The 44,106-nt window shown below is 72.2% G+C and carries 43 protein-coding genes and 1 tRNA gene; 19 read left to right on the top strand and 25 right to left on the bottom strand.

Annotation, left to right across the window (positions count from 1 at the left end):
* Nucleotides 1-338: 338 nt before the first annotated feature.
* The 7 genes from AC5JJ1_RS03625 to AC5JJ1_RS03595 all read right to left on the bottom strand — a co-directional run bounded on the left by AC5JJ1_RS03625 (nt 339) and on the right by AC5JJ1_RS03595 (nt 9,432).
* Entirely contained in the window at nt 339-1,574 is a 1,236-nt protein-coding gene (locus AC5JJ1_RS03625; protein ID WP_495783752.1) for an MFS transporter, read from the bottom strand.
* Nucleotides 1,571-3,019, bottom strand: coding sequence for an FAD-dependent oxidoreductase (locus AC5JJ1_RS03620; protein ID WP_495783751.1), 1,449 nt, complete (start codon nt 3,017-3,019; stop codon nt 1,571-1,573). The genes AC5JJ1_RS03625 and AC5JJ1_RS03620 overlap by 4 nt, the downstream gene beginning before the upstream one ends.
* A gap of 54 nt (nt 3,020-3,073) precedes the next feature.
* Nucleotides 3,074-3,496, bottom strand: coding sequence for a PadR family transcriptional regulator (locus AC5JJ1_RS03615; protein ID WP_495783750.1), 423 nt, complete (start codon nt 3,494-3,496; stop codon nt 3,074-3,076).
* Nucleotides 3,497-3,623: 127 nt separating this feature from the next.
* A complete protein-coding gene (locus AC5JJ1_RS03610) occupies nt 3,624-5,864 on the bottom strand; it encodes a cation:proton antiporter domain-containing protein (protein ID WP_495783749.1) in 2,241 nt (746 codons plus the stop codon).
* A gap of 70 nt (nt 5,865-5,934) precedes the next feature.
* Complete coding sequence (locus tag AC5JJ1_RS03605; RefSeq protein WP_495783748.1) at nt 5,935-6,309, bottom strand: DUF202 domain-containing protein; 375 nt, start codon at nt 6,307-6,309, stop codon at nt 5,935-5,937.
* A gap of 397 nt (nt 6,310-6,706) precedes the next feature.
* Nucleotides 6,707-8,281, bottom strand: a complete 1,575-nt coding sequence (locus tag AC5JJ1_RS03600; protein ID WP_495783747.1) for a DHA2 family efflux MFS transporter permease subunit — start codon at nt 8,279-8,281, stop codon at nt 6,707-6,709.
* Nucleotides 8,278-9,432, bottom strand: a complete 1,155-nt coding sequence (locus AC5JJ1_RS03595; RefSeq protein ID WP_495783746.1) for an HlyD family secretion protein — start codon at nt 9,430-9,432, stop codon at nt 8,278-8,280. Before AC5JJ1_RS03595 ends, AC5JJ1_RS03600 begins: the two co-directional genes overlap by 4 nt.
* 117 nt (nt 9,433-9,549) lie before the next feature.
* On the opposite strand from AC5JJ1_RS03595, the gene AC5JJ1_RS03590 reads away from it, so the two are divergent.
* A complete protein-coding gene (locus AC5JJ1_RS03590) occupies nt 9,550-10,206 on the top strand; it encodes a TetR/AcrR family transcriptional regulator (protein WP_495783745.1) in 657 nt (218 codons plus the stop codon).
* Here AC5JJ1_RS03590 and AC5JJ1_RS03585 read toward each other — a convergent pair.
* Together AC5JJ1_RS03585 and AC5JJ1_RS03580 are read right to left on the bottom strand one after the other, a co-directional pair.
* On the bottom strand, nt 10,175-11,935 hold the full coding sequence (locus tag AC5JJ1_RS03585) for a flavin-containing monooxygenase (protein WP_495783744.1): 1,761 nt from the start codon (nt 11,933-11,935) through the stop codon (nt 10,175-10,177). The two genes, AC5JJ1_RS03590 and AC5JJ1_RS03585, sit on opposite strands and share 32 nt — an antisense overlap.
* Before the next feature lie 90 nt (nt 11,936-12,025).
* Entirely contained in the window at nt 12,026-12,265 is a 240-nt protein-coding gene (locus tag AC5JJ1_RS03580) for a DUF6356 family protein (protein WP_495783743.1), read from the bottom strand.
* A 120-nt stretch (nt 12,266-12,385) separates the two neighbouring features.
* On the opposite strand from AC5JJ1_RS03580, the gene AC5JJ1_RS03575 reads away from it, so the two are divergent.
* Complete coding sequence (locus AC5JJ1_RS03575) at nt 12,386-12,859, top strand: Lrp/AsnC family transcriptional regulator (RefSeq protein WP_495783742.1); 474 nt, start codon at nt 12,386-12,388, stop codon at nt 12,857-12,859.
* Between the two features lie 6 nt (nt 12,860-12,865).
* Here the strand turns inward: AC5JJ1_RS03575 and dctP are convergent, their stop codons facing one another.
* The 12 genes from dctP to thrS form a co-directional block, all read right to left on the bottom strand.
* A complete protein-coding gene (gene dctP, locus AC5JJ1_RS03570; RefSeq protein ID WP_495783741.1) occupies nt 12,866-13,897 on the bottom strand; it encodes a TRAP transporter substrate-binding protein DctP in 1,032 nt (343 codons plus the stop codon).
* 96 nt (nt 13,898-13,993) lie between these two features.
* Nucleotides 13,994-14,070, bottom strand: a tRNA-Arg gene (locus AC5JJ1_RS03565).
* A 70-nt stretch (nt 14,071-14,140) separates the two neighbouring features.
* The gene (gene leuB / locus AC5JJ1_RS03560; RefSeq protein ID WP_495783740.1) at nt 14,141-15,256 is read right to left on the bottom strand and encodes a 3-isopropylmalate dehydrogenase; all 1,116 of its coding nucleotides are present in this window, start codon (nt 15,254-15,256) and stop codon (nt 14,141-14,143) included.
* A gap of 14 nt (nt 15,257-15,270) precedes the next feature.
* Nucleotides 15,271-15,885, bottom strand: a complete 615-nt coding sequence (gene leuD, locus AC5JJ1_RS03555) for a 3-isopropylmalate dehydratase small subunit (RefSeq protein WP_495783739.1) — start codon at nt 15,883-15,885, stop codon at nt 15,271-15,273.
* On the bottom strand, nt 15,885-17,315 hold the full coding sequence (gene leuC, locus AC5JJ1_RS03550; protein WP_495783738.1) for a 3-isopropylmalate dehydratase large subunit: 1,431 nt from the start codon (nt 17,313-17,315) through the stop codon (nt 15,885-15,887). The genes leuD and leuC overlap by 1 nt, the downstream gene beginning before the upstream one ends.
* Before the next feature lie 60 nt (nt 17,316-17,375).
* Nucleotides 17,376-17,762, bottom strand: coding sequence for a 50S ribosomal protein L19 (gene rplS, locus AC5JJ1_RS03545; protein WP_495749889.1), 387 nt, complete (start codon nt 17,760-17,762; stop codon nt 17,376-17,378).
* Nucleotides 17,763-17,789: 27 nt separating this feature from the next.
* Nucleotides 17,790-18,521 (bottom strand): tRNA (guanosine(37)-N1)-methyltransferase TrmD, encoded by a 732-nt coding sequence (gene trmD, locus AC5JJ1_RS03540; protein WP_495783737.1) that lies wholly within the window; start codon nt 18,519-18,521, stop codon nt 17,790-17,792.
* The gene (gene rimM / locus AC5JJ1_RS03535) at nt 18,518-19,030 is read right to left on the bottom strand and encodes a ribosome maturation factor RimM (protein ID WP_495783736.1); all 513 of its coding nucleotides are present in this window, start codon (nt 19,028-19,030) and stop codon (nt 18,518-18,520) included. Before rimM ends, trmD begins: the two co-directional genes overlap by 4 nt.
* A gap of 11 nt (nt 19,031-19,041) precedes the next feature.
* On the bottom strand, nt 19,042-19,374 hold the full coding sequence (rpsP, locus tag AC5JJ1_RS03530) for a 30S ribosomal protein S16 (protein ID WP_495749886.1): 333 nt from the start codon (nt 19,372-19,374) through the stop codon (nt 19,042-19,044).
* A 28-nt stretch (nt 19,375-19,402) separates the two neighbouring features.
* A complete protein-coding gene (gene ffh, locus AC5JJ1_RS03525; protein ID WP_495783755.1) occupies nt 19,403-20,800 on the bottom strand; it encodes a signal recognition particle protein in 1,398 nt (465 codons plus the stop codon).
* 156 nt (nt 20,801-20,956) lie between these two features.
* Entirely contained in the window at nt 20,957-21,496 is a 540-nt protein-coding gene (gene infC / locus AC5JJ1_RS03520) for a translation initiation factor IF-3 (protein WP_495783754.1), read from the bottom strand.
* A 53-nt stretch (nt 21,497-21,549) separates the two neighbouring features.
* Nucleotides 21,550-23,508, bottom strand: coding sequence for a threonine--tRNA ligase (gene thrS / locus AC5JJ1_RS03515; RefSeq protein WP_495783735.1), 1,959 nt, complete (start codon nt 23,506-23,508; stop codon nt 21,550-21,552).
* Nucleotides 23,509-23,640: 132 nt separating this feature from the next.
* Here thrS and AC5JJ1_RS03510 point away from each other — a divergent pair, with 132 nt between their 5' ends.
* Together AC5JJ1_RS03510 and AC5JJ1_RS03505 are read left to right on the top strand one after the other, a co-directional pair.
* Nucleotides 23,641-24,573 carry an NYN domain-containing protein gene (locus AC5JJ1_RS03510; protein WP_495783734.1) on the top strand — a complete coding sequence of 311 codons (933 nt, stop codon included), beginning with the start codon at nt 23,641-23,643 and terminating at the stop codon, nt 24,571-24,573.
* Between the two features lie 70 nt (nt 24,574-24,643).
* The gene (locus AC5JJ1_RS03505; RefSeq protein ID WP_495783733.1) at nt 24,644-26,122 is read left to right on the top strand and encodes a protein adenylyltransferase SelO; all 1,479 of its coding nucleotides are present in this window, start codon (nt 24,644-24,646) and stop codon (nt 26,120-26,122) included.
* A 70-nt stretch (nt 26,123-26,192) separates the two neighbouring features.
* Here the strand turns inward: AC5JJ1_RS03505 and AC5JJ1_RS03500 are convergent, their stop codons facing one another.
* From AC5JJ1_RS03500 to AC5JJ1_RS03490, 3 genes are read right to left on the bottom strand one after another with little or no spacing between them, the layout of a single operon-like run.
* Nucleotides 26,193-27,053, bottom strand: coding sequence for a glucose 1-dehydrogenase (locus AC5JJ1_RS03500; protein WP_495783732.1), 861 nt, complete (start codon nt 27,051-27,053; stop codon nt 26,193-26,195).
* 17 nt (nt 27,054-27,070) lie between these two features.
* Nucleotides 27,071-28,879: a glycoside hydrolase family 15 protein gene (locus AC5JJ1_RS03495; protein WP_495783731.1), complete on the bottom strand. Its 1,809-nt coding sequence runs from the start codon at nt 28,877-28,879 to the stop codon at nt 27,071-27,073.
* A 25-nt stretch (nt 28,880-28,904) separates the two neighbouring features.
* The gene (locus tag AC5JJ1_RS03490) at nt 28,905-29,510 is read right to left on the bottom strand and encodes a GMC oxidoreductase (protein ID WP_495783753.1); all 606 of its coding nucleotides are present in this window, start codon (nt 29,508-29,510) and stop codon (nt 28,905-28,907) included.
* Nucleotides 29,511-30,695: 1,185 nt separating this feature from the next.
* Here AC5JJ1_RS03490 and AC5JJ1_RS03485 point away from each other — a divergent pair.
* The 13 genes from AC5JJ1_RS03485 to AC5JJ1_RS03425 all read left to right on the top strand — a co-directional run bounded on the left by AC5JJ1_RS03485 (nt 30,696) and on the right by AC5JJ1_RS03425 (nt 41,669).
* Nucleotides 30,696-30,887, top strand: a complete 192-nt coding sequence (locus tag AC5JJ1_RS03485) for a Flp family type IVb pilin (protein ID WP_495783730.1) — start codon at nt 30,696-30,698, stop codon at nt 30,885-30,887.
* Nucleotides 30,888-30,979: 92 nt separating this feature from the next.
* Entirely contained in the window at nt 30,980-31,474 is a 495-nt protein-coding gene (locus tag AC5JJ1_RS03480) for an A24 family peptidase (RefSeq protein ID WP_495783729.1), read from the top strand.
* A 3-nt stretch (nt 31,475-31,477) separates the two neighbouring features.
* The gene (gene cpaB, locus AC5JJ1_RS03475; RefSeq protein ID WP_495783728.1) at nt 31,478-32,344 is read left to right on the top strand and encodes a Flp pilus assembly protein CpaB; all 867 of its coding nucleotides are present in this window, start codon (nt 31,478-31,480) and stop codon (nt 32,342-32,344) included.
* The gene (locus tag AC5JJ1_RS03470) at nt 32,341-33,894 is read left to right on the top strand and encodes a type II and III secretion system protein family protein (protein WP_495783727.1); all 1,554 of its coding nucleotides are present in this window, start codon (nt 32,341-32,343) and stop codon (nt 33,892-33,894) included. The genes cpaB and AC5JJ1_RS03470 overlap by 4 nt, the downstream gene beginning before the upstream one ends.
* Nucleotides 33,891-34,199 carry a hypothetical protein gene (locus AC5JJ1_RS03465; RefSeq protein ID WP_495783726.1) on the top strand — a complete coding sequence of 103 codons (309 nt, stop codon included), beginning with the start codon at nt 33,891-33,893 and terminating at the stop codon, nt 34,197-34,199. The genes AC5JJ1_RS03470 and AC5JJ1_RS03465 overlap by 4 nt, the downstream gene beginning before the upstream one ends.
* Nucleotides 34,189-35,445, top strand: a complete 1,257-nt coding sequence (locus tag AC5JJ1_RS03460; RefSeq protein ID WP_495783725.1) for a CpaE/TadZ family protein — start codon at nt 34,189-34,191, stop codon at nt 35,443-35,445. Before AC5JJ1_RS03465 ends, AC5JJ1_RS03460 begins: the two co-directional genes overlap by 11 nt.
* On the top strand, nt 35,442-36,809 hold the full coding sequence (locus AC5JJ1_RS03455; protein WP_495783724.1) for a TadA family conjugal transfer-associated ATPase: 1,368 nt from the start codon (nt 35,442-35,444) through the stop codon (nt 36,807-36,809). The genes AC5JJ1_RS03460 and AC5JJ1_RS03455 overlap by 4 nt, the downstream gene beginning before the upstream one ends.
* A gap of 2 nt (nt 36,810-36,811) precedes the next feature.
* Nucleotides 36,812-37,765, top strand: a complete 954-nt coding sequence (locus AC5JJ1_RS03450; protein WP_495783723.1) for a type II secretion system F family protein — start codon at nt 36,812-36,814, stop codon at nt 37,763-37,765.
* On the top strand, nt 37,765-38,727 hold the full coding sequence (locus AC5JJ1_RS03445) for a type II secretion system F family protein (RefSeq protein ID WP_495783722.1): 963 nt from the start codon (nt 37,765-37,767) through the stop codon (nt 38,725-38,727). Before AC5JJ1_RS03450 ends, AC5JJ1_RS03445 begins: the two co-directional genes overlap by 1 nt.
* A complete protein-coding gene (locus tag AC5JJ1_RS03440; protein ID WP_495783721.1) occupies nt 38,724-39,485 on the top strand; it encodes a tetratricopeptide repeat protein in 762 nt (253 codons plus the stop codon). The genes AC5JJ1_RS03445 and AC5JJ1_RS03440 overlap by 4 nt, the downstream gene beginning before the upstream one ends.
* Nucleotides 39,482-39,973, top strand: a complete 492-nt coding sequence (locus tag AC5JJ1_RS03435; protein WP_495783720.1) for a hypothetical protein — start codon at nt 39,482-39,484, stop codon at nt 39,971-39,973. The genes AC5JJ1_RS03440 and AC5JJ1_RS03435 overlap by 4 nt, the downstream gene beginning before the upstream one ends.
* Nucleotides 39,970-41,268 (top strand): pilus assembly protein TadG-related protein, encoded by a 1,299-nt coding sequence (locus AC5JJ1_RS03430; RefSeq protein WP_495783719.1) that lies wholly within the window; start codon nt 39,970-39,972, stop codon nt 41,266-41,268. Before AC5JJ1_RS03435 ends, AC5JJ1_RS03430 begins: the two co-directional genes overlap by 4 nt.
* On the top strand, nt 41,265-41,669 hold the full coding sequence (locus tag AC5JJ1_RS03425) for a TadE/TadG family type IV pilus assembly protein (RefSeq protein ID WP_495783718.1): 405 nt from the start codon (nt 41,265-41,267) through the stop codon (nt 41,667-41,669). Before AC5JJ1_RS03430 ends, AC5JJ1_RS03425 begins: the two co-directional genes overlap by 4 nt.
* Before the next feature lie 201 nt (nt 41,670-41,870).
* On the opposite strand, the gene AC5JJ1_RS03420 is transcribed toward AC5JJ1_RS03425, so the two are convergent.
* A complete protein-coding gene (locus AC5JJ1_RS03420; protein ID WP_495783717.1) occupies nt 41,871-42,212 on the bottom strand; it encodes an SWIB/MDM2 domain-containing protein in 342 nt (113 codons plus the stop codon).
* 431 nt (nt 42,213-42,643) lie between these two features.
* Between AC5JJ1_RS03420 and AC5JJ1_RS03415 the strand changes: the two genes are divergently transcribed.
* Entirely contained in the window at nt 42,644-42,955 is a 312-nt protein-coding gene (locus AC5JJ1_RS03415; protein ID WP_495783716.1) for an Ada metal-binding domain-containing protein, read from the top strand.
* 12 nt (nt 42,956-42,967) lie between these two features.
* Nucleotides 42,968-44,040, top strand: a protein-coding gene (locus tag AC5JJ1_RS03410; protein WP_495783715.1) for an IS630 family transposase whose coding sequence is annotated in 2 segments (ribosomal slippage) — nt 42,968-43,463 and nt 43,463-44,040 — 1,074 coding nt in all. Because the reading frame shifts where the segments join, the coding sequence is not laid out codon by codon here.
* Nucleotides 44,041-44,106: the final 66 nt, after the last annotated feature.

The following is a 44,106-nucleotide window of genomic DNA, read 5'->3' as shown; positions in this document are numbered from 1 at the left end:
ATCCACAATCCAACGGACCCGTCGCCAGCAAACCCAAACCCGACAGGCTGCTAGGCTGCGTTTCCAGAGCAGCTTCACGCCTCCGGACGAAGCCGTCCTGCGGCGATCGTCTCCAGCCTCCATCGCGGTAGGTCGTTTCCTCGCGTTGCGACAGGGCGCCCGGCGATGGTCGTCCCGGTCCGGCCTAGCTGGGCGCCGACCCGGCCGTCGCCCGGTCGCGGTGGCCACGCTCGCCGGGCCGGTGACGCCCTGGCGCCCCGGCAAGGCGCAGCATTGCTCCCAATGATGGCCGATGGGGCGGCCGGGGATGCTTCCCGGGAAGCATCATCCCCGTCAGGTCAGCTGCCCGTCCCCTGTTTCCGGAGCGCCATCGGCACCAGGGGCACCACGAGCGCCAAGTTCAGGACGGAGGCTCCGAACAGTGCGGCCAGCGTCCCCGTCGGCCCGCCCCAGTCCAGAAGCCAGGCGCCAACCATCGGCGCCGCCGCCGTGGCGAGGATCGACGGCATGGCGAGGCGGCCCATGAGGATCGCGTAGCCCTCCCGGCCGAACAGCGCGAGCGGCACGGTCCCGCGCGCGATGGAGCGGATGCCGCTGCCCATGCCGTACAGGACGATGCAGGCGGCGGCGAAGCCTGGCGCGACGACGAGCAGGCCAAGGCCGACCGCGACCAGGGTGGAGGAAGCCAGCAGGCTCCAGATCGGGTGCCGGCTCTTCCCCACCATCATCTCGAGGATCCGCCCCCCGACCTGCGACGGGCCGATGAGGGCGCCGAGTCCCACCGCGGCGGCCAGCGCGAGGCCCTGCGCCTGGAGCAGCGTCAGGAGGTGGACGGCGAGGACCGTCATGACGAGGTAGGCCAGGGTGAAGCCCGCCGCGAGCAGGGCGAAGGCAAGCCGCTGGTCCGGCCGCACCTGGCCGGGCCGCGGCGCGTCCGCCAGGGCGGGCTTCGGCGGCCGCTCCGCCTCCCTCGGCAGGGCGAGGAGGTACAGGGGCAGCACGACGGCGAGGTGGATGGCCGCATAGACCCCGCAGGTGCCGCGCCAGCCCAGATGCGTGGCGAGGTAGGCGGTGAACGGCCAGCACACCGTGCTGGCGAAGCCGCCGAACAGGGTCACATGCGTGATGGAGGCGCGCGCCGTCTCGCCATACAGCCGCCCGAGCGCGGAGAAGGCCGGGTCGTAGAGCCCCGCCCCCATGCCGAAGCCGATGACCACCCAGGCAGCGACGAAGAACGGCAGGCTCGGCGCGAGGGCGAGGGCGAGCAGGCCGAAGGCGAGCAGCACGGCGCTCGTGGTCAGCACCGGGCGGCCGCCATGCCGTTCGATGATGTGCCCGACGCGCGGCGAGACGAGGCCGGACACCAGCAGGCCAACGGACAGCGCGCCGACGACCCAGCCCAGCGGCCAGCCGGTATCCGCAGCGACCGGCCCGGCCAGGACGGTGAGCAGGTAGTAGGACGAGCCCCAGGCGAGGATCTGGGCCACTCCCACCGCCGACACGACCACCAGCCGCGGGCGGCTCGTGGCCGGATCCAGGGAGGAGGTGCCTCCGGCCGGGGCGGCCTGGCTCATCCGACCGGCCCGAGCTGGGCCATGTCGCGCCGGGCCGCGCTGCCGCAGCACGGCAGGTCCTCGGCCGGCCCGGGCTCGCGGTTGCCGCCCTCGGGCGTCGCCGGCGTGCAGCAGGAGGGCCCGGCCCCCGCGCCCGGGAGCCTCCGCTCGGAGTTGCAGACGCCGGTCTGCGGCAGGTCGAGCTCGACCCGGCGCGCCGCCTCGACGTCGCCCGCGAGCAGCGCCGCGATGGAGCGCACCTGCTCGTAGCCGGTGGCCAGCAGGAAGGTCGGCGCCCGGCCGTAGGAGGCCATGCCCGCCATGAAGAGCCCCGCATCGGGCTGCGCCAGCGCCTCCGCGCCATGCGGGCGCACGGTGCCGCAGGAATGCAGGTTCGGGTCGATCAGCGGCGCCAGCATCCGCGGGCATTCGAGCGCCGGGTCGAGGTCGAGGCGAGCCTCGCGCAGGATGCCGAGCTCGGGTCGCAGGCCCGTCGCCACCACCAGCTCGTCCACCTCCACGGCGCGGCCCTCGATGCTCCGCACCGTCAGGGAGCCGCCATTCCCGCGGCGGATCTCGTCGACGGAGAAGGGGGCAAGCAGCTCGACGGCGCCGGTCTCGACAAGACGGCGGAGCCGCTGGCCCAGCGCCCCGCGCTCGGGCAGCTGGTCGGCGGCGCCGCCGCCATAGGCCCGCGTCAGGTCGGCGCTGCGCGCCGCCCAAAATACTGCCGTGCCCGGAACCCGGCGGGCAAGCTCGCCGAGGTCGAGCAGGGTGCCGATGGCCGAATGACCGGAACCGACCACCAGGGTCCGCCGCCGGCCGTAGCGGCCATGGTCGGCGCCGAGGATGTCGGGCATGCCGTACCGGATCCGGTCGGCCGCTTCCCGCTCGCCCATGGCGGGCAGGCCGGATGATCCGGCCGGGCTCGGGTTGCCCCAGCTGCCCGACGCGACGATGACCGCGCGCGCCAGGATGCGCCCCTGGCGCCCCTCCGAATCCTCGAACCGCAGCTCGAAGGGCTGCGCCTCGCGCCCGGCATCGCGGAGCTTGCCCGCGCCGAGGCGGGCGATGCCGGTGACGCGGGTGCCCAGGCGCAGGCGGCCGGCGAGTTCGGGAAGCGCGGCCAGCGGCTCCAGGTAGCGCCCGACGAGCTCGCGGCCGCTCGGGAATTCCTCCGCCCCCGGCGCCGTCCAGCCGTGGCGCTCAAGCAGGCTGCGCGCGGCCCGGTCGAGGTTGTAGCGCCAGGACGAGAACATGCGGACATGGCCCCAGGCGAGCGCTGCGGTGCTGACGGTCGGGCCGGCCTCGAGGACGATCGGCTCCAGGCCTCGCTCGAGCAGGTGCGCCGCCGCGGCGAGGCCGACCGGGCCGCCGCCGACGACGGCGATGGGGAGCAAGGAGGCGCCCTGGCGGACGGCCTCCGCATCCTCAAGGTGCCGCCTGGCGGCGCAGCAGGAGCTCATCCCGGTTCCTCCTCCATTATGCCTCGATGGGCGATGCATCACGGCAAATGGGCCTCAGCATCCGCACCGGTCCCCGGCCTGGCTGCGGGCCCTGGCGGCACGGCCGGTTTCGGCCAGCCTGGCCGTGGCGTCCACCCATGCGCCGAGGCCCACCCGGAAAGCGTCCCGGCCCTTGTCGGTCAGCGTGTAGACGCGGCGCTCGCGGCCCGAGACGACCTCCGTGGCCGAGGTCACGTAGCCGCCCTGCTCGAACTCGCGCAGCGTCGGGTAGAGCGCGCCCTCGGAGGGCGAGCAGCAGCCATTGGTGGTCCGCTCCACCGCGCGGGCGATGTCATAGCCATGGGCCGGGCCGTCATGCAGCACCTGCAGGACGAAGAAGCGGCTGAGCGCCATCTTGATGGTCCCGGCCCAGTAGGCGCGGTCCGTGAAGTCCTGCGGTGGACGGGGGATGGCGCGCAGACCGGGTTGCCGGGACATGTCCAAACGCTATGCCTCGGAGGGCGATGGGTCAAGCGGCGAACGTCGCCCGCCCGGAAGGCGTGCCCGCCATCCGTCCCGGGTGGTCGCCGGCGGCCTGAGGGCCAAGGCTTCCGGCAGGCGGCGGTCAGCTGGCGAGGAACAGCAGCGACCGGTCCGACGTGTCGAGCAGGGCATCGGCCACCTCGCCGAAGGCCAGGCCTTCGCCCGGGCGCCGAGCCACGCCCACGACGATCAGGTTGTGCTTGCCGAGGCGGACCTGGCGCAGGATCGCATCCTCCGTGGCCATCCTGATCCGCACCGCGGTGCGGACCGGCACGCCGACCCGCTCGGCGGTGTCGACCACGTCGCGCAGCACGGCTTCGTCCCTCCGCCTCAGACCGCCCGTCAGGCGCCGGCGGCGCCGCGAGGTGTCGCCGGCATTCGAGACCAGCAGCGCGGTCACCGGGGCGCCGCTCGCCCGGGCCAGGTTCAGCGCGACCTCGGCGCCGCGGCGTGACACCGCCGTCCCGTTGACGGCGACGAGGATGCTCAGCGGGGCAGCTTCGGGATTGCCGAGGTGCTCGCCCTTCGGCACCACAACCGCGAGGGGGCCCTCGAAAGCGTCCATGACCTTGGCGAGGCTCCCGCCGGGGCCGTCGATGGCTTGCCGCTGGGATTCCATGCCGACCATGAGAAGGTCGTAGCCCTTTCCGGCCTCCACCGAGACCGCCTGCTCCATCGGCAAGGCCGAATGGCGCTCGATGACCTCGACCGCATCCGGCACGTCCTCATCCGGCGTCACCACGCGCTCCTGGACTGCCCTGGCGGTCCCTGCCACCACGGCCTCCAGCGCACCCGGCTGCCGGGCGGCCTGGGCCAGCCTCGGCTTGCCGTCGAGCCGGATGACCGTCGCGGCCATCCCGCGCATGCCGGCCACCAGGCCGGCCAGGCGCGAGGCGAAGCGGCCCTCGGCGCTTTCGTCGGCAACGACGAGCAGGCGCTCCAGGTTCGGCACGAACCCGCGTTCCTCGAAGGCCTCCCGCTCCAGCCGCTTCCGCTCCGCCTCGTCGAGCGGAAGGCGCCCCAAGGCCCAGCGCAGCATCGGCGGCATGGCCAGCGTGGTCAGGATGGCCATGGCGACGATCATGGTGAACAGGTTCTGGCTGAGGGCGCCGATCGACAGGCCGATCGTGGCCACGATCACCTCCGTGGACCCGCGGGCGTTCATGCCGCAGGCCAGCGCCATGCACTCGGCACGGCGCAGTCCCCCCAACGTTCCGCCGATGAAGGCGCCGGCGAACTTGCCGAGGCTGGCGATCGCGATCAGCCCGATGGTCAGGCCCAGCAGATGCGGGTCGCTCAGGATGGTCAGGTCGGCGCTGAGGCCCGCCAGTCCGAAGAAGACCGGCGCGAAAAGCGCCGTCACCAGGCCGCGGAGCTGCTGGTCGATCTGGCGCGTGAGGATGGGCGACTGGCCGACCAGGATGCCGGCGACGAAGGCGCCCAGCACTGTGTGGACGCCGATGGCCTGGGTCGCCAGGGCCATGGCCCCCATGACGACGAGGATGGTGGTGATGACCGCGGCCTCGCTGACCAGCTCGTCATTGGCCCAGCGGATCAGCAGGAACACGACGCGCCGGCCGAGCGTGAAGCTCAGGCCGAGGAACAGCGCCGTCCCGAGCAGGCTCTTCCCCAGGGACCAGACGTCGAAGGCGCCGTTGAGGGCGAGGCTGAAGGTGATGGCGATGATCACCCAGCCGATGGTGTCGTCGATGATGGCCGAAGCCACGATGACTTGGCCCACATTGCGCCGCAGGAAGCCCATCTCCCGCACCACCATGGCCACGATCTTGACCGACGAGATCGAGAGGGCGGTGCCGAGGAACAGCGACGTGATCATGCGCAGTTCGGGATGCGGCAGCATGGCTTCGGGCAGGACCTGGCCGAGGGCGAAGCCGCAGGCGAAGGGGACGGCGACGCCGGCCACCGAGACGCTCAGGGCCGCCCGCCGCACCCGCCGGACCAGGCCGAGATCCGTCTCCATGCCGGTGAGCAGGAGCAGCAGCAGGACGCCGATCTGCGCAACCGCGTCGAGCATGGCCTTCTGCCCCTCGCCGGGCGGGAAGATCGCATGCTGCCCGGCCGGCCAAACCGCCCCGAAGAAGGACGGGCCGAGGAGCATGCCGGCGAGAAGCTGCCCGACGACGCCGGGCTGGCCGATGCGCTGCATCACCTCGCCCAGCAGGCGCCCGACGACGAGGAGGCAGATGATCTGCACCAGGAAGAGCACCTCGGAGGATGCCGCGTGCTCGCCCCCTGCCGCCGCGAAGGCTGGTGTCGCTCCAAGCACGCACAGCGCCACGAGCGGGCGGTAAGGAAGCCTCATGGGTGGGTTCTCGAATCAGTGAAGAATGGGGCAGGACGCCGTCGCGGCCAGCGGGAGGGAGGCTTGCGGGTCAACTGCCGCCGGTCCGGCCGAACCAGATGCCAAGCACGGCCCCGAGCGCCACCAGCAGCAGCCCGCCATTGACCACCAGCAGCAACGCGCGGGGGATGCGCCAGACGTCGGAACGCTTCAGGGAATCATGGCCGGGACGAATCTCCCGCCAGACCGCGACCGCGAAGCAGAAGGCGGAGAAGAAAACCAGAAGGGTGGCGTTGAACAGGATGGCCCAGTCGGGCAGCACGCCGCCCAGCGAGGTCTTGGCCCCCACGCCGGCGACAAGGGCCACCAGGCCGGTCCGAACCCAGGCCGCATAGGTGCGCTCAGCTGCCAGAACCGTGCGATCGGCGGCGTAGGCTACCCTGGGATCGTCATCTTCGCCCGCCATCGGGACAGCAACGCAACCTGAGACGCCCCGGATCCAAACGCCCGTGGATCTAATGCCGGAGGAGGCGCGGGCGATGGACCGCCACCCGAAGCCCGCTTCGACACGGCGCCGCCGGATGGCGCAGCGTGACCGTGTCCTCCTCCACCGGCATCCCGCTCGCCAGCATTGGCGTCCACGGGATCGCGCGATGCACGGACGCGGCGGTGCTGGCCGGGGAGCCCGGGCAGCGCAGCGGACCGCATCATGCCCGGTATGTTCGAAGCCGTACCCAAGGCGGGAGCCGCGGCACGGCAGCCATTGGCCGCCCGAACGGCACGGCGAGCACGAAGGCGTCCCCGTCGTCCCGCTTCGTCGAGCGCGCCGAAGCCGGGCCGCCCGGCCTCACGCGCCGGCCTGCCTAGTGCGCCGGCCCCGCCATCCCGCGCGGCTTCGCCAGCAGGAAGACCAGCGGCGCCGCCAGCAGGAACAGCGCCGCCATCGCCAGCAGCACGTCGTTGTAGGCCAGCACCAGCGCCTCCCGCTGCACCATGTCGGAGAGGCGCCGCAGCGCCGCGAGCTCCGCCCCCTCCGGCTGCGCCAGCCGCGCCGCCAGCGCATCCTGCATGCGCTCCACCGCCGCCGTGGCATAGGGCCGTCCCCAGCCCACGCCCTCCGCCAGGTGCCGCCGATGCGCCGCGCTGCGGTCCATCACCAGCGTGTTGATCATGGCGAGGCCGAAGGCGCCGCCCAGGTTCCGCATCAGGTTGTAGAGGCCGGAGGCGTTCTTGATGCGCGGCGGGGGCAGCGTGCCGAGCGCGACGGTCGTCGTCGGGATCATAACGAACATCATCCCCACGCCGCGCAGCAGCAGCGGGAACCAGAGCTGCGGCATCGCCGCCTGGCTGGTCAGCCGCGCCGTCAGCCAGAGCGCGATGCCCGTCACCGCCAGCCCGACCGCCACCAGCACCCGCAGGTCGAGCTTGCCCGACAGCCGCCCCACCAGCGGCGAGGCCAGGAACATCCCAAGCCCCGTCACGAACATCGTCTCGCCGATCTGCAGGCTGTCATAGCCCCGCACCCGCCCGAGGAAGAGCGGGATGAGATAGACCGAGCCGTAGAGCCCGATGCCGAGGATGAAGGCGAAGAGGGCGCCGATGGCGAAGTTCCGGTCCCGGTAGGCGCGCAGGTCGACGATCGGCTCCGCCGCCGTCAGCACCCGCCAGAGGAAGCCGCCCCCCGCCAGCGCCGCCACCACCGCGAAGCCGGCGATGGTCCGGTCCTCCAGCCACTGCCAGCGCGCGCCCTCCTCCAACACGTAGTCGAGGCTGCCGAGGAAGACCGCCATCAGCACCAGGCCCGGCATGTCGAAGCGCCCGAGCAGCCCGCGCTCCGGCCGGTCGATGTCGATCGTCAGCCAAACCGTCAGCGCGATCGCCGCGCCGATCGGCACGTTGATGAGGAAGAGCCAGTGCCAGGACAGCGCCTCGGTCAGCAGCCCGCCGACCGTCGGCCCAACGGTCGGCGCGAGCGTCGCCGTCAGCCCGATCAGCACCGTCGCCGTCACCCGGGCCTTGCCAGGGAAGAGCAGGAAGGAGGTGGCGAAGACGGTCGGGATCATCGCCCCGCCGAGGAAGCCCTGCATCGCCCGCGCCGCCACCATCATCGGCAGCGAGGTGGCGAAGGCGCAGGCCAGCGAGAAGACAGTGAAGCCGGCCGCCGAGAGGGTGAACAGCACCCGCGTCGAGAGCAGCCGCGACAGGAAGCCCGAAAGCGGGATCATGACGATCTCCGCGATCAGGTAGCTGGTCTGCACCCAGCTCGCCTCGTCCGGGCTCGCCGCCAGCCCCGCCTGGATGTCGGCGATGGAGGCGGAGACGATCTGGATGTCGAGGATCGCCATGAACATTCCGACCACCATGGCGCCGAAGCCGACCAGCCGCCGCACCCCGCCCGCGGCCGGGAGGGCCGGCGCCGCGGCGAGGCTCGCGCTCATTGCCCAAGCCCTTGGCCCAGCCCGAGCATCGCCAGCACGCCGCGCGGCGCCGCCGGGTCGTCCCGCGTATCCACCTCGGCGACGGCCGAGAGGCCCGGCCGCAGCAGCCCCGCCGCCGCCTCCGGCTCGTCGAGGAGAATCTTCACCGGCACGCGCTGGACGATGCGGGTGAAGTTGCCCGTCGCATTCTCCGGCGGCAGCAGGCTGAAGAGCGAGCCAGTCGCCGGCGAGAGCGAGGCGACGCGCCCACGCAGCACCGCGCCGCTGACATCGAGGGTGATGCTGGCCGGCTGGCCTTCCCGCATCCGCGCCAGCTGCGTCTCCTTGAAATTGGCGAGGACCCATTGCCGCTCCGGCGGCGGCGCGACGGCGATCAGCGCCTGGCCCGGCCGCACATGCTGGCCGATCTGCGCCGCCCGGTTGCCGGCCACGCCGTCGAAGGGCGCGCGGATGGTGGTGTAGGCAAGATTGCTCTCCGCCAGCGCCAGCGCCGAGCGCGCGACGCCCACCTGCGCCTCCGCCCCCGCCGCCTGGGCGTCGAGCACCGGCAGCGCCGCCCGTGCCGCGGCGAGGTTGGCGGTCGCCGCCGCCAGCGCTGCCTCGGCCTTGCGCTGGTCGGCCAGCGTCCGCTCCGCCGCCTGCCGCGCGCCGACGCCGCCCGTTGCCAGCGTCTCGTAGCGCTGCGCCTCCTGCGTCGCCCGCACCCGCTCCGCCTCCGCCTGGCGGATCGCCGCCTCGGCGCCGGCGATGGTGGCGAGCTGCTGGGTGCGCTGCGCCTTCAGCGTCGCCTCCGTCGCCTCCGCCGCGGCGAGGCTCGCCGCCGCTCCGTCGCGCCGCGCCGCCCAGTCCTGCCGCTCCAGCCGGATCAGCGGCTGGCCCTGGCGGACCGGCTGGTTGTCGGCGACCAGGATCTCCGCCACGTCGCCCTCGATGCGCGACGCGAGCGGGGCGATGTCGCCGGCGAGGTAGGCATTGTCGGTGCTCTCGAGGAAGCTTCCGACGCGCCACCACCAGGTGCCGCCGATCCCGGCCGCCCCCAGCGCCAGCAGCAGGATCAGCGGCCGCAGCCGCCGGAGGCGCCCGCGCCGCTTCGGCGGCTCCGCGGGCGTCTCGAGGAGGGAGGCAGGCGGATGGGGGGTCTTGGCATTCATCTCGACTGAACCGTTCAGTTCAATCCGACGGTGCGCCGCCGCAAGCACCGGGTCAAGGCAAAACTGAACCGTTCAGTCCAGCTTGCGCCCGGCCTCGCCAAGGGTTCATATGACCCGATGTCGGCCGCCCATCTCGACCGAGAGCCCCGCAGCAACCCGAAGCTCCGCGCCATCCTCGACGCGGCGGCGGAGCTCTTCCTCGCCCAGGGTTATGCCGCGATCAGCATGGATGCGGTGGCCCGCCAGGCCGGCGTCTCCAAGGCGACGCTCTACGCCTATTTCCCCGGCAAGCAGGCGCTCTTCCGCACCATGGTCGAGATCCAGTGCGAGCGCATGGCGACCGAGGCCACCGCCGGCGCCGGCCATGGCGACGCGCTGCGCCCGGCCCTGGAGCGTCTCGGCACCGCCGTGCTGCGCTTCCTGATCGCGCCCGCCACGCTCGCCATCCACCGCATCATGCAGGCGGAGATGGCGCGCGAGCCGACGCTGGCCGAGATCTTCTATGCCGCCGGCCCGGCCCGGGTGCGCGCCCGCCTTGCCGACTGGATCGCCGAGGAGCAGCGCCTCGGCCGCATCCGGGCCGAGGCGGACCCGGCCCGCGCCGCCATCGACTTCAGCGCCCTGCTGCGTAGCGACCTGTGGACCCGCGCCCTGTTCGGCCTCGTCCCGCAGCCGCAGGAGGCGGAGATCGCGGCGGAGGCCGCGGCCGCGGCCGATGTCTTCCTCCGCGCCTACGGAAAGGTCAGCGAAGGAGCCCCAGCTCCCGCGCCTTGATCTGCAGCGCCAGCACCTTCGAGAAGATGCGGCATTGCGCCAGCCCCCCGGCATGGAACCACAGCCCCGGCTGGCCGGTCGGCCGCCACATGCCGTGCAGCTCGCCCTCCTCGTCGAAGCCCCAGACGTGCCCGATCCGCGCGCCCACCGCCTCGCCGAGGATGCGCCGCGCCGCTTCCGCCTGGCCCTCATAGCCCGTCGCCAGCACGATGAGGTCGGCCGGCTTCACGCTGCCGTCGCGCATCACCGCGCCTTCGGGGCCGAAGCGCTCGATATCGTCGAACTGCATCAGCCCGACCCGTCCGTCGACGATCATCTGCGAGCAGCCGGCATCGAAATAGTACCCGCCGCCGCGGCTCTGATACATGATCTGCCAGCCGCTCTCCCCCTCGCCGAATTGCAGGCGGAAGCCGCGCCGCTCCAGCCCCTCCAGCAGCTCCCGGTCCGCCTCCCGGTTGCGCTGTGTCATCAGCTGGTGCGCGCGCCGGTAGACGGGGAAGGGGAAGGAGGTGGCGAGCAGGTCGAGATCCTCAAAGGGGATGTCCTCGTCGTAGAGGGCATAGGGCGCCTGCGCCTCCTTCAGGCTGACGACCATGGTCGGCCGGTGCTGGATCAGCGTCACCTCCGCCGCGCCCGACACGGCGAGGTCCTGCGCCACGTCATGCCCTGACGTCCCGGTGCCGAGCACCAGCGCCCGCTTCCCCCGCCAGTCGAGCCCGCTGCCATGCCGCCCCGAATGCGTCACGGTGCCGCGGAACTCCTTCAGCCCCGGCAGGTCGGGCATCTTCGGCGTGGTGCTGGTGCCGTTGGCGAAGACGATGTGCCGCGGCCGCATCCGCCGCTCCGTCCCGTCGGCCTTGCGCAGCAGCACGTCCCAGCACGCGGCGGCCTCGTCCCAGTCGCCCGAGACCAGCTCCGTCCCGGTCCAGACGTTGAGCTCCATCGCCTCGGCATAGAGCTCGAACCAGTTGGCCAGCATGTCCTTCGGGATGAAGACCGGCCAGCTCTTCGGGAAGGGCATGTAGGGCAGGTGGTTCACCCGCGTCTCGTTGTGCAGCGTGAGCGCGTGGTAGCGCCGCCGCCAGCTGTCGCCGATGCGCCCCTCCCGCTCCACCACCAGCGTGTCGACGCCGAGCAGCGCCAGCCGCGCCGCGACCGAGAGCCCCGCCTGCGCCGCCCCCACCACCAGCACCGCCGGGTCCCGGTCGGCATAGGCCCGGGCCCGCTGGCGGCGGTCCAGCCAATTCTCCCCGCCGAAATTGCGGCGCCAGTCGACATCCTGCCAGCGCCGGCCATTGGCCGGGTCCTCATGGCCGCGGATCTCGTCGAGCGCCGTCATCAGCGTCCAGGCCCGCGGCGCGCCGCCCTCCTGCACCAGCCGGACGACGCCGTTGCACGGCCCCACCGCCGTCTCGAAGCGGAAGATCGCCTCGACCGCCTCGGTGCCCGCCCGCTGCACCACCCGCGGCCGCGTCCGGCCCTCGGCGAGCCGCACCGCCCGCGGCGCCATCGGCGCGAGGCAGGGCTGCAGCCGCGCCGCGATGGCCTCGGCCCCCGAGGTGGTATGCAGCTCCCAGGTGAAGGCGAGGAGGTCCCGCCAATGGCACTCGGCGGCGAAGAGCGCGGCGAGGCGCGCCGGCTCGCCCGCCTCGAGGGCTGCGGCAAACTCATCGAGCCAGGTCTCGGCCAGGGCCTCGGGCGACCGGCCGCCGGTCAGGGTGCCATCCATGGGCTGCGCTCCTCCAACCCGGCCTTCGTCCCGGGCCGGCATCGCTCGCCGGGGATGCTAGACCAGGGAGCGGCCCGGCTGAAGCCGCGATCAGCCTGCCCGCTGCGCCTCGCCCGCCGGCTGGCGCACCCGCTTCGTCACCATCCGCTCATGCAGCTCGCGGATCGCGGTCGAGCCGGTCTTCTCGAAGGCGAAGGGCAGCAGCGCATGGGCGAAGCAGGCGAGGGAGGCCGTCAGCATCCGCCAGCCGAAGCCGCCCGCCGTCGCCATATGCTCGAGATAGGTCTCGTTGACCGAAGCCGGGTGGCGGGTAAAGGACCATCGGGCCATGGGCAGCCTCCTCTCGGAACCGGGAGATCATCACCCGCCATCGCCGGAAGCAGCTTGCAAATTCACCCCCTGCGGCGGAAGCTTTGGCATTCCCATTCCAATCCAGGCGGATACCGAGGCATGGCATTCCAGCTGGACCGGATCGACCGCAGCATCCTTGCCGCCCTGCAGGAGGATGCCACCCTCCCCGTCGCCGAGATCGCGGAGCGTGCCGGCCTCTCCCCCTCGCCCTGCTGGCGCCGCATCCGCCGGCTGGAGGAGGAGGGCGTCATCCGCCGCCGCGTCGCGCTCCTGGATGCCGAGAAGCTCCGCGTCGGCGTCACCGTCTTCGTCAGCATCCGCACCAGCCAGCACAACGCTGCCTGGGCGGAGCGCTTCTGCCGCCTGGCCTCGGCGATCCCGGAGGTGGTGGAGTTCCACCGGATGAGCGGCACGGTGGACTACCTGCTGCGGGTCGTCGTCCCCGACATCGCCGCCTATGACGCCATCTACAAGCAGCTGATCGGCATCGGCGACCTGCTCGACGTCAGCTCCGGCTTCTCCATGGAGCGGATCAAGTACACCACCGCCCTGCCGACCCACTACGCGCCCTGACGCCGGCTACCAGCGCAGGAAGACGCCCGTCGCCGGCCCGGCCACCGCATTCCAGCTCTCGGCACAATGGCTGCCGCAGCGCCGCGCCCAGCCGGGCAGCACCGCCGAGCCGAGGAGCGGCCGGACCAGCGCTGGGTCCTCCCGCACCGCCACCAGCCGCCCCCGCTCGCCGAGCCGGCAGCGCGGGTCGCCCGTGTTGCAGGCCTCGCCCTGGTCCCGCTCCTCCTCGGCCGCCGTCCACATCTCCGCCTCCAGCCCCGCGATGCCCTTCCGCACCGCCTCGCGCAGCCCCTCCGGCAGCGCCTGCCAGCGCGGCCGATAAGCGGTGAGGAAGGACATCGCCCAGCCGAGCGGCAGGGTGGAGACATGGGTGGTGACCCGGTGCAGCCCGATCGCATTGCCTGGCAGCCCGCCGGTGATGGCGCAATCGACCAGGCCTTCGCGCACCGCGCCGACGATCCGGCCGAAATCCATCACCACCGGCTGCGCCCCGAGCGCCAGCAGCAGGTCCGCCTGGTTCGCCGAGGCAGTCCGCACCCGCAGCCCGGCCAGCCCCCGCAGCCCGGCGAAGGGCTTGTTGCAGAACACCACCTGCGGCGGCCGGATGAAGACCGCCAGCAGCTCGGCCGAGTACTGCTCGTCCAGGATCGCCCGGACCCGCGGCAGCCAGAGCCCCACCACGCGCCGCAATGCCGTCGTGTCTTCGGCCAGCAGCGGCAGGTCGGCGACGGCCAGCTCCGGCTCATCGAGGGCGACGGCATTCGCCTCCACCGTGCCGAACAAGACCACGCCGCTGCGCATGACGTTCAGCATCTGGTCCGGCGACACCCCGGCCTGGGCGAAGGGCTGAATGCTCGCCACCATTCGCCCGCCGGTCAGGTCCGGCAGCCGGCGCGTCCAGAAGGGCTGTTCGATGCGGTCGAACTGGCTGGTCCCGGCGAAGCCGCCGATCACCCGGACCTGGAGCGGCTCCGCCGCCACGCCGGCGGCGAGCCCGAACCACGGCGCGAGGGCGAACCTCAGGGCGCGTCGGACCACGGACATCACGCCCCATCGCCTTCCTGCTGCGGCAAGGCGAACCATACCCCGGGCCGGCCTTGGTCCGTCCAGGGATCTCCGGTCATGGAAGGAAAATGGCGCGCCCGAAGAGATTCGAACTCCTGACCCCCAGATTCGTAGTCTGGTGCTCTATCCAGCTGAGCTACGGGCGCGCAGCCGCCGAAGCGGCGAGGCAGGCGAAATAGCGGAGGCCGCGCCCCGGCGCAACCCCCTATCCACCCGTCACAGGGACAGCTTCTCCAGCTCCCGCACCACCGCCTCGCCCATGACGCTGGTGCCGACCCGGGCCATGCCCGGCTGCATGATGTCCGCGGTCCGCAGGCCGCCGGCGAGCACCTTCTCCACCGCTGCCTCGATCAGCCGCGCATCCTCCTCCATGCCGAAGGACCAGCGCAGCAGCATGGCGAAGGAGAGGATCTGCGCGCAGGGGTTGGCGACGCCCCGCCCGGCGATGTCGGGCGCCGAGCCGTGGATCGGCTCGTAGAGCGCGTAGCGCTTGCCCGTGGTGGGATCGACCGAACCCAGCGTCGCCGAGGGCAGCATCCCGAGCGAGCCGGTCAGCGCCGCCGCCAAGTCGCTGAGCACGTCGCCGAAGAGGTTATCGCCGAGGATGACGTCGAACTGCTTCGGCCGCGAGCAGAGCTGCATCGCGCAGTTGTCGGCATACATGTTCTCGAGCTGCACGTCCGGATACTCGGCCTTTTGCACCTCGCCGACCACGGCCCGCCAGAGCCGGCCGGACTGCATCACATTGGCCTTCTCGACGCTCGTCACCTTGTTGCGGCGCTTGCGCGCCAGGTCGAAGGCGACGCGCGCCACGCGGGCGATCTCGTCCTCGAAATAGACCTGGGTGTCGAAGCCGCGGCGCCGCCCATCCGGCGCCTTCTCGACGCCGCGCGGCTCGCCGAAATAGACGCCGCCCACCGTCTCCCGCACCACCATGATGTCGACGCCGCGGACGATCTCGGCCTTCAGCGAGGAGGCCTCGGCCAGCGGGTCCATCACCAGCGCCGGGCGAAGGTTGGCGAAGAGGCCGAGATCCTTGCGGAGCCTGAGGATGCCGAGTTCCGGCCGCTGGTCGAAGGGCAGGCTGTCCCATTTCGGCCCGCCGACGCTGCCGAACAGCACCGCGTCGGCGGCCCGCGCCTTGGCTACCGTCTCGTCCGGGCAGGGCGTGCCGACCGCATCGATCGCGGCGCCGCCTACCAGCCCCTCCTCGATGCGGAAGCTGACGCTCCGCCGCCGCTCCATCCAGTCGATGACGCGGGTGACCTCGTTCATCACCTCGGGGCCGATGCCGTCGCCCGGCAGCACCAGCAGCGTCTTGTTCGCAGCCATCGACTATCCTCGCCTTATGCGCCGTAGAGCCAGGGCTGCGCCGCCCGCTGCTTCGCCTCGAAGCCGTCAATGGCCGGGGCGTGCTGCATGGTCTGGCCGATATCGTCGAGCCCGTTCAGCAGCAGGTGCCGCCGCAGCGGGTCGATCTGGAAAGGGATCTCCTCGCCCGACGGCCGCACCACCACCTGCCGCTCCAGGTCGACGGTGATGCGCGCATTGCCGCCCATCCTCGCGTCTTCCATCAGCTGCGCGCAGACCTCGCGCGGCAGCTTCACCGGCAGCACGCCGTTCTTGAAGCTGTTGTTGTGGAAGATGTCGGCGAAATCGGGGGCGATGACGCAGCGGATGCCGAAGTCGAGCAGCGCCCAGGGCGCATGCTCGCGGGAGGAGCCGCAGCCGAAATTCTCGAAGGCGATGAGGATCTCGGCGCGCCGGTACGGCTCCTGGTTGAGGACGAAGTCGGGGTTCTCCGACCCATCCTCCCGGTAGCGGAAATTGGCGAAGAGGCTCTTGCCGAAGCCGGTGCGGCTGATCGACTTGAGGAACCGCGCCGGGATGATCTGGTCGGTGTCCACATTGGCCTTCGGCATCGGCGCCGCGATGCCGGTGAGGGTCGTGAAGGCTTCCATCAATGGGTCTCCTTCGGCTGGAAGTCCCGCACATCGGCCAGCCGCCCGGCCAGCGCGCTGGCCGCCGCCGTCGCCGGCGAGACCAGATGCGTCCGCCCGCCCGGCCCCTGCCGCCCCTCGAAATTCCGGTTCGAGGTGGAGGCCGAGCGCTGGCCGGGCTTCAGCTTGTCCGGATTCATGCCGAGGCACATGGAGCACCCCGCCTCGCGCCACTCGAAGCCGGCCTCCTGCAGGATGCGGTCCAGCCCTTCGGCCTCCGCCTGCTTCTTCACGAGGCCCGAGCCCGGCACCACCAGCGCCCGCACCCCGTCGGCCACCTTGCGGCCGTGGGCGATGCTGGCGGCGACGCGGATATCCTCGATCCGGCTGTTGGTGCAGGAGCCGATGAAGACGACATCGACCGGCAGGTCCTGCAGCCGCTGCCCCGGCGTCAGCCCCATATACTGCATCTTGCGGCGGAACTGCTCGCGCCGCGCCTCGTCCTCGGCCGCCTCCGGGTCGGGCACGGTCGCGGTGATCGGCAGCACGTCCTCCGGGCTGGTCCCCCAGGTGACCTGCGGCGCGATCTCATGCGCGGCCAGCCGCACCACCTTGTCGAAATGCGCCCCCGCATCGGTCGGCAGCGTCTTCCACCAGGCGATGGCCCGCTCCAGCGCCTCGCCCTTCGGCCCCTGCGGGGTGCGGGCGATGTAGTCGAAGGTGGTCTGGTCCGGCGCCACCATGCCGGCCCGCGCCCCGCCCTCGATCGACATGTTGCAGAGCGTCATCCGCCCTGCCATGTCGAGCCCGCGGATGGCGTCCCCCGCATACTCGATCACATGGCCCGTGCCGCCGGCGGTGCCGATCCGGCCGATGATGGCGAGCGTCACATCCTTCGCCGAGCAGCCGACGGCGAGGCTCCCCTCGACGAGAACCTGCATGTTCTTCGCCGGCTTCTGCAGCAGCGTCTGCGTCGCCAGCACATGCTCCACCTCGGAAGTGCCGATGCCGAAGGCCAGCGCCCCCATGGCGCCATGCGTCGAGGTATGGCTGTCGCCGCAGACGATGGTCATGCCCGGCAGCGAGCGGCCGAGCTCCGGCCCGATCACATGGACGATGCCCTGCCGGTCGTCCAGCAACGGGATGAAGGGCACGCCGAACTCAGCGACGTTCCGCTCCAGCGTCTCGACCTGCAGCCGGCTCTCGGGGTCGACGATGCCGGTATAGCGGCTGGCATCGGTGGCGATGTTGTGGTCGATGACGGCGAGCGTCGCATCCGGCCGGCGCACCTTGCGGCCGGCGGCGCGAAGCCCGTCGAAGGCCTGGGGCGTCGTCACCTCATGGGTGAGGTGGAGGTCGATGTAGAGAAGGGCGGTGCCGTCGGGCAGGGTCTCGACGACATGGGCATCCCAGATCTTGTCGAACAACGTGCGCGGTTTCTGCGCTGACATGACGTACCCCAAGTATGTGCTGGGCGCCCCGGGCCGCCCGGGCCCGGGGACGCCGTTGGTTCAGCCTTGCGCCTCAGCCGTCGGACGGACCTCGCGCTTCTCGATGATGCGGGCGGCCTTGCCGGTCCGGCCCCGCAGGTAATAGAGCTTCGCGCGCCGCACCTTGCCGCGGCGGACCACCGCGATCTCCGTCACGGAGGGCGAGTAGAGCGGGAAGACGCGCTCCACGCCCTCGCCATAGGAGAGCTTGCGGACGGTGAAGTTGCTGTTCACGCCCTTGTTGCTGCGGGCGATGACCACGCCCTCATAGGCCTGGGAGCGCACGCGCTCGCCCTCGACCACCCGCACCATGACGCGCACGGTGTCGCCCGGGCCGAATTGCGGCACGCCGCGGAGGCCGGAGAGGCGGGCAAGCTGGTCCGCCTCGAATTGCTGAAGCAGGTTCATAATGCGTTGTCCTTTGCAGTTCGATGTCTAGGCGGCGCTGGCCTTGCCGTCCAGCGCGTGTGGGGAACCGGTGCCATGCCTGGCCCACAGGTCGGGGCGGCGGGTCCGGGTGAGCATCTCGGCCTGCTCCCGCCGCCAGCGCGCCACCTCGGCATGGTTGCCGGAGAGCAGCACGGGCGGCACGGGGAGGCCGTTCCAATTCGTGGGGCGCGTATACTGCGGGTATTCGAGGAGGCCTGCCGAGAAGCTCTCCTCCTCCCCGCTCGCCGCCGCGCCCATCACCCCGGGCAGCAGCCGCACGCAGGCATCGAGCAGGACCAGCGCCGCCGGCTCCCCGCCCGAGAGGACATAGTCGCCGATTGAGACCTCGAGCATCTCCCGCACCTCGATGACGCGCTGGTCGATGCCCTCGAACCGCCCGCAGAGCAGGACGACGCCGGGCCCCTCGGCGAAGCCGCGGACCATCGCCTGGTCGAGCGGCACCCCCCTCGGCGTGAGGGCGACCAGCGGCCGCCCCGGCCCCGAGGCCAGCGCCGCCGCACAGGCCGCATCAACCACATCCGGCCGCAGCACCATCCCCGCCCCGCCGCCGCAGGGCGTGTCGTCCACGCTGCGGTGCCGGTCGGTGGCGAAGCCGCGGATGTCGATGGCCTCCAGCCCCCAGCGTCCCTCGCGCAGCGCGCGGCCGGCCAGCGACTGGCTGAGCGGCCCCGGGAACATCTCGGGGAAGAGGGTGAGGACCGAAGCCTGCCAGCTCATGCCGCATCCTCCGCACCCGGCGGCACGACAACCTCGTCCGGCAGCACGACGACGACGCGCCCGCCCGCCAGGTCGATCACCGGCACCGCCGCCCGGGTGAAAGGCACCATCCGCTCCGGCGGTCCCTCCAGCACCAGGAAGGCGCCGGCGCCATGATCCTCGACCGCGCGGATCGCCCCAAGGCCCTCTCCCGCCTCCGTCTCGGCCCGGAGGCCGATCAGGTCGGCGAGGTAGTATTCCTCCTCCTCGGGCGGCGGCAGCCGGTCGCGCTCGGCATAGAGCAAGGTCCCGGTCAGCCGCGCCGCGGCATCCCGGTCGGCCACGCCCTCGACCCGCGCCAGCCCCTCGGCCAGCAGCGTGATCCCGAAGCGCCGCACCCCCGCCTCATCCGTCAGCGGCCCGTAATCGGCAATCGCGGCAGGGTCGGCGGTGAAGCTGCGCAGCTTCACCAGGCCGCGCACACCGTGCGGCCTGCCGATCTCCCCCACCAGGATGCGCTTGCCGGTCACGGATCAGCCGATCAGCCGGCCGCGGCCGCGGCGCGCTCCTGCGCCTTCTTCTTCGGCGCGGACTGCTTCGGCTGCTCGCGGAACTCCGGCATCGGCGCCAGGTCGGCCTTGCCGAGGAACTTGGCGACGCGGTCGGTGGCCACCGCCCCCTCGCCGAGCCAATGCTTGATCCGCTCATCCTCGAGCCGGATGCGGTCGGCATGGTCGGAGGGCAGCATCGGGTTGTAGCTGCCCACCTTCTCGATGAAGCGGCCGTCGCGCGGGCTGCGGCTGTCGGCCACGACGATGTGGTAGTATGGGCGCTTCTTGGCGCCGGCGCGGGCGAGGCGAATCTTGAGACCCATGGTCCTGCTTCTTGCTCCTGAGTGAGGTCTAGAAAGGCTTCCGGCCGCCGGGGAGGTTCATCCCCTTAGGGAGCAGGGCGCCGAGGCCACCCCGCATCAGCCCCTTCTGGCCGAGCTTGTTCATCCGCTTCATCATCGCGGACATCTCGTCGAACTGCTTGAGGAGGCGGTTGACCTCCTGCACCGTGGCCCCGCTGCCGGCGGCGATCCGCCGCTTGCGCGAGGCCTTGATGATGTCGGGCGCCCGCCGCTCCTTCGGCGTCATGCTGCCGATGATGGCCGCCTGGCGCTTGAGGATGGTCTGGTCGAGATTGGCGCCCTCGATCTGCTGCTTCATCTTGCCGATGCCCGGCAGCATGCCGAGGATGCCCGACAGCGAGCCCATCTTGCCGATCTGCTTCAGCTGGTTGGCGTAGTCCTCGAGGTTGAACTGGCCCTTCTGCATCCGGGCCGCCATCTTCTCGGCTTCCGCCTGGTCGATGATCTCCGCCGCCCGCTCGACCAGCGAGACGATGTCGCCCATCCCCAGGATGCGCCCGGCGATGCGGTCGGGGTGGAAGTCCTCCAGCGCATCGAGCTTCTCGCCCGCGCCCAGCAGCTTGATCGGCGCGCCCGTCACCGCTCGCATGGACAGCGCCGCGCCGCCACGGGCATCGCCGTCGATCCGCGTCATGACGATGCCGCTGACGCCGACCTTCTCCTGGAAGGCCCGCGCCGTGTTGACGGCATCCTGGCCGGTCATCGCATCGACGACGAGCAGCGTCTCGTGCGGCCGCGTCGCCGCCTTGACCTGCGCCACCTCGTCCATCAACGCCTCGTCGATGGCCAGCCGCCCGGCGGTGTCCAGCACCACCACATCGAACAGCTCCCGCCGCCCGAGATCCATCGCGCGCGCCGCGATCTGCAACGGCGTCTCCCCCGCCACGATCGGCAGGGATACGACGCCGACCTGCTTCGCCAGCGTCTCCAGCTGCAGCTGCGCCGCCGGCCGATGGACGTCGAGCGAGGCGAGCAGCACCTTCTTCTTCTCGCGGTTCTTCAGCCGCAGCGCGATCTTGCCCGAGGTCGTGGTCTTGCCCGAACCCTGCAGCCCGACCATCAGGATCGGCACCGGGGAGGGCGCATTGAGGTCGAGCCCCCGCGCCCCGCTATCCCCCTCGCCGCCGCCCAGCGCCTCGACCAGCGCGTCGTTGACGATCTTGACGACCTGCTGCGCCGGCGAAACGCTCTTCAGCACCTCGACGCCCACCGCCCGCTCGCGGACCCTGGCGACGAGGTCCTTGACCACCGGCAGGGCGACATCGGCCTCCAGCAGCGCCACGCGCACCTCGCGCAGCGCCTCGGTCACGTCGGCCTCCGACAGCGCGCCGCGGCGGCGCAGCCGGTCGAAGACCCCGTTCAGCTTGCCGGACAATGCCTCGAACATGGTCACCCTTCACATCCGGCCCGCCCAAAACAGAACGCGCCGCTGCGCGAGCCTTCGCGGAGCGGCGGAGCCCCCTGCCCGGCAGGGGACCGTCTGGTTCGGGGCGACCCGAGGGCGGGAGCCGTAAGGCCTCGCACCCTTCCAGTCAAGCCTCGGTTACTTCGGTGCCAGCACCATGATCATCTGGCGGTTCTCGAGCCGCGGCATCTGCTCGACCTTGATGGTCTCGCCGAGCTCGACCCGGATCCGCTCCAATACCTTGATGCCGAGGTCCTGGTGCGCCATCTCGCGGCCGCGGAAGCGGAGCGTGACCTTCACCTTGTCGCCCTCGCCGATGAAGCTCTTCATCTGGCGCATCTTGACCTCGTAGTCATGGTCATCGATGTTCGGCCGGACCTTGACTTCCTTGATCTCGACGACCTTCTGCCGCTTGCGGGCTTCGTTCGCCTTCTTCTGCTGCTCGTACTTGAACTTGCCGTAGTCGGTGATCTTGCAGACCGGCGGTACGGCGTTCGGGCTGATCTCGAGCAGGTCCAGCCCGGCATCGTAGGCCTTCAGCAGCGCATCGCGCGCCGACATCACGCCGAGCATCTCGCCATCCTGGTCGATGAGCCGCACCTGAGGGACGCGGATGTCCTCGTTCACCCGCGGGCCATCACGGGTCGGCGGCTGGTTCGAAACGGGGCCTCTGGCTATGGTCGTCTCCTGTATCAGTGGAAGGGGTAGAGCGTTACTTTATGGGGCTTGCCTCACGCCGCTGCAACCATCGGCGTGGCTTCTGCACGATCCGGCGGCAAGGCCTCGGCGGATAGGAGGCGAACCGCCTCATCCAGCGGCAGCGCCTGCTGCTCGCGGCCCGGCAGGCGGCGCAGGACGAGCGTCCGCTCCTCCGCCTCCCGCCGCCCGACCACGGCCAGCACCGGCACCCGCTGGTCGATATGGTCGACCACCTTGCGGTTGATCTTCTCGTTCCGCAGATCGAGGTCGACGCGCAGCCCCGCCCTGGCCAGAGCCGCCGCCGCCTCCCGCGCATAGCCGTCGGCATCCGAGACGATGGTCGTCACCACCACCTGCACCGGCGCCAGCCAGAGCGGGAAGCGCCCGGCATGCTGCTCGATCAGGATGCCGATGAAGCGCTCGAAGCTGCCGAGGATCGCCCGGTGCAGCATCACCGGGCGGCGGCGGCTCCCATCCTCCGCGACGTACTCGGCGCCCAGCCGCTCCGGCATCACGAAATCCACCTGCAGCGTGCCGCACTGCCAGTCGCGGCCGATAGCGTCCCGCAGCACGAATTCCAGCTTCGGCCCGTAAAAGGCGCCCTCGCCCGGGTTGAGCGTATACTCGACGCCCGCCGTCCGGCAGGCCTCCCGCAGCGCGCCCTCCGCCTGGTCCCAGACCGCGTCCGTCCCCGCCCGCGTCACCGGCCGGTCGCTGAACTTCACCCGGAATTCGGGGAAGCCGAGGTCGCGGTAGACCGAGGAGAGCAGCGCCACGAACTCCACCGTCTCGGCCGCGATCTGCTCCTCCGTGCAGAAGATATGCGCATCGTCCTGGGTGAAGGCGCGCACCCGCATGATGCCGTGCAGCGCCCCGCTCGGCTCGAAGCGGTGGCAACTGCCGAACTCCGCCATCCGCAGCGGCAGCTCCCGGTAGCTGCGGAGCCCCTGGTTGAAGATCTGCACATGGCAGGGGCAGTTCATCGGCTTCAGCGCGAGGACGCGGTCCTTCTCCGCCTCGTCCTCGACGCGGGCGATGAACATCGCCTGCCGGAACTTCTCCCAGTGGCCCGAGGCCTCCCAGAATTTCCGGTCGAGCAGCTGCGGCGTCCGCACCTCCTGGTAGTGCGTCGCATCCAGCCGGCGCCGCATGTAGTCCTCGAGCACCCGGTAGAGCTTCCACCCCTTGGGGTGCCAGAAGATGCTACCCGCCGCCTCCTCCTGCAGGTGGAAGAGGTGCATTTCCTTACCGATCTTCCGGTGGTCGCGCTTCTCCGCCTCCTCGATCTGGTGGAGATAGGCGTCGAGCTCCTTCTGGTCGCGCCAGGCTGTGCCGTAGATGCGGCTGAGCATGGCGTTGCGGTGGTCGCCCCGCCAATAGGCACCGGCCACCTTGGTCAGCTTGAAGGCCGTACCGACATCCCCCGTGCCGCGCATATGCGGCCCGCGGCAAAGGTCGATCCACTCGCCCTGGGAGTAGAGGCTGATCTCCTCGCTCGCCGGCAGGTCGCGGATCAGCTGCGCCTTGTACGTCTCGCCCCGCGCCTCGAAGAAGGCGATCGCCTCCTCCCGCGGCATGACGGATCGCACGAAGGGCGCGTTCCGCGCCACGATCTCCCGCATCTTCGCCTCGATCGCGGCGAAGTCCTCCGGCGTGAAGGGCTCGTTGCGGGCGAAGTCGTAGTAGAAGCCGTTCTCGATCGAGGGCCCGATCGTCACCTGCGTGCCCGGATAGAGCGCCTGCACGGCTTCCGCCAGCACATGCGCCGCATCGTGGCGGATCATCTCCAGCGCCTCCGGGTCGCGCCGCGTGATGAAGCGCACCGCCGCATCCCGCTCGATCGGCATGGCGAGGTCGCGCGTCACGCCGTCGACCTGCATGGCGAGCGCCGCCTTGGCGAGGCCCGGCCCGATCGCCGCCGCGACCGTAGTCCCCGTCACCGGCCCATCGAAGGCGCGGACGGAACCGTCGGGCAGGGTGATCGCAGGCATGGCTCTGGCTATGTCCTCTGGAAGGGGGCGGGACCATGGGCAGCCTCGCCCGCCTGCGTCAAGCGCCGTGCTTGTCCCTCCCCGTACCACACCCATTTATTCCGGATTGCGTAAAGGAAGGGGCAGCGCCTCGTGACGGAACCGCGCCGGGCGGCACTCTACCTCGATTTCGACAATGTCTTCGCCGGGCTTGCCGCCATCGACGAGTGGGCGGCCTGGAATTTCGCCGCCCATCCCAGCCGCTGGCTCGGCTGGCTGGCCGAGAGCGCCCCCGGCGGCCCCCGCCGCCTGCTGGTCCGCCGCTGCTACCTGAACCCGGCCGGCTGGACCGAGCCGGACCCGAATGGCGAGCTGGCCGGCTGGCTCGGCCAGCCCCGCCTCTACTACAGCCGCTTCCGCCCGGATTTCGTCCGCGCTGGCTTCTCGGTGGTGGACTGCCCGCGCCTCGCTCGCCTCAAGAACGCCGCCGACATCGTCATGGCCCTCGACATCCACGAGGCGCTCACCCACCCGACGCATTTCGAGGAGATGCTGATCCTCTCCGGCGACAGCGACTTCACGCCCCTGCTGCACCGCCTCCGCGAGCATGACCGCCGCATCATGGTCATCGCCCCGGACAGCGCCGCCGCCGCCCTCCGCGCCGCCGCCGACCGGGTGATTCCGCTCGGCGACTTCGCCGAGGTCACCGTGCCCGCCGAGCCCGACCCGCCCACCCCCTCCAACGACCCGAGCGCCGACCCGGTCGACCCCGCCGCGCAGCGTGCCGCCATCCTCGCCAGCCTTCGCCGCCTGGTCGCCGCCGCGGAGGCGCCGCTGCACCTGCCCGCGCTCGGCAAGCGCATCCACCTGGAGCTCGGCGGCTGGGTCCGCCGCAGCCGCTTTGGCGGCGCCGGCACCCTCGCCCGGCTGATCGAGGGCGCCGAGGACCTGATGCTCGAGACCGGCCCCGGCGGCGGCTGGCTCTACGACCCGCGCCGCCACGCCCCGCCCTCGCTCCACCAGCCTGACCTCGCCCCCCTGCCCGAACTCTTCGCCGCGCCGCCCCGCCCGCCGGAGGAACCCTAGCCCCCGGGGGCGTTGAACGGGGCTATACCGGCAGAGGCCCGCCCCCGCCGCAGGCCGAGGAACCCGCCCCATGCCCGTCCAAATCCCCTTCGACACGAGCTACGCCCGGCTCCCGGAACGCTTCTTCGTCCGCATGGCGCCCCAGGCGGTCAGCGCCCCGCGCCTGGTGAAGCTGAACCTGCCGCTCTGTGAGGCCCTCGGCCTCGACCCGGCGGCGCTCGCCAGCCCGGAGGGCGTCGAGATCCTCGCCGGCAACCGCGTCGCCGAGGGCGCCGCCTTCATCGCGGAGGCCTATGCCGGCCACCAGTTCGGCCATTTCAACCCGCAGCTCGGCGACGGCCGCGCCATCCTGCTCGGCGAGGTGGTCGGGCGCGACGGCCAGCGCCGCGACCTGCAGCTGAAGGGGTCGGGCCGCACCCCCTTCTCCCGCGGCGGCGACGGCCGCGCCGCCATCGGCCCGGTCCTGCGGGAATACATCATCAGCGAGGCGATGGCCGCCCTCGGCATCCCGACCACGCGCTCGCTGGCCGCGGTGCTGACCGGCGACCAGGTCTTCCGCGAGGCGGCGCTGCCCGGCGCCGTGCTGACGCGCGTGGCCGCCAGCCACATCCGCGTCGGCACCTTCCAGTTCTTCGCCGCCCGCGGCGACGCGGAGGGCGTCCGGCTGCTGGCCGACCACGTCATCGCCCGCCACTACCCGGAGGCGGCCGCCGCCGAGGCGCCCTACCGCGCCCTGCTCGAGGGCGTCATCGCCCGCCAGGCGCGGCTGGTCGCGCAGTGGATGCTGGTCGGCTTTATCCACGGCGTGATGAACACCGACAACACCACCGTCTCCGGCGAGACGATCGACTACGGCCCCTGCGCCTTCATGGACCACTACGACCCCTCGACCGTCTTCAGCTCCATCGACCATGCCGGCCGCTACGCCTATGGCAACCAGCCGCGCATCCTGCAGTGGAACCTGGCGCGCCTCGCCGAGGCGCTCCTCCCCCTGCTGGCCGAGGACGAGCAGAAGGCGGTGGAGCTGGCTCAGGAGTCCCTCACCGGCTTCGTCGCCCAGTTCCAGTCCGCCTGGCTGGAGGGCATGCGCCGCAAGCTCGGCCTCCAGGCGGCGCGGGAGGAGGATGCCGCCCTCGTCGCCGGCCTGCTCGGCGCCATGCAGGAGGCGGGCGCCGACTTCACCCAGACCTTCCGCCTGCTCTGTGAGGCGGCTGCCGACCCGGCGGCCGATGCCGACCTCGCCGCCCTCTTCGCCACGACAGGCGGCTACGCGCCCTGGGCCGCCCAATGGCGCGCCCGCCTCGCGGCGGAGCCGCTTGCCCCGGCCGAGCGCGCCGCCGCCATGCGCGGGGTGAACCCGGCCTTCATCCCGCGCAACCACATGGTCGAGGCCGCCCTCGCCGCCGCCACCGAGCGCGAGGATTTCGCGCCCTTCGAGGAGCTGCTGGCCGTGCTCGCCCATCCCTTCGAGAACCAGCCCCACCACGCCCGCTACGCCGCCCCGCCGGAGCCGGAGCAGCGGGTGCTGCAGACCTTCTGCGGCACCTGATGCGGGAAGGGCACCGCCAGCCGGCGCGGCCGCCCTCTCGGCACCGCGCCCGCAGGCCCGGGCCCGCCCGTCACCCGCCGGTGGCAAAGCCCGGGTAGAGGGTCATGCCGCCATCGACGAACAGGGTGGCACCGGTCACGTAGTCGGCCGCGTCCGAGGCGAGCCAGACCGCGGCCTGGGCGACATCCTCCGGCTCGCCGATGCGCTTGTAGGGGACGAGCGTCATCAGCTCGGCATAGGCGGCCGGGGTGGCCCAGGCCGCGGTGTTGATGGGCGTGCGGATGGCGCCCGGGGCGATGCCGTTCACCCGGATGTAGTACGGCGCGAGCTCCTGCGCGATCGACTGCATCAGCAGCATCACGCCGCCCTTCGAGGCGGCATAATTGGCATGCCCCGCCCAGGGGATCTGCTGATGCACCGAGCTCATGCAGATGATCTTCCCCGCCGCCTGCGAGATGCCGGGGACGACGCCGCGGCGCTTGAACTCCCGGGCTGCGGCGCGGGTGCAGAGGAACTGCCCGGTGAGGTTGACGCCGATCACCGCGTTCCACTGCTCGAGCGTCATCCGGTCGAAGGGCGCGTCGCGCTGCAGGCCGGCATTGCTGACGACGATGTGCAGCGTCCCGAATTCGTCGACCGCCTGCGCGAACATCCGCTCGACCTCCGCCTCCTGGCTGACATCGGCGCGGATCGCAACCGCGCGACGGCCGAGGGCCCGGATCTCCGCGACCACGGCCTCGGCGGCCTCCGGCTGCGCCACGTAATTCACGACGACATCGGCCCCGGCGCGGGCCAGCCCCAGGGCGACCGCGCGCCCGATGCCGGAATTCGCGCCGGTCACCAGCGCCGGCTGCCCGGTGAGCACCGTCTGGTAGGAGACCTGCGGCAGGCGGGACGCATCGGGCGGCTCCGGCGCGACGGGATCGGTCATGAAAGCGTCTCCTCAGGTCAACGGGTTGCGCTGGTCTGCGCCGACCTCTGCCGCGCCGGCCCGGCCGCGTCGAGCAGGTTGCGCGCGGTGCCGATCAGCGCCAGGTGCGAGAAGGCCTGCGGGAAATTGCCCACCTGGCGGCGGCGGACCGGGTCGTACTCCTCCGCCAGCAGCCCGACGTCGTTGCGCAGGGCCAGGAGGCGGTTGAACAGCGCCTGCGCCTCCTCGAACCGGCCCTGCAGCACGTAGTTGTCCGCCAGCCAGAAGCTGCAGGCGAGAAAGGCGCCCTCGCCCGGCGGCAGGCCGTCGTCGCCCGGGCCGGTGTCGTAGCGCAGCACGAAGCCGTCGCGCAGCAGCCGCTGCTCGATCGCCGCAACCGTTCCCACCACGCGCGGGTCGCTCGCCGGCAGGAAGCCGACGATGGCGATCATCAGCAGGCTGGCGTCGAGCTGGCCCGAGCCGTAGGACTGCACGAAGCTGCCGAGGCCGGGATCGAAGCCCTGGCGGCAGACATCCGCATGGATCCGGTCGCGCACCTCGGCCCAATGCGCCACCGGCCCCTCCAGGCCGAATTCCTCGGCCGAGCGGATGATGCGGTCGAAGGCCACCCAGGCCATGACCTTGGAATGGGTGAAATGCCGCCGCGGCCCGCGGACCTCCCAGATGCCGTCGTCGGGCCGGTCCCAGATGGCTTCCAGATGCGCGACGAGCTGGGTCTCGATCGCCCAGCTGCGGGCATCCGGCGCAAGGCCGAGGCACCGCCCGACATAGAGCGCGTCCAGCACCTCGCCGTAGACATCGAGCTGCCGCTGGCCATGCGCGGCATTGCCGACGCGGACCGGCAACGAGCCCTCGTAGCCGGCAAGCCAGGGCACCTCGTATTCCGTCAGGCGCCGCTCGCCGGCGACGCCGTACATGATCTGCAGCTCCTCCGGCCTGCCGGCGACGGCGCGCAGCAGCCAGCTCCGCCATTTCCCGGCCTCCTCGAGGAAGCCCGACTGCATGAGCGCATAGAGGGTGAGCGTCGCGTCGCGCAGCCAGCAGTAGCGGTAGTCCCAGTTGCGCGTCCCGCCGATCTGCTCCGGCAGGGAGGTGGTGGGGGCCGCGACGATGCCGCCGGTCTCGAAATGCGCCAGCGCCTTCAGGGTCAGGAGCGAGCGAAGCACGGCGGAGTCCCATTCGCCCCGCTTCTCGAACTGGCTCGACCATTCCTGCCAGCCCTGCTCCGCCTCGCGCAGGGCGGCCTCCGTGTCGAGCCGTGGCGGATAGGGCCTGAAGGAGGGCGTCCAGCTCAGGGTGAAGTCCGCCACCTGGCCGGCGGCCAGGGTGAACTCCCCGAGGGTCCGCAGGTTCTCCCCGCGCAGCGGCACGTCGGCATCGAGGATCAGCCGGTCCGGCCCGGCGATGAGCTCGAGCCGCCCGTCCGGCTGGCGCGACACCCAGGGCACGACCAGGCCATAGTCGAAGCGCACCACCAGCTCCGACCGCATGGCGACCGCGCCGCGCAGGCCGCGCAGCCGGCGGCTGAGATAGCTGACGCCGTCGCGCCGGGTCATGAAGTCGGTGAGGCAGACGGCGCCCTCCCCGGTCTCGAAGACCGTCTCGAGGATGAGGGTGTCGCCGCGGTAGCACCGGGTCGCGGGAGGCGACGCCCCGACCGGCGCGATGCGCCAGCGGCCGTTCTCCGACGAGCCGAGCAGGGCGGCGAAGCAGGCGGCGCTGTCGAAGCGCGGCAAGGCCATCCAGTCGATCGACCCGTCGCGGCCGACCAGGGCGGCCGTCTCGCAATTCCCGATGAGCGCGTAATCCTCGATCGACTGGGCCATCGATGGGTCCTGTCCTGCCCGGCCCTCAGCGGAGGCGCGCGGCGATGTGGTCGGCGATGCGAAGCGCGTTGGCGATGATGGCCATCATCGGGCTCACTGCGCCGATTGAGGGGAGGACGCCGGCACCGGTGGCAACGAGCTTGCCGGGGTCATGCGCCTTGCAACCGGCATCGAGTACCGGGCTACGCGGGTCCGTCCCGAAGCGGAGCGTGCCGGCCTGGTGGGCGGTGCCCCCGTTCGGATGCCCTTGCCGGGGTAGAGGCTGCGTTCGGGCAGATGCGGATGCATCCCGGGCTTGCCGCAGTGCTGCGGCAGCTCGTGCTTCAGCCGCGAGCGACCTTCGGCATTGGTCCCGGTGAGGTCCAGATGGGCCTTGCGGTCCTTGTGGCGGACCCGGTTCAGCGGCAAGTCCTCCGAGGTCAGCCGGACATCGACCGAATGCCGCGCCATCCGGTCGAAGGGCGTCTCCGGGGACCGTTCGAGGAATCCGGGCAGGCCTTCGGCCTTGACCTGCACCCCGTCCGGCGACGAAGACCGCGCGGCTGTCCCGGTTCTCCCGCTCGCGCGGGCGGCAGCCGCCGGGCCCGGGCAGCAGGATGCGCCTGCCGGTCCGGGCGGGCTTCCGGGCCATGGTGGCGCCGCCGGGCCCGGAGCCGATGATGACGATGTCGTACCGTGCTGCCGCCATGATGCCTCGTCCGAACCGATGCGCCGCGACCTGCCCGAAACGTCGCCCCCAGCGGCTCGTTCCTGTTACAGACATGTATCCGGGCAACCCGCCGCCTGGCGTTACGCTGGGGCGGATCGCCGCAGGACGGCGTCGTCCGGAGGCGTGGATCCCCACTGGAAGCGACAGCGCCGCGCATGGCCGGTGAACCCGACATGCTCCGGCGGCCGCGGTGGCGGTCGGCCGACCGGCCGTCATGTGTCGAGCGCCACGCGGCGCGGAAGGCAAGGCCCGTCACCAGGCCATCGAGGCTGGTGCCCGCGGCGCCCTCCCGCATGTCCAGCTTGGCCGTGATGGCCTGCCGCTGCTCCTCGCTCGGCGAGGGGGCGACCGCGAAGCCGCCCGTCTCCACCCGCGTCACCCGGGCCGGGACGGAGCCGACGCCCGGGACCCCGATCCGGATCGGGACCCGACGCTGCTCCGGGCACCCGCTGCGTGCGGCAAGGCAGGCCGGTCCGATCCTTCGGCAACAGCCCTGCCGAACGCTGCCGCGCCTGAACCAGGCTCGCCAGGCAGCCCTTCACCAGCCTGCCAGCGGATTGGGCGGCTGACCCTACCAGTCCCAATCCGCGGGAAAGGTGTCAGCCAGGGCGCAAGATGGTCCGAACAAGTAGCAACGTTGTCGTACCGTCCCGTCCGAATGTTGTGATCCCGATGTAACAGTATGGGGCATCATCCAGGCGCTCCAGACCTCGTGATATTTCGTATGCGGTTCGTAGAGGTTGCTGCAGCCCGCTGATTTTGAGCACTTTTTTGTGGGCCTCAGGAGAATGACCGAGCGATTCGTGCGAGAAACAGACGCTTTTCTTTCTACCTGCAGTGGTGCTTCGAATTCGGTCGCCACCCTGGGGCCCGTGGCCATGGAACCCTTCGCCCCCATCGGCCGCGGCTGAGGCCCAGGCCCGCCTCCCGGAACGCCAGAACCAAAAAAAAACAACTAAAAAGTGTTGACGACCATCTTAACTCAATCATAAGTTGCGCCGCATGGGACGCCTCTCAGCGAGGGGTCGCATCGGGTCAACAGGCCGGCGCCACTGCTTCGCCGTCCCGGCGCCCGCCCTTCAACGACGAACCAGGAAGGCAACCACCATGATCCGCACGCTGATCGCCACCGCCACCGCCGCCCTCAAGGATCGCAAGGGCGTCACCGCCGCCGAGTACGCCGTGCTCGCCACCGGCATCGTGGTCGTCGTCGCTGGGGCGGCCAGCGGCCTCGGCACGCGCATCACCGGCGTCTTCAGCGGCCTGCTCGCCGCGGCCGGCGGCGGCGGCGGCACCTAAGCCCGACCAGACGGGGCCGGCCCGTACTCCATCGCCGCGGGCCGGCTCCCCTCCCGCAACCAGGACACGCAATCACGAACGGCACCCCTGCCATGGCGATCGCGCTGACCATCGGCCTGCTGCTCGCCGCAGCCTGGCGGGATGTCGTGGCCCGCATCATCCCGGACCCGCTCGTCCTGCTCCTCGCCCTGCTCGGCCTCGCCGGCCGCCTCGCCCTGGGCTGGGGCGCCGCGCTGGAGGCCACGCTCGCCGCGCTGCTGCTCTTCGGCATCCTGCTGGCCTGCGCCATGCGCGGCTGGCTCGGCGGCGGCGACGTGAAGCTGGCCGGCGCCCTCACCCTCGGCCTCTCGCCCGAGGCCACCTGGGACTTCGTAACGGCCACCGCCCTCGCCGGCGGGCTGCTCGGTCTCGTCTACCTCAACGGGCACCGCCTCGCGCCGCGCCTCGCGTCGGCGGGCGCCGCCCGGCCGCTGGCCCGCATCCTTGCGGTGGAGGCCTGGCGGCTGCGCCGCGGCGGCCCGCTGCCCTACGGCGTCGCCATCGCCGCCGGCGGCCTCCTCACGCTGCTGACCCCCTGGAAGGGATAGGCCATGTTCCTGCGGCTGCTGGTCATCGTCTCGCTGATGCTGAGCGCGGTCGGCCTTGCCGGCCTCGGCTACCAGCTGCTGGCGCCGCGCCCGGCGCCGCCCGCGGCCGCCCTGGCGGAGCCGCCCCCGCCGCCAGCGCCGCGCCCGCGCATCGCCGTCGCCCGGCGGCCGCTGCCCGCCGGCACGCTGCTGAAGGATGAGGACCTCACGCTGCGCGAGGTGGCGCCGGATGCGGTGCCGCCCGGCGCCATCCTCGCCGATGCCGGGTCCGCCGGCGAATTCCGCGGCGCCCTGCTGCGCCGCTACCTCGACCCCGAGGCGGTGCTGCGGCGGGAGGACGTGCTCCACCCGCGCGACCGCGGCTTCCTCGCCGCCGTGCTGCGGCCGGGGATGCGGGCCATCTCGGTCGGCGTCGACGTCGTCACCGGCGCCGCGGGGCTGATCTGGCCCGGCGACCGGGTGGACCTGATCCTGACCCAGGAGCTGGCCGCCGGCGAGGCGCCGCTCGCCCGCCGCGTCATCGGCGAGACGGTGCTGACCGATGTCCGGGCGATTGCCGTCGACCAGCTCTTCACCCGTGGCGCCAATCCGGACGAGGCGGCGGCCGGCCGCATCGCCCGCACCGTTTCCCTCGAGGTGACGTCGGAGCAGGCGGAGCGCGTCGCGGTCGCCAGCCGCCTCGGCCGCATCGCCCTCACCGTGCGCGCGATCGACTGGCCGGAGGGCGAGCCGGCGGCGCAGGGCGGTCCCGTCTTCAACCCCGTCTTCGGCGCCGATGTCTCGCCCGCGCTCGCCCGCTCGGCGATCTCGCAGGGCGTGCGCATGCGCGTGGTCCAGGGCGACGAGCAGCAGGAGGTCGTGTTCCGATGAGACGCGCAGGCCTCGCCCTGCTGGCCTTCGGCCTGCTCCTGCCGCCGCCGGCCCTGGCGCAGCGCCGCGGGGCGGATCCGCTGGCGCCCCAGCCCTGGCCGGCGCGGGAGGAGGCGCCGCCCGCCGCGGCCGCCGCCGCCCGGCCCTCGATTCTCCTGCTCGAGGCCGGGGCCGGCCGGCTGGTGCGCTTGCCCGCGCCGGCGGTGACGGTCATGGCGGCCGATCCGCGCATCGCCCGGGTGCAGCCGGCCTCGCCCACCAGCCTCTTCGTCATGGCCGTCGCCGCCGGCCGCACCACCGTCGTCGCCCTGGGCGAGGATGGCAGCCCGGTCGCCGAATACGAGGTCACGGTCCAGCCCGGCCGCGCCGCCGCCCCGGCCGCCGCCCCGGCCGCCCCGGCCATCGGCGGGCCCGCCGCGCCGGCGCAGCCCGCCGCCGGCCCGCCCCCCAATGCGGCCGCGGTGCAGAGCATGATCCGGCGCATGGTCCGCGGCGCCGAGGGCGTGCAGGTCACCGCCGCCGGGCCGAACGGCCTCATCCTCACCGGCGAGGTGCCGGGCGCCGCCGACGCGCAGCGCGCCGAGGCCATCGCCCGCACCTATGCCGGGGAGGGGCGCGAGGTCGTCAACGGCCTCGCCCTGCTCTCCTCGATCCAGGTCAACCTGCGGGTCCGCGTCGCCGAGATCTCGCGCCAGGTCAGCCGCGACCTCGGCTTCAACTGGCAGGCCGTCGCCAATGGCGGGAACGGCCTGCTCTTCGGCCTGCAGACCGGCGGCGCCGGCGCGGTGCTCAGTGCGCTGACCAGCCGGCCCTCCGCCACCGATGCGCAGGTCGGCCGCTTCGGCCTCGGCTACCGCTCCTCGCGCTTCGACATCAACGCGGTGGTCGACGCGCTCGCCTCCGACCGGCTCATCACCATCCTCGCCGAGCCCAACCTGACCGCGCAGTCGGGCGAGGTGGCGAGCTTCCTCGCCGGCGGGGAATTCCCGGTGCCGGTCGCGGCCAGTTCCCTCAACAACACCATCACCATCGAGTACAAGCAGTTCGGCGTCAGCCTCGCCTTCGTCCCGACCGTGCTGGGGCCGGAGCGGCTGAACCTCCGGGTCCGGCCGGAGGTGAGCGAGCTGTCGGAGAACGGCGCCATCAGCCTGCCGCTCGCCAGCGGCGTGGTGCGCATCCCGGCGCTCAACGTCCGCCGGGCGGAGACCACGGTGGAGCTCGGCAGCGGCCAGAGCTTCGCCATCGCCGGGCTGCTGCAGCGCAGCTCCAGCCTGGCCAACAGCGGCGTCAACGGCCTCGGCGACGTGCCGGTGCTCGGCGCGCTGTTCCGCTCCGACCGGTTCCAGCGCAACGAGACCGAGCTGGTCATCATCATCACGCCCTACCTGGTCAAGCCCGCCGCGGGGCCGCAGGCGCTGGCGGCGCCGACCGACGGCTACCGCCCGGCGACCGACCTCGACCGGGTGCTCTACCGGCGGCAGCTCGCCCGCGGCGAGCCCGCGTCGCCGCCGCCGCGCGGCGCCCTCGATGCGGGGTTCATCATCGAATGAGGCCCCTCCGCGCGCTCCTCCTGCTCCTGCCGCTCGTGGCCTGCGGGCCGGGCGACGACTTCCTCCGGCCGGGCACCTGGCGCCCAACCGGGGCGAACGAGGCCAACCTGGCCGCCATGCTCGCCGAGCCCTCCCATGCCCGGGCCGGCGCCGCGGCGCGGACCGAGCGCGCCGAGCCGGCGGCCCTGGCCATCCGCCGGCTGGAGCTCGACCGCCGGCGCCCGCTGCCCGACAGCCGCGCGGCCGCGATCGGCAGCGTCGCCGCCCCCCAGGCCCCCGCCGCGGAGCCCGGCCATGCCCGCTGACCGCCCCCTGCCGCGCGAGGCGGCGGATGCGGCGCGCGGCGGCGCGCGCCTCCTCCCCGCCATGGCCGGCGACCGGCCGGCCTTCCTCGCCTTCGTGGCGGACGAGGCCAGCGAGGCGGCGCTGCGCGGCGGCCTGCCCGACACCCTCGGCGTGCTGCAATTCCGCCGCGGCGACATCCGCACCGCGATCCGCCTGCTCGAGCGGGAGCCGACGCCCGAGGTCCTCCTCGTCGACATCGCCGGCATCGCGGAGCCGCTGCAGGCGCTCGAGATGCTAAGCGGCGTCTGCACGCCGGACGTCCGGGTCATGGTCATCGGCGAGCAGGCGGAGATCGGCTTCTACCGCCGGCTGACCCGCGAGCTCGGCGTGCTCGAATACCTGCACAAGCCGCTGACCCGCGACATGGTGGCGCGCCTCCTTGGCCCCCATCTCGCCGGGCCGGCGGCGAGCGCGGCGGCGGAGGCGCTCGGCCGCGGCAGCCAGGTGGTCGCGGTCTGCGGCGTCCGCGGCGGTGTCGGCGCCACCACCGTCGCCGTCAACCTCGCGGTGCAGCTGGCCGAGCAGGGCCGCAGCCACATCGCGCTGCTCGACCTGCACCTGCGGGGCGGCACGGCGGGGCTGCTGCTCGGCGTCCGCCCAGGGACGGGGCTGCGGGTCGCGCTGGAGCAGCCGGACCGCGCCGATGCGCTCTTCCTCGACCGGGTCGGCATCCCGATCTCCGACCGGCTCCGGCTGATCGCGGCGGAGGAGCCGATGGACGCCCAGCCCCAGCCGGTCGACACCGCGGTGCAGGCGGTCCTCGCCATGCTGCGGCAGCGCTTCAACGTCGTCGTCGTGGATCTGCCGGTGCCGCCGGGGCCGGCCGAGCGCGCCGTCCTCGCGGCGGCGCGGCACAGCCTGCTGGTGCTCGGGCCCGACCTGGCGGGCATCCGCGACGCGCTCGCGCTCCGCAAGCTGGCGGCCGGGCTCGGCAACTCGCGGGCGACGATCCTGCTGAACCGCGCCGGAATGCCGGGCGGCCTCAAGCCGAAGCTGGTCGAGGAGGGGCTGGGCGCGCCGCCCGACCTGGTGATCCCCGACCTGCCCCGCGTCCTGCCGCGGGCGGCCAATCTCGGCCAGCCGGCCTCGCGCGAGAGTGCGGTGCTGCGCCGCGCCCTGGCGCCCCTGCTGCAGGACATCGCCGGCGTCGCCGCGGCGCGGCCGGCCGGCCTGCTCTGGCGCCTGTTCGGGCGGGGCGCGCCGTGAGCCGCGCCTTCGGCCGCCGCGCCATGCCCCAGCCGGAGCCGCAGCCGGAGACGCAGCCCCCTGGCGCGCCGCCGGAGGCCGCGCCGCCGCCGCCGGGCGCGGACGCGGCCCGCGCCACGATCGAGCGCTTGCGCCTCCTGGTGATGGAGCGGGTGGACCCGACCGCCGCGGCGGAGCTGCCGGCCCCGGCGCTGCGCAGCCAGCTCGAATCCCTCGTGCACGAGGTCGCCAATCGGGAACGCGCCGAGATCTCAGCCCGCGAGCAGGCGCGCGTCGCCGAGGAGATCGCCGACGACATGGTGGGCTACGGCCCGCTCGAATCGCTGCTGCAGGACGAGAGCATCAGCGACATCATGGTCAACGGCCCGGACCGCGTGTTCGTCGAGGTCCGCGGCAAGGTCCAGCTTACCGACATCCGCTTCCGCAGCGGCGCGCAGCTCGCGGCGATCGCGCAGAAGATGGCGGCCTCGGTCGGGCGCCGGGTCGACGAGAGCAGCCCGCTGGTCGATTGCCGCCTGCCCGACGGCAGCCGCGTCAACGTCGTCTTCCCGCCGCTGGCGATCGACGGCGCCTGCATCTCCATCCGCAAATTCGCCAAGCGCAAGGTCGACTTCGCCGGGATGGTGGCCGGCGGCTCCATGTCGCCCGCGGTCGCCCGCATCCTCGAGATCGCGGCCCGCTGCCGGCTGAACGTGGTGATCTCGGGCGGCACCGGCTCCGGCAAGACCACCATGATGAATGCGATGAGCCGGCTGATCGACCATGGCGAGCGCATCGTCACCATCGAGGATGCGGCGGAGCTGCAGCTGCAGCAGCCGCATGTGGTGCGGCTGGAGACGCGGCCGGTGAACCTCGAGGGCCGCGGCGAGATCACCCAGCGCGACCTGATCCGCAACGCGCTGCGGATGCGCCCCGACCGCATCATCGTCGGCGAGGTCCGCGGCGCCGAGGCCTTCGACATGCTGCAGGCGATGAATACCGGCCATGACGGGTCCTACTGCACGGTGCACGCCAACACCGCGCGGGATGCCGTGATCCGCATCGAGAACATGGTGCAGATGGGCCAGAGCAACCTGCCGAGCCGCGCCATCCGCACCCAGATCGCCAGCGCCGTCGACCTGATCGTCCAGGTCGCGCGCATGCGCGACGGCGGCCGGCGCGTGCTGCAGGTCGCCGAGGTCTGCGGGCTCGAGGGTGAGGTGGTGACGATGAACGACGTCTTCGCCTTCGAGTATCAGGGCGAGGATCCCGGCGGACGCATCCGCGGCCGCTGGGTGACGCCCGCCCTCCGTCCCGGCTTCTCGGAGCGGCTGGATTATTTCGGGCTCGGCGAGGCCTGGATGGCCGCGCTGCGCGAGGCCTGACCATGGCCCCGGCGCTGCTCCTCCTGCCAGCCGGGCTGCTGCTGCTGGGGCTGCTGCTGGCCTGCATCGCCCTTGCCCATGGCGGCTCCGGCCGGGCGCTGCGCGACCGGGTGCGGTCGCTGGCCGAGGCGCAGCAGGCGGCCGCCCCGGCGCTGCCGAGCATCCGCGCCGGCGGGGGCGCGCCGGACGGCCTCGCGCTGTGGCTGGCCCGCCTGGTCGGCCTGAGGCCGGACTTGCCGCATGCCCGGCGGCTCGGCTGGCCGGTGGTGGTGGCGCTCTCCCTGGCCGCCGGTGGTGCAGTGGCCTGGGCCGGGGCCAGCCTGCTCGGCCCGCCGCTCGCGCCGGTGCTGCTGCCGGCGGGCGCGGTGCTGGCGGCGCGGCTGATCCATGGCTGGCAGCATGCCCGCTATTGCGATGCGGTGTTCCAGCAGATCCCCGATGCGCTCGGGCTGATGATCCGCGCGATCCGCGCCGGCCTGCCCCTCGGCGAGGCGCTGCGCGGCATGAGCCGGGAGATCGCCTCGCCGAGCCGGGAGGAATTCGCGCGCGTCGTGGGCGACATGGCGATCGGTCGGCCGGTCGACGTCGCGCTCGCCCGCCTCCACCAGCGCACCGGGCTGACGGAATACGCCTTCCTCGCCGTCACCCTCGGCCTGCAGGCGCAGACCGGCGGCAGCCTCGCCGAGACGCTCGAGAACTTGGCGGAGATGGTGCGCAAGCGCGTCGCCATGGCGAAGCGGGCCCGGGCGCTGGCCGGCGAGGCCAAGGCGCAGGCCGGGCTGCTCGTCATCTTGCCCTTCGTCGCCGCGGCGGCCATGTCGGTCATCCAGCCCTTCTACATCGAGGCCTTCACCAGCAACCCGACCGGCCAGCGCATGGCGCTCGGGGGCTTCGGCCTGATGCTGCTCGGGCTGCTGACCATCCGCTGGCTGATCCGCAGCGCGGGGCGGGACTGATGCCGGGCCTGCCCGATTCTGGAACGCTGCTGCTCGCCGCCTCCGCGGCCGGCGGCGCCATCGGCCTCGCCCTCTTCGCCGCCGTGCTGCTGGCGCAGGGGGCGGAGGACAGGGATGTCGGCCGCCGGATGCGCGGCCTGCTGCAGCCCGATGCGGCGGGCGAGGCGCGGCGGGCCGCGCGCGGCGTGCGGGAAGGGCTGGCCCGGCCCGTGCTGCGCGTCGGCGAATGGCTGCGCGACAGCGCCATCGTCTCCCCGCGGGAGATCGAGGACTTCCGCCGCGCCATGACCGCGGCCGGGATCGAGGCCGGCTGGGCGGTGCCCTTCTTCCTCGGCGCCAAGGCCTTCGCGCTGCTCACCATGCCGCTGGCCGCGCTCGGCCTGGCCTGGGCGCAGGAGATGGACCAGACGCAGACCAGCCTCGCGGTCGTGGGCGCGCTGGTCCTCGCCGTGATCCTGCCGAACCGGCTGCTCGACTGGCTGCGGCGCCCCTTCCAGGAGCAGCTGCGGCGGGGCCTGCCCGATGCGCTCGACCTCCTCGTCGTCGCGGCCGAGGCGGGGCTTGCGCTGGAGACCGCGGTCGACCGCGTGGCGCGGGAGATGGAGGGCTCGAACCGGGCCATCGCGGGCGAGATGAACACGCTCCTGCAGGAGCTGCGCATGCTGCCCGACCGCCGCCTGGCGCTGGAGCGGATGGCGGAGCGGACGGATCTCGAAGGCTTCCGGCGCCTCGGCACCACCCTGTCGCAGACGCTGCGCTACGGCACGCCGCTGGCCCAGGCGCTGCGCGCCCTCGCCGCCGACATGCGGCAGGAGCGCATGCTGCGGCTCGAGGAGAAGGCCATCAAGCTGCCGGCCAAGCTGATCGGGCCGCTCATCCTCTTCATCCTGCCCGCGCTGTTCATCGCGCTGCTCGGCCCGTCGATCCTCGAGATCGGCAAGTCCCTCGGAGGCTCGCCATGACCGCCACCTTGCGCCGCCTGCCGGTCCGCCCTCTGGCCCTCTCCGCCCTGGCCTGGCTCGCGGCCTGCGCCGGCGCCGAACCCGGCGGGGCGCGCTACGACGGCGCGGCCCGGCTCCGGGTGGCGGAGGCGGCGGAGACCTCCGGCCAGCGGGACGTCGCGCTCTCCCTCTTCGCCTCGGCCGCGACGGCGGAGCCGAACCGGCCGGAGCTGCAGGCCCGCTTCGCCGCGGCCCTGGCCCGCGCCGGCCGGCTCGGCGAGGCGGAGCAGGTGGTGACGCGCGCCCTCGAGCGCCGGCGCGACGACCCGCTGCTGCTCGCCGAGCTCGCGCGGCTGCGGCTGCGCGCCGGCGCGGCCGAGCAGGCCCTGGCGCTTTTCACCCAGGCGGCCGCCGCGATGCCGCGCGACGCCGCGGCCCGGGACGGGCAGGGCGTCGCGCTCGACCTGCTCGGCCGGCATGCCGAAGCGGAGCGGAGCTACCGCGAGGCGCTGCGGCTGGCGCCGGACAGCGTCGCGGTGCGCAACAACCTCGCCGTGTCGCTGATGCTGTCGGGGCGCGTCGCGGAAGCGGCGGCCATGCTCGACCAGCTGGCGCTGCGGCACGGCGACCGGCCGCGGGTCCGGGCCAACCTCGCCCTGGCCCAGGCCATGCTCGGCCTGCCGGAGGCGCAGCGCGGCGGCGAGCGGGCGGATGCCGCCCTCGGCGCCGCGATGCTGCGCCTGGCCCAGGCCCCCGGGCCGGAGGGCCCTGCGCCATGAGCGCGCCCGTCGACGCCATGCCGCCGGCGAAGGGCGGCGCGAACCACAGGGAGGGAGCGGCTGCGATGCGCTTCATCGGTCTTCATCCTGCCTGGCTGGCGCTGCGGAGCCGAAGGGCCGTCGCCGCCTCCGAATTCGCGCTGGTGCTGCCGGTCCTCATCGGCCTGTCCCTGCCGGTGGCGGATGTGGCGAGCGTCGCCGTCCGGTCGATCGCCGCCTACCAGACGCTCCGCGGCCTCGGCGCCTATGCCCAGTTCCACCCGCCGCCCGACGTGACCAACACCGCGGGCTGGACGCTGCCCGCCGTGCCGGGCTTCACCGTGACCGCGCAGGTGCTGTGCGGCGACGCCGCCACCGCCTGCACCTCGAATGCCAGCTTCCCGAAATGGGTGTCGCTGGCAACGACCGTGACGGTGTCGACGCAGGTGCTCGGCCTCTGCCGCCCGCCCGGCGGCTGCCGGATCGTGCATACGGAGCGCTTCCAATGATCGCCGCCTTCGCCAGGACGCTGCGCTGCCGCCGCGGCTCCGTCGCCACGGTCTTCGCGGCGCTCGCGGTGCCCCTGGTCGGGATGGCGGCGCTCGGCGCCGAGCTGGGCAGCTGGTACCTGCTCCAGCGGCGGGCGCAGAACGCGGCGGATGCCGCCGCCTATTCCGGCGCGCTGCGCCTCGCGGCGGCCCAGGCCGACAGCCAGACGGTGGGCTTCCGCGCCCGGCAATTCGCGGCGCAGAACGGCTTCTGCTCGCAGGGCGATGCCGCCGCCTATCCGGGCGCAACCTGCCCGAGCGTGCCGCAGGGCACCACCCGCTCCGTCCTGGTCTCGACCGGCACCTATGCGGCGGGCAGCTTCACCGTCGCGGCCACCCAGGGCAGCGGCAATGCCGTGCAGGTGCAGGTGTCGCAGACCCTGCCGACGCATTTCGCCGCACTCTTCACCGGCCGGACCTTCACGGTCGATGCCCGGGCCATCGCCCAGGTCCAGACGCCCGCGCCGATCTGCGCGCTGGGCCTGCTGGGGCCGAACGGCATGACGATCGGCGGCAGCTCGGTCCTCACCGGCGGCAATTGCACGCTGATGTCGAATACCGGGTTCAAGTTCAACAGCACGCCGCAATTTGTCGGCGCCGGATGGGCGACCAATGCGGTGGCGGGCTGCACGGCGCCGAGCACCACCTGCTACGGCCTCCCGGTGCCCTATAACTGGTACAGGGCGCCGGTGAAGGATCCGCTGGCCGGGCTCAACAGCCAGTTCTCCGGCATCCGGACCAGTTCCACCAAGACGACCTGCTCGAACAACCAGACCTGCCAGCTCTCGCCCTCCGCCACGGCCTATGGCGACCTGACGATCAATGGCGGCGCGATGACGCTGGCGGCGGGGACCTATTTCTTCTCCAACGCCACGGTGAAGATGACCGGCGGCAGCCTGACCGGCACCAATGTCAGCATCGTGCTGCTCGGCAATTCGAGCCTGACCATCAATGGCGGGACGGTGACGCTCACCGCCCCCATGACGAACAACAGCTACCCGGCGCTGGATGGCGTGCTGTTCTCGGGCGACAACGGCGGCAACGTCAACATCAACGGGAACGGCAACTCCGTCCTCGGCGGCGTCGTCTATTTCCCGAACGGCAACGTCACCTGGGGCGGCAACGCCGCGAGCGCCAACAACTGCACGCAGGTGATCGCCGCCACGCTGACGGTGCAGGGCAACTCCACCTTCAGCAGCGGCGGTTGCCCGGCGAAGACCGTGCCCCGCTCCCAGGTCGTGATGCTGGTCCGATGAGGCGCCGCCCCTGTTCCGGCACGACCACGGCCGAGTTCGCGCTGGTCGCGCCGCCGCTCTTCCTCATCCTGCTCGGCCTCCTGGACCTCGGCCGCTACGGGATGGTGACGGCCTCGCTCGGCAACCTGGCGAGTGCGACGTCGCGTGCCGTGATCATCGGCTGCTACGCGCAGGCGGTCGCCCGCAACCAGTCGCCCGCGACCTGCGGCGACCCGCTGAGCGATGCCGAGAAGCGGCTGATCGCGCCGGGGCTCTATCTCGGCGGCGCCGCCCCGACCGTCACGGTGGGCGCGAACGGCAGCGCGCTGGTTGTGCAGGCCTCGCAGAGCTTCAGGCCGCTGCTGCCGCTCTGGGGCAGCCGGCTGGACAGGCCGAGCCAATCGGTGACGCTGCCCTTCTAGGGCGGCCTTCGTTCGCGCCGGCTCGCGGAACCCGCCCCGGCCTGTCGTTGGGCCGGGCCAGGACCTCCGATCAGGCTGATCCACCTGACCGAAGCTCGCTCCGGCCGGGAAGGCCGGACGGCACCGTCGCCGCGGGCCGTGTCCCGGGTGATGGCGTGGCTGCGGCGCGTGGTCAGCCTCCGGGCGCCGCTACAGCAAACTCTATTTCAGGTGCTGGGCCAGGTACTTGTTCATTTCGAACATCGTGACCTTGTCCTTGCCGAAGACCTTGCGCAGCTTGTCGTCGGCGAGGATCTCGCGCCCATCCTTCGGGTTCTGCAGCTTGTTGGCCTTGATATAGGCCCAGACCTTGCTCACCGCCTCGCCACGGGCGAGTTCCTCGCCGCCGACAACGGCTGCCAGCTCCTCGGACGGCTTGAGCGGCTGCTGAAGCGCATTCGGCTTGTTGCCCTTGCTAGGCTTCTCGACCTTGGTCGCCTTCGTTGAACCGGCATCCTTGGATGCCCCTGCCTTCGGCTTGCTCGGCGGCGTCTTCTCAGCCATCATTACGCTCCTGGTCACTCTCACTCGCGGCATGTCGCGGAACGACACTAGTTCAAGTCGACGCGAAACGACAGCCGCATCCAACAGTTCCGGTGGGTCCGGTCCCCGGGCCTCGTGCCGGCGGCCGTCAGCGCAACGGCAGGGGCCGCCGGGATGGTCCTCGGATGGGGTCGTGCAGGCCGGCATCCGCGGTCCGCCCTCCGCAGCGATGCGGCACGGCCCCTGGGTTCTGCCCTTCGGGGCAGCTCTGCGGCCTGCGGGATGGTATTGGCGGCGGGCAGCAGGCAGCGCCGGTCTTTCCGGATGCCGTCGCGCCCGAGGCAGCCGGTCGATTCCGGACGTGGTCATCGCCCCGCCCTCGAAATCGCGGGGCAGCGCCGTTACCGTCGGGGCATGCTTGATCCGAGACGCTGCTACGAGGCGATCATCCGGTGCGACCGGTCCATCGATGGCTGTTCTTCGTCGGCGTGCGCACGACCTTGATCTACTGCCGCCCGGTCTGCTCGGCCCGGATGCCGCGCTTCGAGAATATGAGCTTCCATCCAACCGCCGCCTCCGCCGAACGCGCGGGATACCGCCCATGCCTCCGCTGCCGGTCCGAGGCGGCGCCGGCCATGGACAAGGTCGTCTCCGGCGGCACGGCCGGGGCCAGCGAGGGAGGACTTATACGGACGGCCGAGATGGCTGACTCGCAGGTGATGTCCAGTACGGCTGGGATGGTGATTTGCTGCTCTTGCGGGTGAGCGGAGGCGGCGATGGTGGCGGCGGTGGCGATCAGCCGGACGGATTTGGACGCGGCGGGGCTGCGCCGGGCGGCAGTACGCGGACGGGATGCGGCGGCGTCCCGGCGTATGTTGGCCCTAGCACTGGTGCTGGAGGGGCAGTCGCGGACGGAAGCTGCCCGTGCGGCGGGGATGGACCGGCAGACACTGCGCGACTGGGTGCATCGCTACAACGCCGAGGGCTTGGCGGGCCTGCGAGGCCGGGTGGGCGAGACCGGGCCAAAGCGGCGTCTGTCGTCCGAGCAGGAGGCGGAGGTGGCCGAGTGGGTGCGTCGCGGCCCCGACCTGGCGCGGGACGGCGTTGTGCGCTGGCGCCGGGCCGATCTTGCGCGCGCCATTGCCAAGCGCTTCGGCGTCGTGTTGGCCGAGCGGAGCGTCGGCCATGTGCTGTGCCGCCTCGGCTTCCGCCGGTTGGTTGTGCGGCCGCGCCACCCTGGCCATAACGCCGCGGCACAGGCGTCTTTCAGGCCGACTTCGCCGCCCTGGTGACCGCCGCCCTGCCACCGGAAGCGCGCGACAAGCCGCTTGAGATCTGGTGGCAGGACGAGGCCAGAGTCGGCCAGCAGGGCACGCTGACGCGGATCTGGGCCGAATGCGGCTCGCGCCCCGCCGCGCCGAAGGACTGCCGCTATGCCTCGGCCTACCTCTTCGGTGCGGTCTGCCCGGCCCGCGGCATTGGCGCCGGCCTTGTGCTGCCCGCTGCCAACGCCCGCACCATGACCCTCCACCTCGCCGAGATCAACAGCCAAGTCGCACCAGGTGCCCATGCGGTCGTCGTCCTGGATGGTGCGGGCTGGCACCAGACCGGGGGCAAGTTGCGCATGCCCGCCAACATCACCCCGCTCCGCTTGCCGCCCTACGCGCCGGAGCTGAACCCGGTGGAAAACGTCTGGGCCTACCTACGTTCCAACAGGCTCGCCAACCGCGTCTACAAGACCTACGACGACATCCTCGACGCATGCACCGATGCCTGGAACTGGCTCACCAGCCAGCCCGAACGCATCACCGCCATCGCATCACGACCATGGGCACAGGTCACCCAATGAGGCCGAGCGTATAAGAGGGCGTTAAGCAATTTTCTTCTGTTTGTTGGCTAGACGGCGGAGCGTGAT

It is taken from the genome of Belnapia sp., assembly GCF_059504005.1.
The sequence above is the reverse complement of the archived record's forward strand: the minus strand, read 5'-3'. Positions and strand labels throughout refer to the sequence as shown.

Excerpts from the sequence above, each read along its gene's own strand:
- AC5JJ1_RS03435 (WP_495783720.1), top strand. The coding sequence starts at position 39,482 with ATGAGCGCGCCCGTCGACGCCATGCCGCCGGCGAAGGGCGGCGCGAAC.
- AC5JJ1_RS03575 (WP_495783742.1), top strand. The coding sequence starts at position 12,386 with ATGGCATTCCAGCTGGACCGGATCGACCGCAGCATCCTTGCCGCCCTG.
- leuD (WP_495783739.1), bottom strand. The coding sequence starts at position 15,885 with ATGGAAGCCTTCACGACCCTCACCGGCATCGCGGCGCCGATGCCGAAG.
- AC5JJ1_RS03465 (WP_495783726.1), top strand. The coding sequence starts at position 33,891 with ATGAGGCCCCTCCGCGCGCTCCTCCTGCTCCTGCCGCTCGTGGCCTGC.
- AC5JJ1_RS03470 (WP_495783727.1), top strand. The coding sequence starts at position 32,341 with ATGAGACGCGCAGGCCTCGCCCTGCTGGCCTTCGGCCTGCTCCTGCCG.
- AC5JJ1_RS03600 (WP_495783747.1), bottom strand. The coding sequence starts at position 8,281 with ATGAGCGCGAGCCTCGCCGCGGCGCCGGCCCTCCCGGCCGCGGGCGGG.
- rpsP (WP_495749886.1), bottom strand. The coding sequence starts at position 19,374 with ATGGGTCTCAAGATTCGCCTCGCCCGCGCCGGCGCCAAGAAGCGCCCA.
- AC5JJ1_RS03425 (WP_495783718.1), top strand. The coding sequence starts at position 41,265 with ATGAGGCGCCGCCCCTGTTCCGGCACGACCACGGCCGAGTTCGCGCTG.
- ffh (WP_495783755.1), bottom strand. The coding sequence starts at position 20,800 with ATGTTCGAGGCATTGTCCGGCAAGCTGAACGGGGTCTTCGACCGGCTG.
- trmD (WP_495783737.1), bottom strand. The coding sequence starts at position 18,521 with ATGAGCTGGCAGGCTTCGGTCCTCACCCTCTTCCCCGAGATGTTCCCG.
- AC5JJ1_RS03625 (WP_495783752.1), bottom strand. The coding sequence starts at position 1,574 with ATGAGCCAGGCCGCCCCGGCCGGAGGCACCTCCTCCCTGGATCCGGCC.
- AC5JJ1_RS03445 (WP_495783722.1), top strand. The coding sequence starts at position 37,765 with ATGCCGGGCCTGCCCGATTCTGGAACGCTGCTGCTCGCCGCCTCCGCG.
- AC5JJ1_RS03450 (WP_495783723.1), top strand. The coding sequence starts at position 36,812 with ATGGCCCCGGCGCTGCTCCTCCTGCCAGCCGGGCTGCTGCTGCTGGGG.
- AC5JJ1_RS03580 (WP_495783743.1), bottom strand. The coding sequence starts at position 12,265 with ATGGCCCGATGGTCCTTTACCCGCCACCCGGCTTCGGTCAACGAGACC.
- AC5JJ1_RS03620 (WP_495783751.1), bottom strand. The coding sequence starts at position 3,019 with ATGAGCTCCTGCTGCGCCGCCAGGCGGCACCTTGAGGATGCGGAGGCC.
- AC5JJ1_RS03490 (WP_495783753.1), bottom strand. The coding sequence starts at position 29,510 with ATGGCCCGGAAGCCCGCCCGGACCGGCAGGCGCATCCTGCTGCCCGGG.
- AC5JJ1_RS03505 (WP_495783733.1), top strand. The coding sequence starts at position 24,644 with ATGCCCGTCCAAATCCCCTTCGACACGAGCTACGCCCGGCTCCCGGAA.
- cpaB (WP_495783728.1), top strand. The coding sequence starts at position 31,478 with ATGTTCCTGCGGCTGCTGGTCATCGTCTCGCTGATGCTGAGCGCGGTC.
- AC5JJ1_RS03460 (WP_495783725.1), top strand. The coding sequence starts at position 34,189 with ATGCCCGCTGACCGCCCCCTGCCGCGCGAGGCGGCGGATGCGGCGCGC.
- AC5JJ1_RS03420 (WP_495783717.1), bottom strand. The coding sequence starts at position 42,212 with ATGGCTGAGAAGACGCCGCCGAGCAAGCCGAAGGCAGGGGCATCCAAG.
- AC5JJ1_RS03590 (WP_495783745.1), top strand. The coding sequence starts at position 9,550 with ATGTCGGCCGCCCATCTCGACCGAGAGCCCCGCAGCAACCCGAAGCTC.
- AC5JJ1_RS03430 (WP_495783719.1), top strand. The coding sequence starts at position 39,970 with ATGATCGCCGCCTTCGCCAGGACGCTGCGCTGCCGCCGCGGCTCCGTC.
- AC5JJ1_RS03495 (WP_495783731.1), bottom strand. The coding sequence starts at position 28,879 with ATGGCCCAGTCGATCGAGGATTACGCGCTCATCGGGAATTGCGAGACG.
- AC5JJ1_RS03440 (WP_495783721.1), top strand. The coding sequence starts at position 38,724 with ATGACCGCCACCTTGCGCCGCCTGCCGGTCCGCCCTCTGGCCCTCTCC.
- AC5JJ1_RS03605 (WP_495783748.1), bottom strand. The coding sequence starts at position 6,309 with ATGGCGGGCGAAGATGACGATCCCAGGGTAGCCTACGCCGCCGATCGC.
- rplS (WP_495749889.1), bottom strand. The coding sequence starts at position 17,762 with ATGAACCTGCTTCAGCAATTCGAGGCGGACCAGCTTGCCCGCCTCTCC.
- thrS (WP_495783735.1), bottom strand. The coding sequence starts at position 23,508 with ATGCCTGCGATCACCCTGCCCGACGGTTCCGTCCGCGCCTTCGATGGG.
- AC5JJ1_RS03485 (WP_495783730.1), top strand. The coding sequence starts at position 30,696 with ATGATCCGCACGCTGATCGCCACCGCCACCGCCGCCCTCAAGGATCGC.
- AC5JJ1_RS03480 (WP_495783729.1), top strand. The coding sequence starts at position 30,980 with ATGGCGATCGCGCTGACCATCGGCCTGCTGCTCGCCGCAGCCTGGCGG.
- leuC (WP_495783738.1), bottom strand. The coding sequence starts at position 17,315 with ATGTCAGCGCAGAAACCGCGCACGTTGTTCGACAAGATCTGGGATGCC.
- leuB (WP_495783740.1), bottom strand. The coding sequence starts at position 15,256 with ATGGCTGCGAACAAGACGCTGCTGGTGCTGCCGGGCGACGGCATCGGC.
- AC5JJ1_RS03595 (WP_495783746.1), bottom strand. The coding sequence starts at position 9,432 with ATGAATGCCAAGACCCCCCATCCGCCTGCCTCCCTCCTCGAGACGCCC.
- AC5JJ1_RS03585 (WP_495783744.1), bottom strand. The coding sequence starts at position 11,935 with ATGGATGGCACCCTGACCGGCGGCCGGTCGCCCGAGGCCCTGGCCGAG.
- AC5JJ1_RS03615 (WP_495783750.1), bottom strand. The coding sequence starts at position 3,496 with ATGTCCCGGCAACCCGGTCTGCGCGCCATCCCCCGTCCACCGCAGGAC.
- AC5JJ1_RS03610 (WP_495783749.1), bottom strand. The coding sequence starts at position 5,864 with ATGAGGCTTCCTTACCGCCCGCTCGTGGCGCTGTGCGTGCTTGGAGCG.
- AC5JJ1_RS03500 (WP_495783732.1), bottom strand. The coding sequence starts at position 27,053 with ATGACCGATCCCGTCGCGCCGGAGCCGCCCGATGCGTCCCGCCTGCCG.